The 50,282-nt window shown below is 63.9% G+C and carries 48 protein-coding genes and 1 pseudogene (1 of these 49 only partly in view); 26 read left to right on the top strand and 23 right to left on the bottom strand.

The annotated features are described in order from the left end of the window. Positions 1 to 449: 449 nt before the first annotated feature. Both parS and B5X69_RS21985 read left to right on the top strand, forming a co-directional pair. Positions 450 to 1,382, top strand: a complete 933-nt coding sequence (parS, locus tag B5X69_RS13270) for a type II RES/Xre toxin-antitoxin system antitoxin (protein ID WP_139375788.1) — start codon at positions 450 to 452, stop codon at positions 1,380 to 1,382. Positions 1,383 to 1,587: 205 nt separating this feature from the next. Next, a pseudogene (locus B5X69_RS21985) lies at positions 1,588 to 1,926 on the top strand (IS110 family transposase); the annotation flags it as partial. 191 nt (positions 1,927 to 2,117) lie between these two features. Here the strand turns inward: B5X69_RS21985 and B5X69_RS21520 are convergent. The 6 genes from B5X69_RS21520 to B5X69_RS21515 form a co-directional block, all read right to left on the bottom strand. Further along, complete coding sequence (locus tag B5X69_RS21520; protein ID WP_176141599.1) at positions 2,118 to 2,396, bottom strand: hypothetical protein; 279 nt, start codon at positions 2,394 to 2,396, stop codon at positions 2,118 to 2,120. Between the two features lie 148 nt (positions 2,397 to 2,544). After that, entirely contained in the window at positions 2,545 to 2,787 is a 243-nt protein-coding gene (locus B5X69_RS13260) for a hypothetical protein (RefSeq protein ID WP_079639185.1), read from the bottom strand. Next, the gene (locus B5X69_RS21000; RefSeq protein WP_139375787.1) at positions 2,784 to 2,966 is read right to left on the bottom strand and encodes a hypothetical protein; all 183 of its coding nucleotides are present in this window, start codon (positions 2,964 to 2,966) and stop codon (positions 2,784 to 2,786) included. Before B5X69_RS21000 ends, B5X69_RS13260 begins: the two co-directional genes overlap by 4 nt. A 214-nt stretch (positions 2,967 to 3,180) precedes the next feature. Beyond that, entirely contained in the window at positions 3,181 to 3,999 is an 819-nt protein-coding gene (locus B5X69_RS13255) for an MFS transporter (RefSeq protein ID WP_079639184.1), read from the bottom strand. A gap of 10 nt (positions 4,000 to 4,009) precedes the next feature. Further along, complete coding sequence (locus tag B5X69_RS13250) at positions 4,010 to 4,696, bottom strand: MFS transporter (protein WP_079639183.1); 687 nt, start codon at positions 4,694 to 4,696, stop codon at positions 4,010 to 4,012. 116 nt (positions 4,697 to 4,812) lie between these two features. After that, positions 4,813 to 4,989 (bottom strand): hypothetical protein, encoded by a 177-nt coding sequence (locus B5X69_RS21515; protein WP_176141598.1) that lies wholly within the window; start codon positions 4,987 to 4,989, stop codon positions 4,813 to 4,815. A gap of 419 nt (positions 4,990 to 5,408) precedes the next feature. Between B5X69_RS21515 and B5X69_RS13240 the strand changes: the two genes are divergently transcribed. The 4 genes from B5X69_RS13240 (at position 5,409) to B5X69_RS13225 (ending at position 9,015) form a co-directional block, all read left to right on the top strand. Further along, positions 5,409 to 6,071, top strand: coding sequence for an SRPBCC family protein (locus B5X69_RS13240; protein WP_079639181.1), 663 nt, complete (start codon positions 5,409 to 5,411; stop codon positions 6,069 to 6,071). 10 nt (positions 6,072 to 6,081) lie between these two features. Continuing rightward, on the top strand, positions 6,082 to 7,299 hold the full coding sequence (locus B5X69_RS13235) for a zinc-dependent alcohol dehydrogenase (RefSeq protein ID WP_079639180.1): 1,218 nt from the start codon (positions 6,082 to 6,084) through the stop codon (positions 7,297 to 7,299). An 80-nt stretch (positions 7,300 to 7,379) separates the two neighbouring features. Then, on the top strand, positions 7,380 to 8,141 hold the full coding sequence (locus B5X69_RS13230) for a histidine phosphatase family protein (RefSeq protein ID WP_079639179.1): 762 nt from the start codon (positions 7,380 to 7,382) through the stop codon (positions 8,139 to 8,141). Then, complete coding sequence (locus tag B5X69_RS13225) at positions 8,134 to 9,015, top strand: NAD(P)H-hydrate dehydratase (protein ID WP_245798733.1); 882 nt, start codon at positions 8,134 to 8,136, stop codon at positions 9,013 to 9,015. Before B5X69_RS13230 ends, B5X69_RS13225 begins: the two co-directional genes overlap by 8 nt. On the opposite strand, the gene B5X69_RS13220 is transcribed toward B5X69_RS13225, so the two are convergent. Beyond that, positions 8,999 to 10,873, bottom strand: coding sequence for a bifunctional helix-turn-helix transcriptional regulator/alpha/beta hydrolase (locus B5X69_RS13220; RefSeq protein WP_079639177.1), 1,875 nt, complete (start codon positions 10,871 to 10,873; stop codon positions 8,999 to 9,001). The genes B5X69_RS13225 and B5X69_RS13220 overlap by 17 nt on opposite strands. Positions 10,874 to 11,086: 213 nt before the next feature. Between B5X69_RS13220 and B5X69_RS13215 the strand changes: the two genes are divergently transcribed. Beyond that, positions 11,087 to 16,780, top strand: coding sequence for an autotransporter domain-containing protein (locus B5X69_RS13215; protein WP_139375786.1), 5,694 nt, complete (start codon positions 11,087 to 11,089; stop codon positions 16,778 to 16,780). 109 nt (positions 16,781 to 16,889) lie between these two features. Here the strand turns inward: B5X69_RS13215 and B5X69_RS13210 are convergent, their stop codons facing one another. The 8 genes from B5X69_RS13210 to ectA all read right to left on the bottom strand — a co-directional run bounded on the left by B5X69_RS13210 (position 16,890) and on the right by ectA (position 25,438). Next, positions 16,890 to 18,116 (bottom strand): mechanosensitive ion channel family protein, encoded by a 1,227-nt coding sequence (locus B5X69_RS13210; protein WP_079639194.1) that lies wholly within the window; start codon positions 18,114 to 18,116, stop codon positions 16,890 to 16,892. Positions 18,117 to 18,185: 69 nt separating this feature from the next. Then, positions 18,186 to 19,535: an MFS transporter gene (locus B5X69_RS13205; protein WP_079639175.1), complete on the bottom strand. Its 1,350-nt coding sequence runs from the start codon at positions 19,533 to 19,535 to the stop codon at positions 18,186 to 18,188. A gap of 4 nt (positions 19,536 to 19,539) precedes the next feature. Beyond that, positions 19,540 to 20,775: an MFS transporter gene (locus tag B5X69_RS13200; protein WP_079639174.1), complete on the bottom strand. Its 1,236-nt coding sequence runs from the start codon at positions 20,773 to 20,775 to the stop codon at positions 19,540 to 19,542. Between the two features lie 20 nt (positions 20,776 to 20,795). Next, a complete protein-coding gene (locus B5X69_RS13195) occupies positions 20,796 to 22,235 on the bottom strand; it encodes an aspartate kinase (protein ID WP_079639173.1) in 1,440 nt (479 codons plus the stop codon). Continuing rightward, entirely contained in the window at positions 22,232 to 23,152 is a 921-nt protein-coding gene (thpD, locus tag B5X69_RS13190; protein ID WP_079639172.1) for an ectoine hydroxylase, read from the bottom strand. Before thpD ends, B5X69_RS13195 begins: the two co-directional genes overlap by 4 nt. A gap of 56 nt (positions 23,153 to 23,208) precedes the next feature. After that, positions 23,209 to 23,610: an ectoine synthase gene (locus tag B5X69_RS13185; protein WP_079639171.1), complete on the bottom strand. Its 402-nt coding sequence runs from the start codon at positions 23,608 to 23,610 to the stop codon at positions 23,209 to 23,211. Positions 23,611 to 23,626: 16 nt separating this feature from the next. Further along, complete coding sequence (gene ectB / locus B5X69_RS13180) at positions 23,627 to 24,931, bottom strand: diaminobutyrate--2-oxoglutarate transaminase (protein WP_079639170.1); 1,305 nt, start codon at positions 24,929 to 24,931, stop codon at positions 23,627 to 23,629. Positions 24,932 to 24,934: 3 nt separating this feature from the next. Further along, positions 24,935 to 25,438: a diaminobutyrate acetyltransferase gene (ectA, locus tag B5X69_RS13175; RefSeq protein ID WP_079639193.1), complete on the bottom strand. Its 504-nt coding sequence runs from the start codon at positions 25,436 to 25,438 to the stop codon at positions 24,935 to 24,937. A gap of 267 nt (positions 25,439 to 25,705) precedes the next feature. On the opposite strand from ectA, the gene B5X69_RS13170 reads away from it, so the two are divergent. The 4 genes from B5X69_RS13170 (at position 25,706) to B5X69_RS13155 (ending at position 28,640) form a co-directional block, all read left to right on the top strand. Beyond that, positions 25,706 to 26,185 (top strand): MarR family winged helix-turn-helix transcriptional regulator, encoded by a 480-nt coding sequence (locus B5X69_RS13170; protein WP_079639192.1) that lies wholly within the window; start codon positions 25,706 to 25,708, stop codon positions 26,183 to 26,185. A gap of 568 nt (positions 26,186 to 26,753) precedes the next feature. Further along, entirely contained in the window at positions 26,754 to 27,056 is a 303-nt protein-coding gene (locus tag B5X69_RS13165) for a hypothetical protein (protein ID WP_079639169.1), read from the top strand. Positions 27,057 to 27,213: 157 nt separating this feature from the next. After that, a complete protein-coding gene (locus B5X69_RS22265; RefSeq protein WP_281250935.1) occupies positions 27,214 to 27,345 on the top strand; it encodes a hypothetical protein in 132 nt (43 codons plus the stop codon). Positions 27,346 to 28,121: 776 nt separating this feature from the next. Continuing rightward, positions 28,122 to 28,640 (top strand): GNAT family N-acetyltransferase, encoded by a 519-nt coding sequence (locus tag B5X69_RS13155; RefSeq protein WP_079639167.1) that lies wholly within the window; start codon positions 28,122 to 28,124, stop codon positions 28,638 to 28,640. A 4-nt stretch (positions 28,641 to 28,644) separates the two neighbouring features. Here the strand turns inward: B5X69_RS13155 and B5X69_RS13150 are convergent, their stop codons facing one another. From B5X69_RS13150 to B5X69_RS13135, 4 genes are all read right to left on the bottom strand, one after another. Beyond that, positions 28,645 to 29,394 carry an alpha/beta fold hydrolase gene (locus B5X69_RS13150; protein WP_079639166.1) on the bottom strand — a complete coding sequence of 250 codons (750 nt, stop codon included), beginning with the start codon at positions 29,392 to 29,394 and terminating at the stop codon, positions 28,645 to 28,647. A 111-nt stretch (positions 29,395 to 29,505) separates the two neighbouring features. After that, on the bottom strand, positions 29,506 to 30,687 hold the full coding sequence (locus B5X69_RS13145) for a PQQ-dependent sugar dehydrogenase (protein ID WP_079639165.1): 1,182 nt from the start codon (positions 30,685 to 30,687) through the stop codon (positions 29,506 to 29,508). Between the two features lie 161 nt (positions 30,688 to 30,848). Further along, a complete protein-coding gene (locus B5X69_RS13140) occupies positions 30,849 to 31,490 on the bottom strand; it encodes a sigma-70 family RNA polymerase sigma factor (RefSeq protein ID WP_079639164.1) in 642 nt (213 codons plus the stop codon). Further along, the gene (locus B5X69_RS13135) at positions 31,487 to 31,714 is read right to left on the bottom strand and encodes a NepR family anti-sigma factor (protein WP_139375785.1); all 228 of its coding nucleotides are present in this window, start codon (positions 31,712 to 31,714) and stop codon (positions 31,487 to 31,489) included. The genes B5X69_RS13140 and B5X69_RS13135 overlap by 4 nt, the downstream gene beginning before the upstream one ends. 253 nt (positions 31,715 to 31,967) lie before the next feature. Here B5X69_RS13135 and B5X69_RS13130 point away from each other — a divergent pair, with 253 nt between their 5' ends. Then, positions 31,968 to 32,585, top strand: a complete 618-nt coding sequence (locus B5X69_RS13130; protein ID WP_425441514.1) for a sigma-70 family RNA polymerase sigma factor — start codon at positions 31,968 to 31,970, stop codon at positions 32,583 to 32,585. Between the two features lie 12 nt (positions 32,586 to 32,597). Here the strand turns inward: B5X69_RS13130 and B5X69_RS13125 are convergent, their stop codons facing one another. Next, entirely contained in the window at positions 32,598 to 33,239 is a 642-nt protein-coding gene (locus tag B5X69_RS13125; RefSeq protein ID WP_139375784.1) for a TetR/AcrR family transcriptional regulator, read from the bottom strand. Positions 33,240 to 33,331: 92 nt separating this feature from the next. On the opposite strand from B5X69_RS13125, the gene B5X69_RS13120 reads away from it, so the two are divergent. After that, positions 33,332 to 33,817 (top strand): DinB family protein, encoded by a 486-nt coding sequence (locus tag B5X69_RS13120; protein ID WP_079639161.1) that lies wholly within the window; start codon positions 33,332 to 33,334, stop codon positions 33,815 to 33,817. Between the two features lie 9 nt (positions 33,818 to 33,826). Here the strand turns inward: B5X69_RS13120 and B5X69_RS13115 are convergent, their stop codons facing one another. Then, positions 33,827 to 34,618: a response regulator gene (locus B5X69_RS13115; protein WP_079639160.1), complete on the bottom strand. Its 792-nt coding sequence runs from the start codon at positions 34,616 to 34,618 to the stop codon at positions 33,827 to 33,829. Between the two features lie 205 nt (positions 34,619 to 34,823). On the opposite strand from B5X69_RS13115, the gene B5X69_RS13110 reads away from it, so the two are divergent. From B5X69_RS13110 to fghA, 13 genes are all read left to right on the top strand, one after another. Continuing rightward, entirely contained in the window at positions 34,824 to 36,362 is a 1,539-nt protein-coding gene (locus B5X69_RS13110; RefSeq protein WP_079639159.1) for a GAF domain-containing protein, read from the top strand. Between the two features lie 56 nt (positions 36,363 to 36,418). After that, positions 36,419 to 37,669, top strand: a complete 1,251-nt coding sequence (locus tag B5X69_RS13105) for a putative DNA modification/repair radical SAM protein (protein WP_079639158.1) — start codon at positions 36,419 to 36,421, stop codon at positions 37,667 to 37,669. Continuing rightward, a complete protein-coding gene (locus B5X69_RS13100) occupies positions 37,666 to 39,090 on the top strand; it encodes a UdgX family uracil-DNA binding protein (protein ID WP_079639157.1) in 1,425 nt (474 codons plus the stop codon). The genes B5X69_RS13105 and B5X69_RS13100 overlap by 4 nt, the downstream gene beginning before the upstream one ends. Continuing rightward, entirely contained in the window at positions 39,090 to 40,103 is a 1,014-nt protein-coding gene (locus B5X69_RS13095) for a ligase-associated DNA damage response exonuclease (protein ID WP_079639156.1), read from the top strand. Before B5X69_RS13100 ends, B5X69_RS13095 begins: the two co-directional genes overlap by 1 nt. Then, positions 40,100 to 41,683 (top strand): cisplatin damage response ATP-dependent DNA ligase, encoded by a 1,584-nt coding sequence (locus B5X69_RS13090; RefSeq protein ID WP_079639155.1) that lies wholly within the window; start codon positions 40,100 to 40,102, stop codon positions 41,681 to 41,683. Before B5X69_RS13095 ends, B5X69_RS13090 begins: the two co-directional genes overlap by 4 nt. A gap of 101 nt (positions 41,684 to 41,784) precedes the next feature. After that, entirely contained in the window at positions 41,785 to 42,402 is a 618-nt protein-coding gene (locus B5X69_RS13085; RefSeq protein WP_079639154.1) for a superoxide dismutase, read from the top strand. 236 nt (positions 42,403 to 42,638) lie between these two features. Beyond that, positions 42,639 to 44,018 carry an L-serine ammonia-lyase gene (locus B5X69_RS13080; protein ID WP_079639153.1) on the top strand — a complete coding sequence of 460 codons (1,380 nt, stop codon included), beginning with the start codon at positions 42,639 to 42,641 and terminating at the stop codon, positions 44,016 to 44,018. Between the two features lie 25 nt (positions 44,019 to 44,043). Further along, positions 44,044 to 45,156, top strand: a complete 1,113-nt coding sequence (locus B5X69_RS13075) for an S-(hydroxymethyl)glutathione dehydrogenase/class III alcohol dehydrogenase (protein WP_079639152.1) — start codon at positions 44,044 to 44,046, stop codon at positions 45,154 to 45,156. Between the two features lie 12 nt (positions 45,157 to 45,168). After that, positions 45,169 to 45,555, top strand: coding sequence for a VOC family protein (locus B5X69_RS13070; protein WP_079639151.1), 387 nt, complete (start codon positions 45,169 to 45,171; stop codon positions 45,553 to 45,555). A 1-nt stretch (position 45,556) separates the two neighbouring features. After that, on the top strand, positions 45,557 to 46,429 hold the full coding sequence (gene purU, locus B5X69_RS13065) for a formyltetrahydrofolate deformylase (protein WP_079639150.1): 873 nt from the start codon (positions 45,557 to 45,559) through the stop codon (positions 46,427 to 46,429). A gap of 122 nt (positions 46,430 to 46,551) precedes the next feature. Beyond that, the gene (locus B5X69_RS13060; RefSeq protein ID WP_079639149.1) at positions 46,552 to 46,932 is read left to right on the top strand and encodes a VOC family protein; all 381 of its coding nucleotides are present in this window, start codon (positions 46,552 to 46,554) and stop codon (positions 46,930 to 46,932) included. Between the two features lie 26 nt (positions 46,933 to 46,958). Beyond that, positions 46,959 to 47,441: a prolyl-tRNA synthetase associated domain-containing protein gene (locus tag B5X69_RS13055; RefSeq protein ID WP_342745794.1), complete on the top strand. Its 483-nt coding sequence runs from the start codon at positions 46,959 to 46,961 to the stop codon at positions 47,439 to 47,441. Further along, positions 47,438 to 48,286 (top strand): S-formylglutathione hydrolase, encoded by an 849-nt coding sequence (gene fghA / locus B5X69_RS13050; RefSeq protein WP_079639147.1) that lies wholly within the window; start codon positions 47,438 to 47,440, stop codon positions 48,284 to 48,286. The genes B5X69_RS13055 and fghA overlap by 4 nt, the downstream gene beginning before the upstream one ends. Before the next feature lie 25 nt (positions 48,287 to 48,311). On the opposite strand, the gene B5X69_RS13045 is transcribed toward fghA, so the two are convergent. Together B5X69_RS13045 and B5X69_RS13040 are read right to left on the bottom strand one after the other, a co-directional pair. Continuing rightward, complete coding sequence (locus B5X69_RS13045) at positions 48,312 to 49,298, bottom strand: quinone oxidoreductase family protein (RefSeq protein WP_079639146.1); 987 nt, start codon at positions 49,296 to 49,298, stop codon at positions 48,312 to 48,314. A gap of 97 nt (positions 49,299 to 49,395) precedes the next feature. Then, positions 49,396 to 50,282 carry the final stretch of a DEAD/DEAH box helicase gene (locus B5X69_RS13040; RefSeq protein ID WP_079639145.1) on the bottom strand. Its footprint extends 889 nt past the window's final position, so 887 of the gene's 1,776 nt are visible here — the last part of the coding sequence; the start codon falls outside the window, past its right edge — the gene reads right to left on this strand; the stop codon is at positions 49,396 to 49,398.

Below are 50,282 nucleotides of genomic sequence, written 5' to 3'. Positions count from 1 at the left end.
CTGCTCCCCGTCACTGCAACGTCGCGCCAACCTACGCAAATCCGTCGCAGAATAGTCCCCTCGAACGCCAATCGCTCCCGCCATCACGTGCCTCCAACTGTTCGCGATGGTGAATCAGAAAATCAGCCGCTTGGGAATCCACTCCGTGAGTCAGCCTCAACGGGATTTGGTATTATCCGGTCGCAGGAGACCGTCTTGCCGCAAAGGTCTGCTCTGTGTGAATTCACGCCTGAAAGCTGTCAGACCGCGATCCGCCAGGTAATGCAGAGAGCTTGCGGATAGAAGGCCGCATTTGGCGGCTTGCCGATCACCCGCCGCTAACCTTTATCTACAATGTGCCGATAATGGATCGGCATATTGTGAGGTGTGAGATGATGGCGGTTGCACGAATTCAGGAGTTGCTTGGCGGCGAGGCGGTGACGTGACCGCTGCACAACGAACGAGATATCGTGCGCCTGGTACGTCGTGGCGTACCAACCCAGGCGGTCGAGCATTTTTTGAAGGCAGCCGGGCTTCCGTTCAATCTGCTTGACCCCAAGGTCATCAGCCTTCGCACCTTCAAGCGGCGCAAGCAGACTGCGCAGCCACTGGCACAGGATGAGTCCGATCGACTGCTGCGCGTGGTCGGCATCGTTGCCGCGGCCGAGGAAATGTTCGGTAATTCCGACAAGGCGCAGCTATGGCTGAACCGCAAGAACCGCGCTCTCGATGACGAGACGCCTTTCGCGATGGCCGACACTGACCGCGGCGCGCGTGCGGTTGAAGCCCTGTTGGGACGGATCGAGCGCGCCGCATTGTCGCTGTTGGTGAACCAGGGTTCGGCCGCGCTGACGCTCCGCCGGATCGCCGCCGAATCGGGCATGAATGTGGGCAACCTCAACTATTATTTCCGCTCGAAGGAGGAGTTGATCCGCGAATTGCTAAACGCGGTGATCTCGAGCTATGAGGAGTCGTTCGACGAGATCATCCACGAGCCCGGCGCCAGCGCGGAGGCGCGGCTCGAGAATCTGGTGATGCTGATCCTCGAAGACATCACGACCAAGAAGACGACACGCTTCTTCCCGGAATTATGGGCGATGGCGAACCACGATCCCTTCGTCCACGACCGGATGAACGAACTCTACGAGCGCGCCCGCGTTTCGCTCAACGAGCTGATCGCCGAGATAAACCCCGCCCTGCCCGACGATGAGCGCGAGATATTGGCGCTGTTCATTTCGGGATCGATGGAAGGGCTTACGATGTTCGCGGGCTTCGAAAAGCCGTGGAATGCGCAAATGCCGATGCTTGAGATAATAGCGCGTCGCTCGTTCGTTCATCTCGCCCGGACATTGCGGCCAGGCGAAATCAAGCAGAATCTTGCTCCCGCGGCGTCGGGAGCCTGAACAATATTGCGCAGGATGGCCGATGCACGAATATGACGTACTCGCGCGAGTGCCGGCCATTGGCCAGAAGCACGAGATTGCTGGAAGGTTGGTTGCCCTCCGATAGGATGAAGTAGGGGCTCACGATGGTTGACCGGGCCCCGCATCAAAGGAGGACAACCGCGGCGCAGTATATAGGACCCGACCTTCTTCAAAAGGCACTTCGATATCGGTTCATAAGGATGGCAAGCGCGTCTTGCGCGGCAGCTGTGCATCCGGCCCAAAGCTGCTCGCAGAAGTGATCTGCAACGCGCACCGAACGCCGAGCGCGTGGTATTCGAGACCCGACCCCTTGTCGGTTTGATTTTACCATGCGCTCAAGGGGGGAGGGGCCGCCAGCGATCTGCATTGATGCGCGGCATGACAAAGCCGCTCTCGATATGGCCGCAACCAAGACGGATGCGAACGACGCTGGCGGCGCGGCGCACCTGGGCGAGGTTGGTTCTATCGAGTGGTTCGCGTCAAAGGTTTCGACAGCATGTTGATTCCCACATTGATCAGCGCGGGCTTTTCAAGATGCGGGGAATAGGCTTGACCCTTCGGAGGATAGGCGCCCAACGAGAGCGATTGCGCGATACCGCTGGGATGGAGACTGGCAGGCGTGGAGCCCATCGTGCCGAAGAGCGCCGCCCGTCTCGAATTGGCGCGCCACATCGCTGCACTCGACCCAAGCGACGCGTTCATGACGCAGTCTGCTCAGCGAGCGCTGATGCCGTTCTTGCTCCAGGCGGACGGGCGCATGGGATCGCGCCGCGACGCTGACGGAGCGCGCGCATTCTCCGCGCTGGGGCCGCGGATCGTGTGCAATTGGGTGAGGCACGCGGCAACGTCACTCAAGAACTCAGCCTCGGAAAATGCGCCCGCGCGGCGACACGCGTCGATCTTGCGTCCGATGATGCTCGGCCCGCCATCCCCATATCGAGATTCGATGGCGAGCGCCTGGCCCCAAAGGTCACGGTCGGCCCTCATGCCCATGGCTTGCGACTCCATTATATTTGCCCAAGTCTAACATGGTGCGGGTCACGGACCAACAGGCTCCGGTCGGTGAAGCGGAAAACGCCGCGGACAAGATTCTTGAATCCTAACTCGGGTTATAATCAGGCGTGAGGATGCGACCGCGTCGTTACCGCGGCTGCCCCTCCCGCTTGCGCCCGGCGCGTGTATCATCTTCTTCGCCGACGCGCGTTCCGCTCTCAGGGTTATAATCTGCCGGAATGCTCCCGCCGCTTTCGGGATCGCGTGCAGGTTCGCGATCGAGCGTATCGCTCGGTCGCCTCGCGGCCCCCTCGGGCTGGTTCTCCGTTGAGATGTTCGGATTTGTGCTCTTTTCGGTCGGCACGTGACCGGTCTTGCGAAATCTTGTCATTTCTTGCCCCCTTCCGGCGAAGCTGGCCGGCTGTGCGCCGCTCGATCCTTCGCGGTCGGCCGCGCGTCGTTGACCGATACCCTATCGGCAACATGGCTGACCGGTGGCTTTTCTCTAGGGCGGATTTGTTCGCCAGGGCCGCTTTGCGTGCCGTCGTCGCGGCTATCAGGCCTGTTCATTGTCCATCTCCTTGCATGACGTTCAAGAGACGCATCCCGGGGCAACGAAGTTGCGCCGGTCGCCATGACAGAAGCTCGAATCCTCTCGCAGGACCCGTACGCGCCGGATTGTCTGCGCCGGCGGCTTCTTTGTGTCGCATCGGCGAGGTCCCGGCCCGACGCCATGTCTCAGGACCGCTCAGCGCAGGAGGGCGGAAACATTGGGATGGGTCAATCAGTTCGGCGCGTCCGCGCTGCTTCGCGCAGCCTGCAGCCGACTGTAGCGGCGCCGCACACGCAGTTCGCGCACCAGGCTTGAAGGAACAGCGGTGAGCGCCTTGAGGCCGGTGACGGTCGAGAAATTGTGAATCGTCCCGCGCGTTTCGCGAAGCATGTGACGCACGATCTCTTCGCGCCCGACCTCACCTTCCTCGCGCACGAAACCGAGGCGGTGCAGCGCGTAGAGGCCGAAAAGGGCCGACAGTAAGAAGTAAAAGTCCCAATTGCTTAGCGCGAGCGAAAGATAGGTATAGACGCCTTCGGGGTTGGTCCAGCGCCCGACCAGTTCAAGCTCGCGCGCCGCGAAAAAGTCGGCGACCATGCCGCCCAGGATCGGAGCCGATCCTGCTGCCAGCGCTGTCACCACCGCACTCGCGGCCAGATAGGAGGCTGCTTCGCCCCGCGGTGACAGCTTGAGCGCGATATTCGCGGTCGCGAGAGTCACGCCGGCGACCGCAGCGCCCATCAAGAGGTGGAGGCCGGCAAGCCATGCCAGCCGTAACCGCTCGTCGGCAATTTGCGAGCCACCGATCATCGCAGCGATGCACATAATATAGAGCGGCGCCGCGACGAGCAGGACCGACTTGTTGGCAAAGCGATCGGCAGCAGCGCCCCAGTTGCGAAGGGTGATGGCGTTCGCAACCTGGCTCGCGATCGACAGCGACATGACTACCGTCATGTCGTAGCCGAGCTGGCGCACGAGATAGACGGTGAAGGAGGGCGTCGCGAAGTTGATGGCGAATTGCCATGTCCCGAGAAAAAGGATGAGCTGCATGAAATTGCCATCACCTAGCAGCCGCGATGAGTTCCTCGGCAAGCCCCCGCCCGGCGCTTGCGATATCGGGCATGCGCGGTTCGGGCATGCGCGCGACGATCCACGCGCTGAAAAGGCCCGCGGCGCAGCCCAGCACGTAAAGCCCGGCAAAGGCAAAGTCGCGCATGGCGCTTCGTTCGGGCGTCCACTCGAGGGCAACGGCAGCGCCCAGTCCGGCAAGGAGCGTAGTCAGCGTTGCGTAAATGGTGCGCCGGGCGAATATCCGCCCGATGCGGTCCTCAGGCGCCAGATCCCGCATCCAGCTGTTCCACGCGCAGCCACCGATGGCGCCGAAGAAACACAGAATGAGCGTCGCGGCGACAAGGACCGGAAGCGCGAGGGCTCCTGCGAATGGAGCAAATGCCATCACCGCGAGCATCGACCGGCCAGCAACGCTCGAGAGAACCGCAATGCGCTTTCGCTGCCGGATACGCTCCACAAGCGCGATGGCTGGCACTTGCGCGAGCTGGGCGAGGAACGGCAGGGCGGCGAGAAGTCCGATTGTTGCGTTATTTGCACCCAGATGGAGCGCGAAGGCCGTCAAGACGACCCCGGTTGTGAGTGCAGCCGTGGCGTTCGAGAAAAGCGCTTCGATAATAAGGCGGCGAAGACCGGTTTCGAGCTCATCATCGCCGATAGCGGATTGCGGCTCGAGCATCGAACCTGCTCCTGCGGCGCCCTTGCGAGTCACGATGGGCCACCGCGCCGGCGCCGGGAAAACCCCTCAGGATGCATTATCTGGCGGCGCAGATAGCGGAACACTTCCCCCGCCCGCTACTCTACGCCTGCTTCGCGCGCCTTTGCCGCGGCATGTTCTTCGGCGCGTCGCTGCCGGGTGGCTTCTTCCGTCAGCTGCTTTTGGGCGCGCGAGCGCCGATTGTTCGCGATGGCCCAAAGCAGCCCGAGACCAAGGAGGATCGGTCCAAGCACGGCCATGATCATCCATTCCATCATCATATCCTTTCAACGCAGGGACAAAGACTCCCTGGGAAGCGAGCCTTTTCGGCTCTCCTTCAAGCGCAGCGGCGGGCCCACTGGTTCCAATTGCCCCTCGAAGATGGCTGCGCAGCCAACGGTCGCAGGCCAAGATCAAACTCGCGGCAAGCTTTGCGAAAACCCGTCGCAAACGCCTGATCTTAAAGCAGATCAAGAATTGGCAGAAATGGCGGGGCGTATGCGCTCATGGTGGGAACAATCGCAGTCGGCTTCTCGTTGGCGTGGCGAAAGCCGGGTCAGCGTCAATAGGGCACAGATTTGGATTATTGTCCCGCCGCCCAAGGATGGGCTGGCGTGCGTGCCGCGGGGCGCCCCGGCACGCCGCGCGGGTCCTTCTCTCGCCGGGTGGGCAAAAGAAGCGAGGAGATAAGTCGATGCCAGGCGAACAGCGCGGCGACAAGCGGCCGCTTTACACGGCCGTAGCGGGGCTTGGCCTTGCTGCGGCGGGCATTGGATTTGCAGCTTTGCAGCGCAGCAAGCGCAAGAAGAGGGCAGCTTCCATTTCCGACGCGCCCCATTGGACACTGGAAAAGCAAGGCTCGCGCGCGCTGTTCGGAAAATCGCTTCTGATCAACCGGCCGAAAGAGGCGCTCTTCGCCGCGTGGACTGTCGAGCGCTTCCCTGAGTTCATGGAGAATGTCGTGACGGTTGAGCCGCTCGGCGAGGGCGTATCGCGCTGGACGGTAAAGGCGCCCGCGGGGCGGAAGGTGACGCTCGTCAACCGCATCACCCGCGTCATAGCCGGCGAGGCGATCAGCTGGCAGAGTGAACCCGAAAGCGATATCGCAAACAGCGGCGAGGTACGCTTCGACGATGCCCCTGGCGGCCGGGGGACCTACGTCCATCTCATCCTCGCCTATGAGCCCCCGGGGCGCGCACTGGGACGACTGGGCGCCAAATTGGTCCAGCGCGAGCCCGAAGTGCAGGCGCGGCGCGATCTTCATCGCTTCAAGCAGCTGATGGAAACCGGCGAGGTGACCACCAACGCCGGCCCATCGGCACGCGCCTCCGAACATCCCGCAAAGTCCCATATCTGAGGAGCTCATCATGCGAGCCGTCACCTGGCAGGGTCGCCACAAGGTCAGCGTCGAAACCGTTCCCGATCCCGAGATCGTCAACCCGCGCGATGCAATTCTGCGCGTCACCTCGACCGCCATCTGCGGCTCGGATCTTCATCTTTACGACCGATATATCCCCGGAATGCGCGCCGGCGATGTCCTCGGGCATGAATTCATGGGCGAAGTCGTCGACACGGGCGCTGCATCGACCCTTGAAATAGGCCAGCGTGTCGTAGTCCCCTTTACGATCAGCTGCGGGCAATGCTTCTTTTGCGAACGCCAGCTCTATAGCGCATGCGACAATGCCAATCCTTCCGAAACGCGGGATGCCTCGGACGTGATGATGGGGCACGCGATGGGCGCAGCCTTTGGCTACGCGCATCTCACCGGCGGTTATGCAGGCGGCCAGGCGGAATATGTACGCATTCCCTATTCGGACGTGGGGCCCGTCGTTATTCCCGAGGATCTCGCCGACGATGATGTCCTCTTCCTCTCCGACATTCTTCCCACCGGCTGGCAGGCAGCCCTGAACGCCGACATCGAGCCCGGCGACACTGTCGCGATCTGGGGCTGCGGCCCCGTCGGCCTCTTCACCATCCAGTCGGCGCTGCTTCTCGGCGCGGCGAGGGTGATTGCGATAGACCATTTCCCGACGCGTCTTGCGCTCGCGCGCAAATATGGAGCCGAGGTGCTCGACTATCGCGAGGTCGACGTTCGCGAGGCGCTCGACGAGATGACGGGGGGCATCGGGCCTGATGCCTGCATTGATTGCGTCGGCATGGAAAGCCACGGCTTCACGCTCGACAATGTCGTCGATCAGGTGAAAGCGAAATTCTACCTTGCGACCGAACGCCCTCATGCGCTGCGCCAGGCGATCCTTGCCTGCCGCAAGGGCGGCCGCCTGTCGATCCCCGGCGTCTATGGCGGGTTCGCTGACAAGTTTCCGCTCGGCCAGCTGATGGAGAAGGGGCTGACGGTGAAAAGCGGGCAGACGCATGTCCAGCGCTACACCGGTGAGCTCTTGCGCATGATCCGCGAGGGCAAGTTCGATACGGTCTCGCTGATTTCGCACCACGCATCGCTCGAGGATGCCGCCGACATGTACCGGCGCTGGCACGATGAGCAAAATCTCTACACCAAGATCGTGCTGAAGCCCGGCATGGCTCGCGGAACCGTCCGGGCCGTGCAGCAGATGGAGCAGGTCTGAGCGCGCCAGCTTTCGATGCCGATGGCGCCGCAACCGCTTCGGCCTCGCCGCGTTGGAATTGTCATGAAAGAGAATTTCCGGTGACGCCGCGCTGGCCTTCGACGCTTTGGGTTGTGCGCCACGGGCAAAGCGCGGGCAATGTGGCGCGCGATGCCGCGCACGCGTCGGGCGCCGAGCGCATCAAGCTCGACCACCGCGATGTCGATGTGCCGCTCTCCGCCCTGGGGAGAGAGCAGGCGCGCGCGCTCGGTGAATGGTTCGCAGCCGGCGAGGCCGGCGCGCGGCCCGAGGTCATGCTTGCCTCACCCTATGTCCGGGCGGTCCAGACTGCCGAGATATTTCGCGCGGCGGGCGGCTGCGAGGCGCAAGAAAAAATCTGCATCGACGAGCGACTGCGCGAAAAGGAGTTCGGCATCCTCGATGGTCTCACCAGCCTTGGAATTGCAGCAGCGCACCCCGAGCAGGCTGGATTTCGCAGCCTCCTTGGGAAATTCTATCACCGCCCCCCCGGAGGCGAGAGCTGGTGCGACGTTATCTTGCGGCTTCGTTCGCTCCTCGACACTGTCTCGCTCCATTATGGGGGACGCCGCGTGATGATCGTCGCGCACCAGGTGGTGGTGCTTTGCCTGCGCACAATCATCGAAAATCTGTCGGAGGCGGAAATTCTCGCGATCGACAGCGAGGGGGATGTCGCCAATTGCGCGATAACCGAATATCGTCTCGACCCCGATGCGGGCCGTGACGGCGCCCTTGTGCTTGCGCGCTATAATGTGACGGCTCCCATCAAGCGCAAAGTGCCGGTAACCCGCGAGCCCGATGCGATGGTTGCCGCGCGTGGCTGATACGGTCGCGCTCGATTCGGGGTGGCTGAAAGCAAACCCGCTTCCCGATCATCGCGGCAATATCGACAAGAACGGCCGCGGGCGCATGCTTCTGATCGGCGGCTGCCGCCGGGTGCCCGGAGGAACGCTCCTGACCGCCGAGGCGGCGTTTCGGGCCGGCGCGGGCAAAGTCACCATCGCGACCATCGCGTCGGCCGCGATTCCGGCGGGTATCGCGGCTCCCGCCTGCGCGATCCTCGCGCTTCCCGAGACCGAGAGCGGGGAGATTGCGCCCGAGAGCGCCGATCTGCTGGTGGACGAGATCGGCCATTTCGACGCCATCGTTATCGGTCCAGCAATGGGCGACGAGGAGACCGCTCGCGCGCTCTTGGGGGCGCTTTTGCCGAGGCTCCCCAAGCAGCTCCTTCTGCTGCTCGACGCTGCCGCGCTGCGTGTCGCTGCCGATCATTCCGCTGCGATCGCCGCGCGCGGCGACCAGATTGTGCTCACACCGCACGAAGGCGAGCTTGCGGCTCTGCTGCGTGCCGAGAAGGAGGAAGTATCGCGTAATCCGCTCGCCGCTCTTGCCCGGGCCCAAGACCGTTTTGGCGCAGCGGTCATGGTCAAGGGTGCCACAAGCTATTTGATGGCGGACGATATCTGCCTTTCCTATGCCGGAGGCGGATCGGGCCTTGCTGTCAGCGGTTCGGGCGATGTGTTGGCAGGCCTGATAGGCGGTCTCGGCGCCCAGGGATTGTCTCCGCTTCAAGCGTCCGCCTGGGGCATATGGCTCCATGGCGAGGCGGGACGACGCCTTGGGGAAACGATGGGGCCGATCGGCTATCTCGCCAGCGAACTCGCATCTTTCATACCCTCGCTCATGCGGGGCGTTTGACCGCGCCGGCCATGGCGTCAAGGCGGTCCGATATCAGTTCAGGGGCAGCGTAGGCCATGAGGCGCCCGTGGTTTTCAAGAACCTCGAAGGCGGCGGCGGGGATGCGTTCGCGCCAATAGGCGAGCGCGGTACCGGGTTCGGACAAGGTGTCATGTGCGCCCAGCAGCACCGACCATCCGCGGCCGTCGATCGCGTAATGGCCGCCGATCCCCTGGGCCAGAGCGGCTTGCTCGCGTACATATCCCGCCAGGCGGCCGGTGGTGAACATGCGAATCGCGCGGTAATAATCGTCGACGATATGTTCGTCCGCGACCAGCGCCTCGTCGGGCGGACTTCCGCGCATGGATTTGCGGAGCGCTTTGGCAAGGAAGCTTCGCGTCATTGCCCGGGTAATGAGCCGGGCGGCGGGCAAGATGAGATCGGGCCGCTGATAATAGGCTTCCTTGAACGAACCGAGCACGCCCCAGCGACGTTTGTCGCGCGTCGCGGGGGGATCGGGATTGACGAGGACGACAGCGCCGCAGCGGTCGGGGTAGAGACCGGCGAAGGCAGCGACAACCTGCGCGCCGCCACGCGCCACAATGGCTACGCGATCGATCCGGAGCTGGTCGAGTACGATCCGCATGTCGTGCGCAGCGGGCTCGAACGGATCCGACGGGTCGCTCTCGGCGCATCCTCGCTCCATGTCGGTCAATCCAAAGCCTGGCCGGTCGATGGCCAGGACCCGGTATCCGCGCCGCATGAGTTCGGCGACCAGCCGTCGGGGCGGGTGGCGGGTCGTCATGCTGCTGTGCACGATGACCACGGGGCGACCGCCAGCAGGACCGTAATCGGAGATGGCGATCCGGCCGCCGCCCGGGCGATCGATAAAGCGCAGCGGCTCGGCCGCGCCGCTCATCCAGCCAACCCGGTCGTGGCTCGCATCAGCCAGCGCCTGCATGGCCGTGACGGCGCTCAAGGAGCGGGCGAGGGCCGGGGCGCCCGAGACGCCGAAGGTTTGGAAGACGATATCGGCCTGCTTCTTGACCGTGGCCTCCGAGAGGCCGAGCGATTGCGCCGTCTCCCCCCGCGTCAGGCCTTGCGCGAGCAGCATAGCGATCTGTGCCTGGCGCGGCTTGAGGCCCCAGCGGTCGGTGAGCAATTCAACGGCTTCTTCGCGGTTGGGAAAGATACCAAGCGACAGCAACGACAGGCGATGCAGCAGTCCCGGCATTCGTGCGACGCCGACTTTCGCAAGCGCAGACGACATTGCCTCGCGCGCGGTCGCATAGCTCAGCTTGGCGGCCGCGGCGCCGGAGCGGATGCTGCCCGATCGGAGCGTTGCCTCGACCACGCGGGCTTCAAGGCCGGTCATCCCGAAGGCGGCGCAGGCGCGCCGCAGTGGTTTTTGGGGCACGGCCGAGGTGGTGACGACGAGCACGCGCCGTCGGAGCGCCTCGGCCAGACGCCCCTTCACTTCATCTGGAAGATCCCAGTTTAAAGCTTCGCGCGCCGGGACATAGGCCAAAAGAGGATGCGCGCCTTGTTCGTCCGGTTGCGCAAGCTGCATCGTTCGCCCGTGCAGCGTCGCTTCCGCCATATCCCAGTCGATAAGATCATGAGCATCGGCAGGCGAGGTGTCGGAGACATAGGCGAACTGCCGTTCTGCCGGATCGACGACGAGAAGGGCGAGCGCATCGATATTCACAACCGAACGGGCACGATATCCGTGAGCAGCGTCGAGTGCGTGAAAATGTTCCTCTACCGCATCGGGGTTCCGGCGCACCTGATCGAGCAGCATTTCCGGGACCGCCAGCCATTGCTCTGCATAGTCCACCGGCTGTCCCGCCGCGACTTCGTCCGAATCGATTATCCCCATCGCACAATATGATAGCGGCACACGCCCGGCCGGTCACCACCCTCATACCCTACAAATGGGGATAGGCCGCGGTCAGCTCCAATGCTTTTCCTCGCCCCAAGGGGCAATGAGCGCTCGTTCCGGAAAATTCGGCCGTCGTGCCGGTGCCGGGCGCGGCGCTGACGGCGCTTTCGCCATTGCTCGTGGGCGTTACGTAAAAAAGGGGATGAGATTGTGAAGAGGCGGACTTTGAATCGTGCGGCGCTGTGTGCAACGACCGCGCTGGTTACGGCGGGCGTCGTGCTGGCGGCTCCCGCGGGCGCAGCGGAACTGGGCCGCTTCGTCCCCGCCGGCGGGCCGGCTTCGGTCGACAATCCGGCGGATGAAACAATCGAAGGCGATCGCATCGGCGTTTATTCGCGAGCCAGCCAAACCACCATCACCAATGCGGGCACGATCCGGGGCAACGGCAGCGCCGATGGGCTCGATGTGTTGCCCGAGGGCGGCATCACGCTCGACGCAGGACCCGCCACCATCACCAACAGCGGCACGATCACGGGTGCGGGGCACGGAATTTCGACCGCCTATTTCTATGATTCGCAGACACAAATTCTCGAGGGGCGCGCGGTTGGGGTCGCCGTGGCGAACAGCGGCACGATTGCGGGCGAGAGCAATGACGGCGTTCGCCTGATCGGCGGCGGTAGCGTGACCAACAGCGGGACCATCATGGGCGCCGGACGCGCCGACGCCGACGGCGTGTCGGTCTATGCTTATGACGACCAGAATCTCTCGGACGTCACCGCGATCGGGACGATCACCAACGCGCAAGGGGGCACGATCAGCGGCGTGCGCTATGGCGCAATCCTGTTCGACGGCGGCCTCGTCGACAATGAAGGGGTGCTGACCGGCGGCGCCGGCGGTCTCTGGGTGCAAGGCAACGACCCAGCTGGCAACAAGACGGCATCGGTGACCAATGCGGGCACCATTTCTGGGGGAAGCGGCCTGACTTTTGCCAATGTGCTTGCCTCGTCGGAACTTGTGAATAGCGGGACCATCACCGGCAATGCGGCTCATGGGGTCGCAAATGGCTCGTTCGGCCGCGCATCGATCACCAACGAAGCGGGCGCGACGATCGTCGGGGCGACTAGCGGCGTCTATGACGATGAAGGCGGGATCGATCTCGTTAACGCGGGCACGATCCGGGGCGAAGGCGCCTATGACGGTTTCGATGCGCCCCCCGACGCCGGGGTCACGATCCTCGGCGCGCCCTCGACGATCGTCAACAGCGGCCTCATCTCGGGCGCCGGCGCGGGCGTGACGACCGCTTATTACTTCAACCCTGCAACCGGCCTCGTTGAAGGACGAGCAGCGGGCACGACGGTTGACAACAGCGGGACCATCGCGGGCGAAAGCAACGACGGCGTTCGCCTGATCGGCGGCGGCAGCGTGACCAACAGCGGCACGATCTCCGGTACGGGCCGCGCTGACGCCGACGGCATTTCGATGTATGCCTATGACGATCAGGCGGCTGAAGATTACAGCGCGCTCGTCACCAACGCGGCGGATGGCACGATCGAAGGCGATCGCTTCGGCATCATATTGTCGGGGGGCGGCGACGTCGACAATGCCGGCGCCATCACCGGCGTTGCCGGCGGCGTCTATGTCCAGGGCACTGCGCTCAACAGCGGCGACCGCAGCGGCGCGACCGCCGCCCTCGTCAATTCGGGCAGCATTCGCGGCACGGGTGATCTCGGCGGCACCGATGGCGACGGCTATGGGGTCGGCTTCGGCAGCGACATGTCGAGTGCGACCCTCGATAACAGCGGGTCGATCAGCAGCGACTTTGGCGCCGGCGTGGCGCACGGATCGCGCGCCGTGGTGACGGTAACGAACGCCGCGGCGGGCACGATTACCGGTGCGACATCGGGCATCTATTCGAATGGGACCGGAACGCTCGATGTCATCAATGCCGGTACGATCCGGGGCGAAGGCGCCTACGACGGGTTTGATGCCCCGCCCGACGCGGGCATTACCATCGGCACGGCGTCGTCGAGCGTGACCAACAGCGGCACCATCTCGGGCGGCGGCGCCGGGATCACGACCGCCTATGTGTTCGACGCGGAGATTGGCGCATTGGTCGGCCAAGCGGTCGGCACCGCCGTCGACAACAGCGGGACGATCAGCGGCGAGAGCAATGACGGCGTTCGCCTGATCGGCGGCGGCACCGTGACGAACAGCGGGGCCATCAGCGGCACCGGGCGTGCCGACGCGGACGGCATCTCCATGTACGCCTTTGAAGGCCAGGCGAGCGAAGCGTACAGTGCGCTCGTCACCAACGAGGCGGGAGGCACGATCGAGGGGGATCGCTTCGGCATCATATTGTCGGGCGGCGGCGACGTCGACAATGCGGGAAGCATCGCGGGCGGCGACGGCGGCATCTTCATCCAGGGCACGGCGCTCGACAGCGGCGAGCGCAGTGGGCTGACCGCGAACATCGTCAATTCCGGCAGCATCACGGGCGGCCGCGATGACGGGATCAACGGCTACGGGGTCGGCTTCGGCAGCGACCTTGCAAGCGCGACGCTCGACAACAGCGGCACGATCAGCAGCGCCGCGAGCGCGGGCGTGTTCCACGGGACGCTCGGGGATGTGACAATCACGAACGCCGCGGGCGGCTCGATCGAGGGCGGCACCCATGGCGTCTTTGCGAGCGGCGAGGGAAGCCTCGCGCTGTCCAACGCCGGCACGATCCGCGGCAACGGCACCTACGAGGGCAGCGAGGCACCGGCCGATGCCGGCGTCATGATCCAGTCGGCGGGCGGGGCGGTTGAAAATAGCGGCACCATTTCGGGCGCTGGCTACGGCATCGTGACCCAGCTCTACTTTAACGACGAAACGGGCCAGATCGAAGCGCGCGCAACCGGCACTGAAATCGCCAACAGCGGAATCATCCGCGGCGACACCAACGACGGCATCCGCCTGTTCGGGGGTGGCTCGATCGTCAACAGCGGGATCATCGAAGGCGTCGCGGGTGCCCTCACCGACGGCGTGACGATCCAGGCATTCGCCGGCCAGGATACCAGCGGCCAATCGATGCTCGGCAGCGTCGTCAACGAGGCCGGCGGGACGATCGCCGGCGCGCGCTACGGCGTGCTGGCGGTCAGCGGTGCCTCGGTCACCAACGCCGGAACAATCTCGGGCAGCGAGACCGGCGTCGTCATCGGCCGCCAGAACAGCAGCGGCAAGGCGGGCGAACTGGTCAACACGGGCACGATCAGCGGCGGCGTGCTGATCGACGTCGACAGCGCGACGGCGAGCAACAGCGGTACAATCCTCAGCGAGACCGGCGTCGCTTTCACATCGCTCGGTGCGATAACGCTGACCAACAGCGGCACGATCAGCGGCGCGAACGGCGTTGCCGTTCAACTGAGTGCCTTCGACGATGCCGTCACGCTTCAAAGCGGCAGCGCGATCAGCGGCGCGATCGATGCAGGCGCAGGTGCGGACAGCCTCACGCTCGATGGCGATATTCTCGAGCTCACCGAGGCGCAGCAACTCGGCGCCGCGACGGGCTTTGAAACGCTCGAGGTTGCGGCAGGCTATTGGACGACCGCGGGCGTGGTCGGCGAATTCGACCAGGTCACGATCGCCGAGGCTGCCGCGCTCCAGGTCAACGAGGCCGATCTCGGTGAGGGCGAAGGGCTGTCCTCCCCGATCCTGACTTCGGCGGTGACGACCAACGGCCGGCTCGTGCTCAACTTCAGCGAGAATGACGTGGTGTCACAGCTCGACGAGCTGTCGATCACCGGCACGGGCACGATCGAACTGATCGGCGAGGCGGTCTTCACCGTCGACACCGACACGGTCGCTCACACGGGCGGCACGCTGATTTCCAACGGCGGCCTCGTGCTCACCGGGAGTCTCCTCGGTGACGTGACCACGTCGGGGGACGGCAGCTTCCAGCTCGGCGCGGGCGGAACCGAAGGCCAGTTCGCGGGCGATATCGTCAACGACGGGCGTTTCATTTTCAACCGCTCGGACGATTATGATTTCCTCGGCGCCTTTTCGGGCAGCGGTGTCCTCGACAAGATGGGAGCCGGCGTCCTGACCTTCAGCGGCGACTATAATTTCGATGGCATCACCAACATCCTCGCGGGCTCGGTTCGCATCGGGGGCCTGATCGATCCTGAAACGGTCTTCGATCTCGGCGGGGGTACGCTCGACATCTCGGGGAACGATCAGACGATCGGCGGCCTGTCGGGCGGAGAGGGCGCAACGGTTCAGATGGGCGAGAATGATCTCACCGTCGACCAGGACGAGGATAGCGCCTTTGCCGGGACGATCTCGGGCACCGGCGGCTTCACCAAGGAGGGCGCCGGCAACCTCAACCTCACCGGCAACAGCGACTATACGGGCCCGACCTCGATCAACGGGGGTACTCTCTCGGTCAACGGCTCGATTGCTTCGTCGCCGGTGACAGTCGGCGACGGCGGCACGCTCGGCGGCAATGGCATCGTCGGTTCGACCAGCGTTGCGGGCGGGGGCACCATTGCGCCCGGCAATTCGATCGGTCGCCTGACTGTCGCGGGCGACCTGGCTTTCGCCCCCGGGTCGGTCTTCGAAGTCGAGGTCAACGCCGCGGGCGAGGCGGACCGGGTCGACGCGACGGGCGCGGTCACCATCGCGAGCACGGCGAGCGTGTCGGTGCTGGCAGAGGATGGCAACTATAATCCGCGAACCGATTACATCATCCTGACGGGCGCGGATGGCATCACCGGAACCTTCGGGTCGGTGACGAGCGACCTCGCCTTCCTTGATCCGCTGCTGCGCTATGGTCAGGGCGTCGTGACGCTCTCGCTCTATCGCAATGATATCGACTTTGCCGATGTCGCGGTCGGGGCCAACCAGGCGGGGGTCGCGGCCGCAATCCAGGCGCGCGGAATCGACGATCCGCTATTCGAGACGCTGCTGGTCCAGAATGCGTCAGGCGCTCAAGCCGCCTATGGCGAGCTGTCGGGCGAGATTCTCGCGAACACCCTGAGCGGTCTTACCGATGACAGCCGCCACCTGCGCAGCGCGCTGCTCGGCATGGAAGCGCCACAGGAAGGCGGCGCCTTCATTTGGGGCTCGGCGTTCGGTGGCTGGGGCGACTTCGACGCGCAGGCCGGCGGCCGCGGCGTCAAGACCGACCATAAGGGGCTCGTTGCAGGCTTCGGCTACGGGGGCAACGGATTTGCCGCCGCGCTCTCGGCCGGGATCGGCAATTCGGACTTCCGCGCCGACGGGCGGAATGACCGGGCCAAGGCCGACAGCAAATATCTGGCAGCGCACCTCGCTTATGGAACGGGAGAGGGCTTGCGCGGTGCTTTCGGCCTTGCCTATGGCTGGCACGACGTCGACACGACGCGCTCGGTGGTCTTTGCGCCGCTTGCACAGTCGCTGAAGTCGGCGCGCGACGCGAACACCCTCCAGATCTTCGGCGAGGCGGGCTATGACTTCGCCATGGGCAAGGCGGCGTTGACGCCCTTTGCCCGGCTTGCCCATGTTCGCACCAAGAGCGATGCCTTCGCCGAAGCCGGCGGCAACGCGGCGCTCGCGATCGCGGGAGCCAAGCAGGAAACCACTTTCCTCAGCCTTGGTGCGCGCGCCCGCTTCAATATCGGACAGCCAGGTTTCCAGCCCTATGTTTCGGCTGCCTGGAATCGCGCCTCGGGTGACCGTGGAGCGCCGGTGGGGGCGGCGTTTGCGAGCGGTGGCGGCTCGCCCTTCGTGCTGACCGGCACGCTGATCCCGAAGAACTCGGCCGAGATCGAAGCAGGCTTCGATTACACGAGCGGCCCCTTCCGGATCGGCGCCGCCTACAGCGGCACGCTGGCGTCGGACCGCCGCACGCACGGGGCGCGTGTGACCGCGAGCTTTGCCTTCTGACCTGACCAGTCGGAGGAGGCCCGCGTTCGAAGGCCGGAGCGAACTTCCCGTCGCTCCGGCCTTTTCCCTTTGGCCAGGAACAAGGCCGCCAATAAAAGAGGTCGCCGGGTCAGCCCGCTAGCCGCTGCAGGTCTATGCCGCTCGGCTCCTGAAAGACGCGAAGGTGAAACTCCGGCAGGATCGCGAGGAGATGGTCGAAAATGTCGGCCTGAATATCCTCATAATCGACCCACGCTGTCGTCGCGGTAAAGCAGTATATCTCAAGCGGCAGACCTTGCGGCGTCGGCGCAAGCTGGCGCGCGATCAGCGTCATGTCCTTGGCGATGCGGGCGTCGGCACGCAGATAGTTGAGGACATAGGCCCGAAAGAGGCCGATGTTCGTGAGCCGGCGCGCATTGACCGGCTCGCGGCCCGCCTCGCCAAGGCGCGTATTCCACTCACCGAGCTCATTGCGTTTGCGGTCAAGATGCTCGCGAATGAGAGCGATCCGGCCCAGCTCGCGGCGTTCGTCGCCGGACAGAAAGCGAATGCAGCTTTGATCGAGAAACACCGCGCGCTTGATCCGGCGACCGCCTGATTCCGACATGCCGCGCCAGTTCCGGAAGCTTTCGGCGATCAGGCGGTGGGTTGGAATAGTCGTGATGGTCTTGTCCCAGTTCTGCACCTTGACGGTGTGCAGCGCGATGTCGATGACGTCGCCGTCAGCCCCCATCTGGGGCATTTCGATCCAGTCGCCGACACGCAGCATGTCGTTCGAAGTCAGCTGAACCGAGGCGACAAGCGAAAGAATCGTGTCCTTGAACACAAGCATCAGCACCGCTGCCATTGCGCCAAGGCCCGACAAAAGCAGCAAGGGCGACTCGTCCATCAACGCTGCGATGATCAAGATCGCCGCGCCCGCATAAAGCAGGATCTGCAGAACCTGGATATAGCCCTTGATCGGCCGGCTCGCCGCATCCGGACGACGCTCATAGATGCGATTTGCGAAGCGAAGGGTCTCGCTTATCGCCATCGCGACAAAGAGAATGATCGAAGCCGAAACGACATTGCTGACGAGCGTCGTCACCGCGGCAGGCAGGTGCGGCACGGCGCCGATCCCCGACGCGACGATCAGCGCCGGAACGATATTGGCAAGGCGCGCTGCAATCGGCGCCGGCGTGGGGCCGTCATGGGGCAGCAGGCGAAGGGCAAACCGAAGGAGCCCGTGCTTGACCGCGAAATTGGCGAGCCACGCGATGCCGGCGAGAAGCAACGCGGCGGCGAGGGTCTCCGCCCACGGCGGCAGACCGACAAGAAGGGGAATGTTGCGGAAGGCGGAAAGGCTTTCGTTCGTCATTTGCTGCATGGTGTCAAACCCGCGCGTGCGGGCCTCTTCTCCAATTGTCGGCATCAGGGGTGATCTCGCTCAGCGAGCGGATCTCGGGGCAAAGGGGTCTTCGCGTAGCGACTTCCCGGCGGTCTCGGGCATATAGTGCAGCGCGACGAGGCCGATAAGGCAGGCGATCATCATATAATAGGCCGGCATGAGCTGGTCGCCGGTCCAGTTGATCATCGCGCTGCCAATGGCCGGCGCGGTCCCGCCGAAAATCGACGTCGAGACATTATAGGCAATTGCAAAGCCGGCAAAGCGTACCGGAGTCGGGAACAGCGCCGGGAAATTTGCCGAGATGGTCGCAAGTTGCGGCACGTAGAGAAGGCCCAGCAAGACGAAAGCAACGATAGCGCCCGCGAGCCCCGTGCCCATTAGCATGTAGAGGGGCACGACCCCTGCCAGGAGTCCGAGCAGCGAAATGCGCCACATGGGGCGCCGTCCGATACGATCGGAAAGCGCGCCGGCAACAGGCAGGAAGCACATCATGAAGACCATGCCGATAATGGGCACAATCAGCGCCTGGTCGGCTGACAAGCCGATACGGCGCTGCAGATAGGTCGGCATATAGCTGAGCAGCGTATAGTTGACGACATTGAGCGCGACGACCAGCCCGCCGACAACGAGGAGAGGACGCCAATGATCGCGGATCAGTGCGCCGATGCCGGGCGAACGCTGCGCCTCGGCGACGACGCATTCTTCGAGGAAGATCGGCGTGTCGTCCATGCGCGAGCGCAAATAGGTGCCGATGAGCCCCATCGGCGCGGCGATCAGAAAGGGAATTCGCCAGCCCCACTCGTGCATCGCCGTCTCGCCAAGGGTCAGCGAAAAGAGCAGCATGAGCGCCGCGCCCAGCGAAAAGCCGGCGAGCGTCCCGACTTCGAGGAAGCTTCCAAAGAAGCCGCGGCGCTCATCGGGCGCATATTCGGCCATGAAGGTTGCCGCACCGCCATATTCGCCGCCCGTGGAAAATCCCTGCACCATGCGCAGCAGGATCAGCAAGGTCGGCGCCCAGAAGCCGATACGGTCATAGGAGGGGATCAAGCCGACCCCGAAAGTCGCGCCCGCCATCAGCAATATGGTCAGCGCGAGCACCGACTTGCGGCCGATGCGATCGCCGAGCGGTCCCCAGAAGAGGCCGCCCAGGGGCCGGACCAGAAAGGATATGGCAAAGGTCGCGAGTGCGAAGAGCACCGCTTCGTCGGTGTCGCCTGGAAAGAGCGCGGCCGAGATATAGGTCACCCCATAGGCGTAGATGCCGTAGTCGAACCATTCGGTCGCGTTGCCCAGCGCCGATGCCGTTATCGCGCGTCGCAGTGTCGAAGGATCGGGCGCAGCTACGCAGGCCGGTGCGGTATCGGAAGGCAAGGCCGTTTGCGTGGTCATGTCGTCACCTGTTGGTATCGTGGGGGGGTGCTGCCGGATCGAGGAGCGCCGCGGTTGGCGTGGTGCGCGGCAGGATCTGGAAGTCCTGCTGCGCCTCGCCCGGTACCGCCTCGCTCGCCACGAGGCGCCAGAGGCCAAAGCCGAGCAGGACGCCCGCTGCGAGAGCGATGAAGATGAAAAGGCCGCCCGCGCCCGCGCCTGTCATGACCGCCGCGGCGCCGACCGGGCCGAGCGCTGCACCAACAGAATAGATAAGGACGAGCTGCGCGCTCGCCGTTACCCGCTCGGAGGGAGCCAGTCGATCATTGGCGTGCGCCACGCTGAGCGGATAAAGTGCGAAGCTGAGCCCGCCGAAGGCAAATCCTAGCGCAAGCAGCAACGCGCCATCTGGCTCCAAGGCGAGCGCAATGCTGACGACGAGGGTCAGGGCGAAGCCGCCGATGATAACCTGCCTGCGGTCATAGCGATCGGACAGGCGCCCCAATGGCCATTGCAGCGCAACCCCGCCAAGGATCACCGTTGTCATGAAGGTAGCGGTGTCGCTGAGGCTGAGACCGATCCGGCGCGCGTAGATGGCGGCGAGACCGTAGAAGGCGCCGAGCAGCAGCCCGGTGATGCCGGCACCGGCGACGCCGAGCGGTGAGGCTTCAAACAGACGCTTTAGCGGCAGGGAGGCCGCATCCTCGAGCGGCGGCGCGGCGGCCCGCGTCAGGCAGACCGGGATGATCGCGAGCGAAATCAGGATCGAGGCAAGCTCGAAGGGTATCTGCGGCGCGCTCGTTCCCGAGCGCAAGATGAGCTGGCCGAGCGCCTGCCCCGAATAGAGCGCGACCATGTACCAGGCGAGAATTGTCCCGCGTGCCGCAGCGTCAGCGCGTTCGTTGAGCCAGCTTTCGACGCAGATGAAAACGCCGGCGACGCACATACCGTCGACCAGGCGCAGCGCGGCCCACAGCGCGGGATGCTGAAACAGGGCATAAGTGAGCGTGCTCGCCGACAGCAGCGCCACGAAGGCGGCAAAGGCCCGGATATGACCGACGCTGCGAACCACCTTGCCCGCTCGCAGGGCGCCAGCGACGAGTCCGGCAAAATAGGATGCAGCGACGAGGCCGATGACCATGGTGCCGCTTCCTCCTCGTTCGAGCCGCAGACCAATCAACGTCGAGAGAAAGCCGGCACCAGCCATCATCACGAAAATCGCGGCGAGGAGGCTGCGCACAGGCAATATGACTGCAATCATCGGCCGCGCCCGGCACCGCCTCATGCGGCGCGCCGGCCCTCCGCGCTCGAACCCTGATCCTCGACGAGGGCCTCGTGCAGCACGCGCACTGCTGCTTCGAAATCGCGGCATTCAAGAATGAACTGGACGTCGACGTTGCGGATCTGATGCTGGAGTGCGATGATGCCGATCCCCGCCCTTTCGAGCGCGCTGAGTGCATCGGGGACGAGCCCGCGGCGCGATATGTCGCTGCCGATCGCCGCGACCATCGCCACAGGCTGCGCCGAGATGGAGGCCTCGGGATAGTCTTTCTGCAGGTCGGCGATCACGCCCTTCAGCGCCTCGGCGCTTGCCGACAGATAATGGGTGATCGTGTTCGCATTCGACGATTTGCTGACGATCCATATGCGGTGCCGCGTCAGGGCGTCGAGGATCGCGGCATCATAGCCTTTCACCCCGACCATATCCTGCTCAAAAAAGGTCAGCGCCTGCATCTGGCGGATACCTGTGACGATTTCGACCCTTGGTACGTCGGAGACATAGTCGCCGGTTACCAATGTGCCTCCATCGTCACGGTCGAAGCTGTTGCGGACACGCAGCGGAATCCCGCTCTGTCTCAGTCCGCGTCCGGCGCCGGGGTGGATCGCCTCCATGCCGAGGTTCGCAAGCTGGTCGGCGACATCATAGTTGGTGCGGCCGATCTTGCACGCCTTCTCCTCCCCCACCAGCTTGGGGTCGGCGCTCGACAGATGGAACTCCTTGTGGATGATCGCCTCGCGCGCGCCGGTGACAACCGCGAGGCGCGAGAAGGTCATTTCGGTATAGCCGCGCGCATAGCGACGAACCATTCCGCCCTCGCATCCCGCATAGCCGGTGACGATCGGCATCGTTGTTGCAAGGTCGATCGAAGCGAAGGCGTCCTTGAGCCGTTCATCAAGGCTTCCAAGATGGTCCTGGTCCCACAATGTCAGATCGACGAAGCACGCGTTCACGTCCCGGTCGCGTAGCAGCATCGCGGTGCTGTGCCCGCTATGGGCCTCGCCAATCCCGGCGAGTAGCTCGCGGACCGTCATCAGCTGTTCCTTGACGCAAAAGCGGCCGTGGGCGCGCAGTCGCGCCAGATCCTCGAGGCAGGCCGTAACCGCGTCGATGCGCTGGTCCACGAAAGCATCGGCCTCGGCCCGGCTTTCGGGCCGCGCGAACATCGCCGCGTTACGCGCGTGCATTACGCTGCGGACATTCTCCATCGCCCCGCGCCAGCCCCCGGCATCTTCGTCGGCGACAAAGCGGCCGTATACGCCCGGCGCGCCGCTCTTCTTGTTCTCGAGCAACAGGTCTGTCATCCCCGCATAGGCCGAGACGACGAAGATGCGGTTATAAAGGTCGGCGCCCGATCGGCCGCCGATCAACACATTGTCGAACAATGTCGCCGTCGCGGCCATCGAGGTGCCGCCTATCTTCTCGACGCTGTGCCCCTTCATGCCGCCACAGCCTCGACGAGCGAGCCTCTTTCGATCGTCAACGGCCGGGGATCGCTGCGATGCGCAAGGAACCATGGGCGCGGCTTGTCCACCCCGAAGGGCGGCCCCAGCCGGTTGCTGAGGGCGTTATAGACGAGGAAGGCGTTGGCACGGGGAAAGGGGGTGATATTGCCATTCGATCCGTGCATCAGATTGCAGTCGAAGATAATCACCGTTCCCGGCTTGCCGGTCGGCGCCACGATGCCGTGCTTGTGCGCGAGCTCGGCAAGGCTTTCCTCGTCGGGCACGCCATATTCCTGGCGCTTGAGCGAGCTGAGATAATGATTGTCCGGGGTTTCGCCGACGCAGCTTAGAAACGTGCGGTGCGATCCGGGTATCAGCATCAGCGGTCCGTTGTGCGGGGTATTGTCCGCGAGCAATACCGACATCGACAGCGCGCGCATCCGCGGCATGCCGTCCTCGACATGCCAGGTCTCGAAATCGCTGTGCCAGTAGAATTCCTTGCCCGTGAAGCCGGGCTTATAGTTGAGGCGCGACTGGTGGATATAGATGTCGTCGCCGAGCAGGAAGCGCGCGACATCGGCAAGCCGCGCGTCGGCGGCGAGGCGGGCCATCACGGGGCTCTGCGCGTGGATCTCGAAGATCGAGCGGATTTCCTTGCCTTGCGGCTCGGTTACGATCGTGTCGCTGTCGAGCGCGTCCGGATTCGCGAGCAACGCGCCTGCAGCCTTTTGCAGGAAAGCCACCTCTTCGGCCGAGAAAATATCCTCAAGGACGATATAGCCATCGCGGTCGAACTGCGCGGCCTGCGCCGCGCTGAGCGGCGCGTCATCGGTCCATTCGCTATGAAGAACGGGGTCCTGCCGCGGCCGCATTTCGGCCTCCGCAGCGCGGCGTGAGGGGTAGAGGTCTTGCATCGGACGTCTCCCTTTTCATTTTCTGGTGATTCTGGTGATTCTGGTGATTCTGGTGATCAGTCAGCGGGAACAAGGTCAGCGTCAGCCGGATAGGCGCCGTCTTCGTCATGCACCTCCTTGCCAGTCACGGGCGGGTTGAAGGCGCAGGCGGTCAAGATATCCGTCTCGGGCCGCACGATGTGCCGGTCGTGGTCGTTGAGCGCATATAGGACGCCGGGCTCGAGCCGGTGGATTTCGCCGGTGGCCAGATCTTCGATCGTGCCGCTGCCTTTGAGAATGAAAACGGCCTCGAGATGGTTCTGATAGTGCATCTTGAGTTCGCTGCCGGCGAACATGGTAGTGATGTGGAAGGAAAAGCCCATTCCATCGTCCTTGAGCAGCATGCGGGCGCTCGCCCAGCCGTCGGAGCGGACGTTGCGGTCAGACTTGCGAATGTCATTGAGGTTGCGGACGATCATGTGATTTTCTCCTGCTTCATTCGGCGGCGACAGCGTAATTATTTTCCGCCGCCTCGCGGATCTTGGTTTCGAGGATGTCGAGGCCGATGCCGAGAACGGCATCGTCAATGACAAGCGGCGCGAGCACCTTGATAACCTCGTCATGCGCACCGCTGGTCTCGATGATGAGGCCCGCGTCGAAGCAGGCGGCTGTAACAGTCGCGGCAAGCTCGCCCGAGCCGAGGTTGATCCCGCGCATCATACCGCGGCCGCGCGCCTCGAAACCATGTTCGGCAGCGATACGAAGAAGCCGCGATTCGAGCAGCTGGCTACGCCGCTCAATGTCGCGATGAAATTCCTCCGTGCTCCAGAAATGGCGTAGCGCCGCGGTCGCGGTCACGAAGGCGTGGTTGTTCCCGCGAAACGTCCCGTTGTGCTCGCCTGGCGACCATTGGTCGAGTTCAGGGCGCAGCAAGGTCAGCGCAAAGGGCAGTCCCATGCCCGACAGCGACTTGGCGAGCGTCACGATGTCGGGGATGAAGCCCATCGCCTCGAAGCTGAAAAAGCCGCCTGTGCGGCCGCAGCCAGCCTGGATGTCATCGACGATAAGCAGCGCGCCGTGGGATTTCGCGATATCGGCAATCCGGCGGAGCCATTCGGGCGAAGCGGCATTGAGACCGCCTTCGCCTTGCACCGTCTCGACAAGGATGGCAGCGGGCGCGTCGAGCCCGCTCGACGGATCGGCAAGTCGTTGTTCCAGAAGGTCGGCGGTGTCGACGTCAGGGCCATAATAGCCGTCATAAGGCTCGTGCGCGACGTGGCTGAGCGGCACGCCCGCGCCCCCGCGCTTGGCCGCGTTGCCGGTGCAGGCGAGCGCGCCGAGCGTCATACCGTGGAAACCGTTGGTGAAGGCAATCACCAACTCGCGGCCCGTAATCTTGCGCGCGAGCTTGATCGCGGCCTCGACCGCATTGGTGCCCGTGGGTCCGGTGAACATCGCCCGGTAATCGAGCCCGCGCGGCGTCAGAATCAGATCTTCGAAAGCCGTGAGAAAGCCTTGCTTGGCGCCGGTGTGAAGGTCGAGCCCGTGCGCGATTCCGTCCGCGGAAATATAGTCGAGCAAGGCCTGCTTCAAAATCGGATGATTGTGCCCATAGTTGAGCGTTGAGCAGCCCGACAGAAAGTCGAGATACCGGCCGCCCTGATCGTCATGCATCCAGACGCCTTCGGCGCGGCCGAACTGGCGCGGCATCGAGCGGGCATAGCTTCTGACTGCGGATTCGCGGCGATCATAGATGGCCGTGTCCGGAACTGTGCCGGACGGTTCAGGTGACATGGTCATGGTTCAACCCCGTTTTTCGTGAATAGTCTGGCGATCGATGGGCCCGATGCGGGCCAGAAACTCGGTGGCGTGGGCCCCGGCGAAATGTGTTTCGCGCTCGAAAAACGCCTTCCGCTCAAGGGGGGCTCGCCAATCTCTGGCAAGCCCGCGAAACAGACGCCATGACGCCTCATTGTCATCGGTTATCGTGGTGATCAGATGAGTCGTATCCCGCTGCTCCGGCCTTGCAAGCAGGGCGGAGATCATGCGGCGGGCAATCTGCTTTCCGCGCCCCTCTGCCGAGACGGCGACCTGCCAGACAAAAAAAGCGTCAGGATCCGAAGGGGGGCGATAGCCTGAGACCCAGCCGACGATGCGGCCCGCCTTTTCAGCGACAATGCAATTGCCGGCGAAATGCGCGCATTGCAGAAGGTTGCAATAGCGGCTGTTGCGATCAAGCGGCGGGCAGGCCGCGATCAACGCAGTTATGGCTGGTCCGTCCGCGGCTTGCGGCTTGCGTAGCTGGATTTCATCCGCAGCGGGTGGTGGTTCATCCCGATCTTTCCCTGGAGGCAATGACTCTGCGTCTTTTTGCCGAACAAATATCTTTCATCTCCTGAAATGATTTTCTGGTGACCCAAAGATAGGTGGATCATGATTCGAAGGAAAATATAGGGATTTCATTGCTGATCTCAACCCGGGGCGGGAAATTAATCTTTCAAGAAGTGAAATAGAATGGCGCGCCCTTGATCCTTAAGCGCTTTGCGGGGGCGGGCTGGGGCGCTACAAATGCGCATGGATTCGGAGATAGCGAGCGCGACATTGAAGGCCCTGCGGCGCGTCCTGCGCGCGGCTGAAGGCGGCACGCGGCGCCTTGCCTCGGCGACGGGGCTCACGCCTTCGCAATTGCTGGTTCTGCGCGAGATTGATGGTGGGGAAGAGGTCACCCCCGGTGCGGTCGCGCAGCGCCTGCAATTCAGCCACGCGACAATTACCGCAATTGTGGACCGGCTTGTAGCCTTGCGCCTTGTGACGCGCGCGCGCAGCGATCGGGACAAGCGGCGCATGCTCCTCGAGGCGACGCCCGAGGGCCGGCGCCGCCTCGCGGAGGCCCCCGATATGTTGCAGGAAATATTCAGCGCCCGCTTTTCGGCGCTTCCCGCGTGGGAGCAAGCGATGGTCCTCGCTGGCACAGAGCGGCTGGCGGACATATTGGGCGCAGCCGACATGGACGCAGCGCCCTTGATCGATGCGGGCCCAATTGATCGAGCCTGAATTCGAGTTTCTGCGCCAGCGAGCAGGCGCTCCACCCCATGTTTGGGCGAGGGCCGCGGCCGGGACCTGCAGCGAGTTCATCTCATGGGGGCGCTTTCCTATTTTGGAAAAGCTCGGCGCCGCTTCCGGCGCGGGTAGAAAAACAGAATTTCTAAGAAAACATCTATTTTGATTTTTCTAGATTTATAGTCTGGATATCTCGATGCTCTCTAATGAGAAGTAACTAAAATTCGACTTTATCAAGAAATTTTTGAATATTTTTCTCGTTAAAATTAAACTTCCCTGTCACTCGTTGCCCAAAGCTAGCGGGCCGCTTGAATATTTCTGCAGAACCCTTATCTACAGGGCCGTCATGAGTGTCAGATCTCCTTTCTGGACCAGCGGACGCATGCTGATTGGCGTCTAGCCGGACGCGGGCCCGCCAGGCTGCGTCCGGTGCATGGCATCTCGTGATGGGTCGCCGGCAGGATCTCCGCGCCCCTTTCTCCTGATGCGAGGCAAATTTTCCCACCCGGACGGGCGCTTCTCCGTCCGGTCCTCTTTGCTGGACAATGGAGCTATGAAAACAATGGCGACCCGAACCCGCCCCCCTATCCCCGGCGCGTGCCGGAAGACGCAGGAAGCCGAGCGCCTGCTTGCCCGCTATCCGCAGCTCGACGCATTCGAACTCGCACGGCTTGTCGCGATTTTCCCCGACCTGCCGTTGATCGACAAGGCCGTGATGACGGCTGACGAGGCGCTGTCGGACAAGCTTGCGGCATTCTACCGCGACCACGGCGACAGGCTCAGCGTATCGAGCGGACTTCTGTCGCTCTTGCTTGTTCTTCCCGTCGCTGCAGCTGGGGCGGCGCTCTGGTGGCTGATCGGCTGATCGCTGGGCGGTTGACCCCTTGCTTTCCTGTGCACCTATCACCCTGAAAGAAACTGCTATGTCTATTCATTTTGCTTCCTTCAAGCGCGACGGCGCCCTGGAGGACAGTCCAGTCGCCCCATTGCCTTCCCAAAGCCCGAGGCGTGGCCCGGCCGCGATGCCCCGACTGGGAATTTTCGACGAGGATCGTATCGCAAGGACTGGCGAAGATATCTCACTGCTTCTGCTGCTCATTCCGGTCGCCCTGCTCGCCCTCGTTTCTTTCGGAGCCATGCTGACCCCGCTCTGATTCCTGGTCGCTGCTCGCCAAAGGGACCGCGCTCCGCCTGCCTCCGAGGTCTCGCGGGTCGGGGCGCCGATGACCGTCGGTGACGGCGGATTTGAGTGAGAACATGCCCCGCCGTGCGCACGCGCGGCGGGCCATTGTCTTCAAACCTTTCGTCGGAATCGGCGAGCGAGTGCGGGATTGGGCGCGCTAACAGCGCGGAAAAAGCCGCTTTTGGAGGACCGTACATCGGCCGCGCCGAAAATCTGGTGGCGGGGTATCCTTTCGGAGCACGCGCGCTGCGTCGTGCCGGCACGTCAGAGGGAATGAAGACCGTGCCTTGCCCGCCAAGGCCAATATGCCATTTCCCTCCTTTTAATCAAGTCTTGAAAAAGGAAAAATCTTTCATCACAACTGGACTTTATGTTCTTCGGCCCTGTGAAACAGTAATGCGGTTTGTTATGATTTTCGGGTTATTTTTTCTCGCGGCGTTTTGAGGAAGGAAAGGGAGAGGATTGAGCTCGCGCAGCGACAGCGCGCGACTTGCTCCTCACCGTCCTTCAGCCAGAAATTGTCCTGCCTCCCGGTTTTGGTCGGCGTTGATCGCCACCGTGAAAGCTGTTAGAGCCGCTGCGATGACCAACGACCGATCCCTTCGTTTCAAGGCGTATTGGCGCTCCTTTACCTAGGAGCGGCATGGCATCATCCTGTGACCATCGCCGCCGTGTTCGGACAGGCGATTGGTCAGCATCAAGCGATCCTCCTCCATCACGGCGCGCGTTTTGAGAAGAAGACGCGACATGACCGATACCTTGCTTGCCCTGTCGACCGAGCGCTGCCGCATCGCGCCGCTTATCGCCGATGATGCCCGCGCACTTGCAGCGATCATCGATGAGACGGTGACATCGCAGATCGATTTCCTGTGCGAACCCTTCACCGAAAGCGATGCGCGCGCGCTGATCGCGGGGTCGGGCGGCGGCGATGTCTTTCACGCCGTCCGCAGCGTCGATGGGGCCGCGCTCGACGGCGTGATCGGCGTCCATCGCCGCGCCGGAGGCCACTATGAAATCGGATATTGGTTCGCGGCGCGCTCGCGCGGACGCGGCCTTGCGACCGAAGCGGTGCGCGCAGTGATCGACGCGCTCGCGGCGTCGCGGCCCGGTTGCTCGATCGTGGCCGAATGCCGCCCCGACAATGCGCGCTCGCGCGCGCTGCTGCGCCGCGTTGGCTTCGTGTCGACGGGCCTCGGGGGGCGGCGGCGGGGGCGGATGCTGCTTGCGTGGCGCGCCGCGCCGCTCGACCGAATCGACGTATGCTGAGCGGTCAGGCGCGTGCGCTGGCTTCTTCGGTGAGGGCGCTGACAATCGCCGCCACCGAGGCGGGGGCAAAAGCGAAGCCCATATGGCTGCAGCCCACTTCCACCTGCCGGTCGCTTTCGCTCGGCAGACCGCGCGCGCTCGCCGGCGCGACGACGCCGTCGCGCGCCGACCATAGGGCGAAGGTCGGCATGGCGGGGCGCGCTGCGGGGTGGAAGTCAACGGGCGGACGCTCGACAGGATGCCCCGCAACAGCATGATAGAGGCGCCATGCGCGGTTGGCGCGGCGGCTCCCCGAAAAGGGCGATCCGAGCGTCACGACGCGCGCAACCTTGCCCGGATGATGTTTGGCATATTCGCGCGCGTAAATGCCGCCCAGGCTCCAGCCGACGAGCGCGGGCGCGCGCCCTGTCCGGGCGATGATCCAATCGACGCGGCCGTCGATGCGTTCGATGAGGTCGGCCGTCGCGCCGCGGTTGAAACCAAGGCCCCAGGCGTAGCAGCGAAACCCCGCACGGCGAAGGTCGGCGCGCAGCGTCCTGGTGGCCCAGTCGCCCGACAGAAAGCCGGGCAGCACCATCACGGGTGGATGAGGGCTATCGGGATTGGGGATATGGCCAAGGCGCCAGACCCGGCCGCAGAGCGCGCGCAGCAGCCCGCCAGCTTCGCCCCAGAGAAGGGCGAGGGGCGGGAGGGCGTCGGCGCCTGGCAGAGAGCCGGTTTTTCGGGAGCCGAGAGAGAGGAAGGCGCGGGTCATCGGCAATCCGTTCGTATTTCCCGCAGACGCGGGCGATTTTCCATCCTTGCCCGATACCAAGGTGGGGAAAGCGAGTGCCCTGATCAAGCCCCCTGAACGAAGGCGCAAGGGCTAGCTCTTGGGAATAAGCTTGAGCAGCTTTCCGTCCTTTCCGTCGGTCAGCAGCCAAACCGATCCATCTTCATTTACCTCGACCTCGCGGATGCGGGTGCCGAAGTCCCAGCGGTCGGATTTATGGAGCTTGTCGCCATCGATGGCCATGCGGATCAGTCCCTCCCCTGAGAGCGCCCCCATCAGGAGGCTGTTCTTCCAACCCGGATAGAGGTCGCCTCCGTACCAGGCGAGCCCGCCTGGCGAGATCGAGGGATTCCACCAGAGTTTCGGAGCGCTGAACTCGGGGCGGGTCGGATGATCGGGGATGTCCCGGCCGTCATAATGGTCCCCGTTCGATACGATCGGATAGCCGTAATTGGCGCCGCGCTCGACCAGATTGACCTCGTCGCCGCCCTTCGGGCCCATTTCCTGCTGCCAAAGCCGTCCCGCTCCGTCGAAGGCGATGCCGAGGAGATTGCGGTGACCGAGCGACCAGATTTGCGCCGTTACGCCGCCGCCCCCCTTCGCGGCGTCGGCGAAGGGATTGTCGGCGGGCGTGCTGCCGTCGGGCTGAAGCCGCACAATCTTGCCGAGATTCTTGTCCATATCCTGGGCGGGGTCGAATTTTTGCCGCTCTCCCGACGTAATGAAGAGATATTGGCCATCGGGCGAAAAGGCGAGGCGATGCGAAAAATGGCCGCGGCCAGGAACCTTTGGATCCTGCCTCCAGATGATTTCGAGCCCTTCGATCCGCGGCTTATCCCCATCTACCAGCTTTGCCTTGCCGACGACGGCGCCAAAGCTGCCGCGCGCACCCGCCTCCACCCAGCTTAGATAAATTGTGCCGCTTTCGGCGAAATCGGGGCTCAGGATGACGTCGCCGAAGCCGCCCTGGCCGCCATAGGCGACCTGCGGCACACCCGCGACGTCACGCGCTGCGCCGCCTGCTTGCCAGAGTTTGAGCTTGCCTGCCCGCTCGGTCACAAGCGCGCGCGTCCCGCCGGGAAGGAAAGTCATGGCCCAGGGTTCTGCAAAGCGCGCAACCTCCTGCACCGTGAACGGCGCGCCCGCGAGCGGCGCCGCGGGCTGAGCGCCCGATGTGTCGAGCGACGTATCGGAGGCGGCACTGGACTGGCTGCCGCCCGAACAGGCCGCGATCACGAAGGCGGCCGAAAAGGCGAGGGGTCTGAATCTCTTCATGGGAAGGCTCGCTAGGCTATTGAAGGAGGCAATTTTGCCGCGGGTGCGGCACGATGTCGAGCCTTGCCGACCCTCGCCGCGCCGGCTCGCTGAAGGTGACGGGCGAGACGTCACGCGAGTTTCATCCGGGTCGCGTCGGCGTGCTCGAGGGCGGGTCGCTTTCAGCGCCGCGCGTCGCGGCGCGCCGCGATCGCCTCGACGCTGTCCATGATGGCGTCGATGGCCTCGCTGGCAGGCGGCGATTCGGCGCGCTTTTGCGAAAACTGGCCGCGTGCCATAATCTCTTCGAGCGCAGCGCGCGCGCGCGAAACACGGCTTTTCATCGTGCCGAGCGCGCAGCCGCAGATCGCGGCCGCTTCCTCGTACGACATACCGCCTGCGCCAACGAGGATCAGCGCCTCGCGCTGGTCCTGCGGCAACTCCATCAGTCCCCGCTGGAGGTCTGCCATTTCCCCTGAATCTTCCTGCGCTGCGGGGGTGGACAGGGTGCGTTCGACGGTGCTTTCATCATATTCGCCGCGAAACTTGTTACGGCGCATTTGCGACAAAAAGGTGTTGCGCAGGATGACGAAGGTCCACGCCTTTATCGACGTTCCGCGTTCGAAGCGATCGCGCGACGCCCACGCCTTGACCATGGTGTCCTGTGTCAAATCGTCGGCGAGATCGGGATTGCCGGACAGGCTTCGCCCATAGGCGCGAAGATGCGGAATCACGTCGGCAAGTAGCGCCTTGAACTCGGTGTCCGACAGCGGGCTGTCATCGGGCGCGTCTTGGGAATGCTGCACAGCATTTCGACGGGTCATTCGGGACGTTTCTGGTCGAGCCGGGACAAAAGATCGAGCATGCGGTCGGGCAGCTCCTCCGCGACAATCGTTCCGTAAATCATGCGCAGTTTTGCGCTGACCGGCTCGGGCGATTGCCGTCCGGTCAGCACCCGATGCCATTCGTCACCGCCCGTGCCGGGGAAGGGACTGCGCGGCCAGCGCGAACCATCTGCCATCGCCGGCGGAGCGCCGTGGCCGTTCATCCTCTTTTCGCCGTGGGTTGCCATGAGCGAGCAACGACAGAAGCGCCCTTGGAGTTCCCCCAGCCCCCGAATTTTCGTGGCAAAGCGTTGCAGCGAAGCCACAGTTGGCTGCCCGCGCGCCACGGCAGCGCAGAGGTCACGCTGCTGGACAAAGTCATTGTTGGGCTTTGCAACGCCTGCAGCACCGGCTAAGCCATCCCCAGATGACAAGTTTCTTTACAGCGCCGCGGATGCATCCTGCAGGATGCCGGCCATGACGAGCGACGCCCCCTCCCAACCCCTGGACGACGCCAGCTTCAAGCGCGAACTTGCTGCGATGCTGCCGCATCTGCGCGCTTTCGGTCGCAGCCTGACGGGCAACGCCGATCTCGCTGACGATCTGGTGCAGGAGACGATGCTGAAGGCGTGGAAGGCGCGCGCGCAATATATTCCGGGGCCGGCAAGCATGAAAAGCTGGGCCTTCGTGATTTTGCGCAACTGCTTTTTGTCGCAGATGCGGCGCAAGAAGTTCACAGCGGAATATGATGAACTCGCGGCCGAGAAAATGTTGGTCGCACCCGACGATCAGGACGACAGCCTGCATCTTGCCGACGTCCAGCGGGCACTGCTCATGCTGCCGGTCGACCAGCGCGAGGCGCTGGTCTTGATCGGCGCGGGGGGCCTCAGCTACGAAGAGGGTGCTGCAATCTGTGGCTGCGCGATCGGCACCATGAAGAGCCGCGTTTCACGCGCGCGCGCCGCGCTCCAGGACATATTGGAAGGCGGCGAGATGCCGCTGCGGAGCGAGGATGAACTGCCCGCGAGCGATGCTTTCGCCGCCATCATGGACAAGGTGGACGATCTGACGGCGAATGGCCCGGCGGGGGAATAGCGCCCCTGGTCGTTACGATCCGCCGCGAACGCCAAGATAGGCTGCAATCATTCGGGATGTCTCAGCGACGAGACGTTGCCGCGCCTCTCCCGAGAGGATCTTAGGGCGGTGGATCACCGCGCTATGCGTGAGGGCCTCGATCGAGGTGACGCAGATAAAGGCGGCAAGATCCAGGTCGGTCACGACCAGCGCGTCGCGGTGATCCTCAAGATAGGCACGGAATAGGTTCAGAGCCTCGCGGTGGAAAAGCTCAACTCCCTCGAGCTCGCCTGTGCGCGGCGTCTGTTCGGCCAGAACGCGATGCAACGCAGGATGGACCCTGTGCGCCTCGATCGCGGCGGCGACCAGGCAGTCGATACCAACTCCGATCGGTTCGCGTTCGGCCTCTGCCATAGCTTGGCGAACGACCTGCATCAGATCGTGGTTATGGCGTTCGATGACCGCGGCCACGAGGGCCTCCTTGCCGGGGAAATATTGATAAAGCGAGCCGATACTCACGCCGGCTTCCTCGGCGATACGATTCGTGCTCGCTCGGTCAAAGCCCTCGCGCACCAGAATGCGAGCGGTCGCCTCGACGAGCGCCGCCACCGTCGCGCGCGAGCGGGCCTGAGCAGCCTTCTTTCGTGCGCGCGTCGAGCGCTTCTGACCCAGCATGTGCGTGCCTTTGCCGATGCGAGTAGTTATTGTGAGCAATTACTCATATTCTGGCAATCCCAAATAGGCCGCGAGGGAATGAGGAGCGTCAGATGGTCAACTTGCCTTTTATGCAGCTCGTCGATGTCAAACGCTGGGCGGACAGGGAATTGCTTGAGGCAATCGAGCAGAGCCGTGATGCCCTCAGCGAGCAGGACATGGATATTCTTCATCGTCTTCTCGACCATATCCACGCGGTTGACCGCATCTTTCAGCACCATCTCGAAGGCAAGGCGCATACATATCGTGCTCCGCAAACCGAAACGCTCCCGGGCTTGTGCGCATTGAAGAGCTCGATCAGCGAGGGGGATGACTGGTATGCGGCCTATGTCGAGGCGCTACCCTTCGAGGCCTTCGACGAAGCGGTCGATTTTACCTTCACCAGCGGCAGGCCAGCGCGGATGAGCCGCGGGCAGATCATTCTGCATGTGTGCCTTCACGGAACCTATCACCGCGGCAACGCCGGCGCGCTCCTACAGCTCCGGGGCCTTAGTCCGGGGCGCGACAGCGTCGCAGACTATTTGCAGGCAGCCGCCTGATGGTGCGTCTCAGGCCGCCAGTTCGGGGGTGAAGAGCAGGCTCTGGCTAATGGCGGCACGGACCGTATTTTCGCGGAAGGGCTTGGAAATAAGGAAGGTGGGCTCGACGCGATTGCCGCTGAGCAGTCGTTCGGGAAAAGCGGTAATGAAGATCGCGGGCACGGGTGCGCGCGCCAATATGTCCTGCACAGCGTCGATCCCCGAGGATCCGTCGGCGAGCTGCACGTCGGCGAGAATGAGGCCGGCATCGGTGTCCTCGAACGCCGCGACCGCGTCGTCGTGCGTTGTCGCGATCCCCGCCACCTCATGTCCAAGGTCGCGGACGATCTGCTCGAGCTCCATCGCGATCAGCGGCTCATCCTCGATGATGAGCACCGAGGTCCTGCTCTCGCGATCGAGGTCGTCGACCGCCTCGGTCAGCAGGGCTTCGACGGTTTCCGTATCAGTGCCAGTGATCATGGCCGCTTCTTCGGTCGAGAACCCCTCGAGCGCAGTCAGCAGCAAAATCTGGCGGGCAAGTGGCGTGATACGGGCGAGGCGCCGGTTGGCGGCGCGGATGAGCGGGTCTTCGTCATCCGAGCCTTCGCCATCGGACAGGAACACCGTTTCCCAGATGCGGTGAAATGCCCGGTAAAGAGCCGTGCGCGCGTCGGGGATGGGTTCGAATTCTTCAGGCGCAGCAACAATCACCTCCAGCAGCGTATGGACGAAATTGTCGCCGTGCTGCTGGCTGCCCGTCAGCGCGCGCGCATAGCGGCGCAGAACCGGCAGGTGACCGCGAATTTCCTCTCCCAGTGTCATGTAAGGCCTCCCTTTGGTCCAATCGATACGCCGTCGAGCCCTGGGGAGTTCCGTCGACGTTCAAAAAAGCGCGCCCTGGCCCTGCAACTTGTGGCCGGCGGATGCGTAGACACTCCCGGGACGTTGATGCGGTCCACCGGGGAGGGTCGGCCGGCCGCTGATCAATCCTTAACAGGACGACGATGCTTTTGTAGGGACCGATTTCATGGCACAGCGGCCCCCGGAACAGAGCGGCGCCAAGGCGCCCGCAGGAGGCGAGGGGCATCCATTGGCGAAAGGTCGGGATGAGGGGACTTCACGGGATGAACGCTGGCGGCTGCAGACGCTTCGCGAATATCGCATCATGGGAAGCAGCTCCGAGGTGGCTTTTGACCGAGTGACGAAGCTGGTCGCCGACCTGTTCGACGCGCCGATCGCTCTCGTTTCCTTTGTTGACGATCGCCTGCAATGGTTCAAATCGGCGCAAGGGCTCGACCTCACCGAACTGCCGCGCGACGTCGGCTTTTGTCACCATGTCATAAAGGGCGGCGCGCCGCTCCTTGTCGCTGACACGTCGCAAGACCCGCGTTTTCGAGACAATCCGCTCGTTACGGGCGAGGCCGCAATCCGCTTCTATGCCGGGGTACCGCTGAGCGCCCACAATGGCGCGGTGCTCGGCGCGCTCAGCGTCATGGACCGCAAGGCCCGGGGGCCGCTTGACCCGCGCGAGGTCGAGCGGCTTGAGGATTTCGCAGCCATTATCATGGCGGAGGCGGAATTGCGTCGCACGGCGGTCGAGCGCGATGAGGCGCGCCACATCCTTGAACGCGCGCTCGATTATTCGAGCATCGCGATCTGGCAGCTCCATGTGAACGACGGCGCGGTGCGCTGGCGCGGCGCGGTTGGCGAATTATGGGGCGCTGATTATGAAATCGCTCTTGCATCGCTCGACGGCGTCTTGAAACGCGTCCACCCCGACGACCGATCGCTGGTTCGCACGGCCCTCGACGAGGCCATCGGCAATGGCACCCCCTATGCCAGCGAATTTCGCGTCGTTCACCCCGAGCGCGGTGTGCGCTGGCTCGCGGGCCGCGCCGATTGGGACGTGCGGCGCGACGAGGCCATCCTGACGGGCATCAACGTCGACATCACCGAACAGAAGAGCCGGCAGGAGAATGCCAATCTTCTGATGCGCGAGCTCCATCACAGGATGCGAAATCTTTTTGCCACTGTTGGCGCGATCATCTCGCTGACCCGGCATTCGGCGCGTGACGTCGATGACTATGTCGAGCGGATCAGCAGCCGGCTCGATGCGCTCAACCGAGCGCAGAATGTTCTGCTCGGCGCCAATTTCATGACCGGGTCGATGCATGCCTTGATGCGCGAAGTCGAGGCGGCTTTCCCCGGGGTGCGCTGGTCGGGCCCGGACCTGCTGCTTCCCGAAAATTCGCTGGTCGCGATGGCGCTCCTCCTCAATGAACTTGCGACAAATGCGGCCAAGCATGGCGCGCTGTCGGCCGAAGGCGGCCGGGTTGAGGTGCGCTGGGCCAATGACTCGGTCGAAGGGGATGATCGGCAATTCCGGATGACGTGGAAAGAGAGTGGCGCTCCTGCGGAGGTTTCCGCGCCTGACCGCACGGGCTTTGGCACGCTACTCATCGAACGCAGCGTTCGAAACAATCTGAGCGGAACGATCGAGCGGCGGTGGGACCCCGCCGGGCTGATTGTCGACATCGCGCTGCCGGCGCGCTGGCGCGAAGCATAGCCGACTTAACCCAGAACTATTTGTTCCCTATACGTTCCCATGCTAGGCATGGGCGCATGTCCGCAAAGCCGATTCTCGAAAAGCTGGCCATATTGGCCGATGCCGCAAAATATGACGCCTCGTGCGCCTCGTCGGGGACGGTGAAACGCGACTCGACCGGAACAAGGGGCATCGGGTCAACCGAAGGCATGGGGATTTGCCATAGCTACGCACCCGACGGGCGGTGTATCTCGCTGCTCAAGATACTGCTCACCAACTTTTGCGTTTACGACTGCCGCTTTTGCATCAATCGCGCGTCAAGCAACGTCGAGCGCGCGCGCTTCAGCCCTGCAGAAGTGGTTCGCCTGACGCTCGATTTTTACAAGCGCAACTATATCGAGGGGCTCTTCCTTTCGTCGGGCATTATTCGTTCGGAAGATTATACGATGGAGCAGCTCGTCGAGGTGGCACGCCTGCTGCGCGAAGAGCATCGCTTTCAGGGCTATATTCATCTCAAGACGATCGCGGGGGCCGATCCGGGACTGGTGGCGCTGGCGGGGATTTATGCCGACCGCCTCTCGACCAACGTCGAACTCCCCACCGAAGCCGGGTTGACGAGCTTTGCGCCGGAAAAGAGGCCCGAGACGATCCGCAAGACAATGGCGTCGGTGCGCGTCGGCGAATCCGGGGCGATCGAGGCGGCAAAAGGCCGGCTCATCGGCAAGGCAAGGCCCCCGCGCTTTGCCCCGGCGGGACAATCGACCCAGATGATCGTCGGCGCCGATGCCGCACGCGATGATGACATTCTCAAGACCGCGACCAATCTCTATTCAGCATATCAGCTCCGCCGCGTCTATTATTCGGCGTACAGTCCGATCCCCGACGCAAGCAGCGACCTGCCACCGCTGCGCCCGCCGCTGATGCGCGAGCACCGTCTGTATCAGGCCGACTGGCTGCTGCGTTTCTACGGGTTCGAGCGGACCGAGATCCTGGAGGGCGCCAAGGACGGTATGCTCGACCTTGCGATCGACCCCAAGCTCGCCTGGGCGCTCCAGCGGCGCGAGATATTTCCCGTCGACATCAACCGCGCGCCGCGCGAGCTCTTGCTGCGCGTGCCGGGACTTGGAACACGCGCTGTCGATCGCATTGTCGCGGCCCGGCGGCTGGGGCGGCTCCGGCTGGGCGACCTCGCCCGATTTACCGCATCGGTGAAGAAGCTGCTTCCCTTCATCGTCACTCCCGACTGGCGGCCGGGTTCGCTGACCGACAGCGCCGAACTTCGCGCGCGCTTTGCGCCGCCGGCTGAACAATTGGCACTCGCGCTATGAAAGATGTGCAGCTTGAAAAACCGGGAGACTTTGACGCGTGGCGAAGTGCGGCGCGCCGCTTGCTTGCGGGCGGGGTCGCGCCCGAGGAGGTGGGCTGGCGCGTCGGCTCCGCGGGTGCATCGCTGTTCGGCGAGGGGAGCCTTCCCCGGTCGGGAGCGCCCGTGAACCTGCCGCGCGAGCTGATCGAGGTGGCCGAGCGGGTAATCTGCCACAGGGATGCCGATGTGCCTGCGCGCCTCTACCGGATCATCTGGCGCGCAGCGCACGACAAGCAGTTACTCGCGCGGGGGGCCGACCCCGATATCGATTGGCTGCGCAAGGCCGACAAGGCGATCCGCCGCGATGTCCACAAGATGCATGCCTTCGTGCGCTTCCGCCGCCTCGGCGAGGAGGCGGGGCGTGAGTGTTTCGTGGCATGGTTCGAGCCATCGCACAGGATCATCCCCTTGGCCGCTCCCTTTTTCCAGCGGCGCTTTTTTGGGATGGACTGGGCGATCGTGACGCCCGATGCTCGTGCGATCTGGCGGAATGAGACACTGACCTATGGTCCCGGCGGGAGCAGGGATGAAGTGCCCGACACCGACGTCGTCGAGGAACAATGGCGCACCTATTATGGCGCAATTTTCAATCCGGCGCGGGTGAAGATCAACGCGATGCGCGCCGAAATGCCCAAGAAATACTGGCGTAATCTGCCCGAGGCCGAGGATATAGCGGCCCTCGTTGCGGGTGCCGAGGCGCGGGCGGAACGCATGCGCGAAGCGGCCGTTTCATTGGCGAACCCCTTGACCGAGAAATGGCGGAAGCCTGTGCCCGAGGATGATGCCCCCGATGATGTAACGACGCTTGAGGCGCTCGCGCGCGCCGTTGACAGATGCAAGCGCTGCCCGCTTCATTGCAGCGCGACGCAGGGGGTTGCGGGCGAGGGCCCCAAAAGGGCGCGGATCATGCTTGTCGGCGAACAGCCGGGCGACCAGGAGGATCTGCAGGGTCGCCCCTTCGTGGGCCCAGCAGGACAATTGCTGGATGGAGCGCTCGCCGAAGCGGGGCTCGACCGGCGGCAGCTATATTTGACCAACGCGGTGAAGCATTTCAAATTCACACCCCGCGGCAAAAGGCGGTTGCACGAGAACCCCAGCGCGGGCGAGATCGACGCGTGCCGATGGTGGCTCGACAAGGAGCGCGCGCTGGTCAAGCCGGACCTGATCATAACCTTGGGCGCTAGCGCGCTGCGCGGCGTGACAGGCAAATCGCTAAGCATCAAGTCGATGCGCGGCACGGTACACCCACTCGAGAGCGGAGGTCAGCTGATCGCGACGATCCACCCCTCCTTCTTGCTGCGCATGCCCGACAAGCTACGCGCCGCTTCCGAGCGCGAGGCCTTTGTCGCCGACCTTGCCTGCGCACGGGACCTTGCGGCCTGATGGCCAAGGCCAAGACATGGCTCGAACCGCATCCCCACGGGCTTTACGTGCGTCCGGCCGACCTTTGGATCGATCCTGCGCGCCCCGTGGAGCGAGCCGCGGTGACGCATGGTCATGCCGACCACGCACGTAGCGGTCATCATGCGGTGTTCGCAACGCCCGAGACGCTTGCGATCATGGCGCTGCGTTACGGCGTCGATATCGCAGCACACCATAATCACGCCGTAGCCTACGGCGAGGGGTTCGAGCGCGGCGGAGTGCGGTTCAGTTTTCATCCGGCGGGGCATGTCCTTGGCAGCGCGCAAATCCTGATGGAATATCAGGGCGAGCGGATCGTCGTCACCGGTGACTACAAGCGCCGCGCGGACCCCACTTGTGCACCCTTTGAAACCGTTGCCTGCGATATTTTTATAACAGAGGCGACTTTTGGCCTTCCTGTGTTCCGCCACCCGCCGACCGAAGGCGAAATCGCCAAGCTGCTCGCCGCGGTGCGCGCCGAGCCCCACCGCTGTGTGCTTGTTGGTGCCTATGCGCTCGGCAAGGCGCAGCGGGTGATCGCCGAGCTGCGTGCTGCGGGGTGGCATGCGCCCATCTTCATTCACGGTGCGCTTGAACGCATGTGCGCTCTTTATTCCGATCATGGCGTTCCTCTGGGTGAACTGCGGCTTGTCAGCGAAAGCGCCAAGGATGCGATGGCGGGCCAGATTATTCTTGCGCCGCCCTCGGCGCTGAACGACCGTTGGTCACGGCGGCTCCCTGACCCGGTCACCGCCATGGCCTCGGGCTGGATGCGTGTACGCCAGCGCGCACGGCAGCGGATGGTCGAATTGCCGCTCGTCATTTCCGACCATGCCGACTGGGACGAACTCACCGCCACGATCGCCGAGGTGGACCCGCAGGAAAGCTGGATTACCCACGGCAGCGAGGAAGGTTTGCTGCGCTGGTGCGAGCTCACCCAGCGCAAGGCCCGGGCGCTCCACTTGATCGGCCGTGATCTGGAGGAAGAGGCGTGAAGCGCTTCGCGGCTCTCATCGATCGGCTTGTCTACACGCGCTCGCGCAACAGCAAACTGGCGCTGATCGTCGACTATCTTCGGCATACACCCGATCCCGATCGCGGCTGGGCGCTCGCGGCATTGACTGGCGCGCTGGATTTTCCCGCGGTCAAGGCGGGAACGGTGCGCGCCCTGCTCGGCGCCCGGGTCGACGAGGAATTGTTCCGCCTGTCGCGACATTTCGTTGGCGATACCGCTGAGACGGCGGCGCTGCTTTGGCCCGATGCGCCGCTCGGGAAAGAGGCTGAGGAACTGTCCGTCGCGCAGGCCGTCGATGCGTTGTCGAGCGCGACACGAGGTGACGCCCCGGCCATTCTCGCCTCGCTGCTCGACCGTCTTGACGGCGACGGCCGCTATGCCCTTCTCAAGCTTGCGCTCGGCGGCATGCGTGTCGGCGTCTCGGCGCGCCTTGCGAAACAGGCCTTTGCACAGGCTTTCGATGTCTCCATCGACGATGTCGAGGAACTGTGGCACGCGATCCCGCCTCCCTATGCGCCGCTCTTTGCCTGGGGCGAGGGCAAGGCGCCGCGCCCGGATCTTACCGATGTCGCCTTCTTCCGCCCCTTCATGCTCGCCCATCCGCTCGAGGGCGAGAGCATCGACCTTTCCGATTTTGCGGCCGAATGGAAATGGGACGGGATCCGCGTCCAGCTCGTCCACGGCGGCGGCGAGACACGAATTTACAGCCGTGGCGGCGAGGAGATCGGCGCGGCTTTTCCCGAACTGCTTGCTGTTTTCGACCAGGACGCGGTGATCGACGGCGAATTGCTGGTCCGCGGCGAGGCGCAGGGCGGGGCCGAGGGCGGCGCGGCAAGCTTCAACGCGCTCCAGCAGCGGCTCGGGCGCAAGACAGTGGCAAGAAAGATGCTCGCCGACTTTCCGGCCTTCGTGCGCGTCTATGACCTGCTTGCCGTCGACGGATCCGACCTGCGCGCCCTGCCGTGGCACGAGCGGCGGCGCCAGCTAGAGGGCTTCGTCCCGCGCCTTGCGGCGAGCCATTTCGACCTGTCGCCCGTGATCGCGGCGGCGCATTTCGACGAACTTGCGACCTTGCGCGCTGGCGCGCGCGACGCCGCGATCGAGGGGGTGATGCTCAAGCGCCGCGACGCGCCCTATGTCGCGGGTCGCCGCGCCGGGCTCTGGTACAAATGGAAGCGCGACCCGCTCGTTGCCGATTGCGTCATGATGTATGCGCAGCGCGGCAACGGTCGCCGCGCAAGCTTCTATTCGGATTATACCTTTGGCTGCTGGACTGACGCTGGCGAATTGTTGCCGGTGGGCAAGGCCTATTCGGGCTTCACCGACGATGAGCTCAAATGGCTCGACAAATTCGTCCGCGATCACACGATTGGCCGCTTCGGCCCGGTGCGCGAGGTCGAAAAGACGCTGGTACTCGAAGTTGCGTTCGATTCGATTCACGCCTCGAAGCGGCACAAGTCGGGCCTCGCCATGCGCTTTCCGCGCATTTCGCGCATCCGCCGCGACAAGCCAGCCGAAGAGGCCGATCGTATTGCGACATTGCGTGCAATGGCGACGTGATTCTTGAAGGCGGGGAAAGAAAAATTGCCTGCCCAGGGGCTTGCAACCGCCGGAGGAAGGGTCGAATTAGAGGCCATCTGCAAAAGAAAACGGAGACTGTCATGACGATCGCTTTCCCGCCGCTGCCCTACGCCCAGGACGCGCTGGCGCCCCATATTTCGGCCGACACGCTCGCGACGCACCATGGCAAGCATCACAAAACCTATGTCGACAAGGTCAATGCCGCGATCGAGGGCACCGAACTTGCGGACAAGAGCCTTGAGGAAATCATTCATCACGCCGAAGGGTCGGGCAACAAGGGGCTCTTCAACAACAGCGCTCAATCCTGGAACCACGCTTTCTATTGGAATAGCCTGTCGCCCGCGCGGACCGCACCCTCGGGTGACCTCGCCGCTGCGATCGACCGCGACTTCGGTTCGCTTGATGAACTGAAGAAGAAGCTGAAGGACACCGCGATCAACCATTTCGCATCGGGCTGGGCGTGGCTCGTCTCGCGCGACGGCGCGCTGTCGGTCACCGACACCCATGACGCGGGCACCGAGCTGACCGCGGGTATCACTCCGCTGCTCGTCATCGACGTGTGGGAACATGCCTATTATATCGACCGCAAGAATGTCCGCCCCGATTATGTGAATGCTGTGGTCGACGAGCTTCTGAACTGGGATTTCGCGGCCGAGAATCTCGCCCGCGGCGGCAGCTGGACCTATCCGGCCGCCTGATCCGGAAAAAGCTCCCCCGCATTAGGGGAGGCAGCGAGACGGGCGACCTTGTCGCGCGTTCGCGAGGAAGGGGTGCGGTCGGGGGCTTTGGGCCACGCCGCACCCTCACCCCTTCAGCGCCGTTCGGCTGCTATGCATGAAGGCTTGTCTGATCCTTTGCCGGCGCGGCCGACGCGGCGCCCGGGTTCCTCGCGCGTGTCTATCTTGCTGATGGCGCTTCGCCTATAGGCGCTCCTATGACGATCAGCCTCTTTGACCTCTTCAAGATCGGTGTCGGTCCCTCAAGCTCGCACACCGTGGGGCCGATGGTGGCGGCGCGCCGCTTTGCCATCTGGCTTGAGGAACAAGACTTGCTGGCGAGCACCGCGCATGTCGAGGCCGACCTTTATGGCTCGCTCGCGCTGACGGGAAAGGGGCACGCAGCCGATACCGCTCTGGTCGCGGGGCTCGCGGGCGAAATCCCTGCCTCGACAAGCCTCGCTGCGATCGAGGCGCATTGGGCCCGCGCGGCGGGGGAAGGCGCTCTTGACCTGCTGGGTCGCCACCCCGTCCGCTTCGAGCCAGCGCGCGACCTCCATTTTCAGATGAAGCAGCGCCAGCCCTTCCACAGCAACGCGCTCAGCTTCACCGCGCGCGACGGCGAAAGCGAGATTCTGGTAAGGCGCATGTATTTCTCGGTCGGGGGCGGCTTCGTCGTCGACGAGGATGAAGCAGGCCGAAACAGCCGCGGCGGCGAAAATGAGGTCGAACAACCCTTCGCTTTCACCTCGGGGGCTGATCTCATCGAAATGGGTGCGGCATCAGGCAAGAGCTTTGCCGAGATGATGCGCGCGAACGAACTCGTCTTGCGAAGCCATGAAGAGGTTGACGCCGGGCTCGACAGCATCGCTGCGGCGATGGACGCCTCGATCGATGCAGGGTGCTCGAGCACCGGCACGCTGCCGGGCGGCCTAAAGGTCAAGCGACGCGCGCCGCAGATTGCCGCAGATATTCGCGAACGGCAGGAGGCGAACCTCTCTGATCCGATGGCAATGATGGACTGGATTAACCTGTGGGCGATGGCGGTGAATGAGGAGAATGCCGCGGGCGGCCGCGTCGTCACTGCACCGACGAACGGTGCGGCCGGGATCATCCCCGCGGTGATCCGTTATTATCGCCGCAGTTATCGCGGCGACGCTGCGGGTGTGCGTACCTTCCTCCTCACCGCCGGTGCAATTGGCGCTCTTTACAAGCGAAACGCGAGCATCTCGGGCGCCGAGGTGGGCTGTCAGGGCGAAGTCGGGGTCGCCTGCTCGATGGCGGCGGCGGGGCTGACCGCAGCTTTGGGCGGCACCAATGCGCAGGTCGAGAATGCGGCTGAAATCGGTATGGAGCACAACCTTGGTCTCACCTGCGATCCGATTGGCGGCCTCGTCCAGATCCCTTGCATCGAACGCAACGCAATGGGCGCAATCAAGGCGATCGATGCGAGCCGCATCGCAATGATCGGCGACGGCACCCACGTCGTCAGCCTCGACACGGTGATCGCGACGATGCTGCAAACCGGCCGCGACATGCGCGACAAATATAAGGAAACGTCAAAGGGGGGGCTTGCGGTCAGCGTTGTGGAGTGCTGATAGCCAGCAAAAAGGAGACCGGCTGATGAAGACCCGCGCTGCTGTTGCGTTCGAAGCGAAAAAGCCCCTTGAAATCGTTGAGCTTGACCTTGAAGGTCCGAAGGCGGGCGAGGTGCTGGTCGAGATCATGGCGACGGGCATCTGCCATACCGACGCCTATACGCTGGACGGCTTCGACAGCGAGGGCATTTTCCCGAGCATATTGGGGCACGAGGGGGCCGGGATCGTGCGCGAGGTCGGCGCGGGCGTGACCAGCGTGAAGCCGGGCGACCATGTGATCCCGCTCTACACCCCCGAGTGCCGCCAGTGCAAAAGCTGCCTTTCGGGCAAGACTAACCTTTGCACCGCGATCCGCGCCACGCAGGGCAAGGGGCTGATGCCCGACGGAACCTCGCGCTTCAGCTATAAGGGGCAGACCCTCTATCATTATATGGGCTGCTCGACCTTCTCCAACTTTACCGTGCTCCCCGAAATCGCGGTGGCGAAGATCCGCGAGGACGCGCCATTTCAGACGAGCTGCTACATCGGCTGCGGCGTCACCACCGGCGTCGGCGCGGTCGTCAACACGGCGAAGGTGCAGGCGGGCGAGAATGTCGTGGTCTTCGGACTCGGCGGCATCGGCCTCAACGTGATCCAGGGCGCCAAGATGGTCGGCGCAAACAAGATCATCGGCATCGACATCAACGCAAGCCGCGAGGAATGGGGCCGCAAGTTCGGCATGACCCACTTTGTCAATTCGAAGGGACTGTCGCGTGACGAGACGGTCGCCAAGATTCTCGAGATCACCGACGGCGGCGCCGATTATAGCTTCGATGCGACAGGCAATACCGAGGTGATGCGCACTGCGCTCGAATGCTGTCATCGCGGCTGGGGCGAGAGCATCATCATCGGTGTAGCCGAGGCGGGCAAGGAAATCAGCACCCGTCCGTTCCAGCTCGTGACCGGCCGGGTGTGGAAGGGCACCGCCTTCGGCGGCGCCAAGGGGCGCACAGACGTTCCGAAGATTGTCGACTGGTACATGAACGGCAAAATCGCGATCGACCCGATGATTACCCACGTCCTGACGCTCGAGGAGATCAACAAGGGCTTCGATCTGATGCACGCGGGGACAAGCATCCGCAGCGTCGTCGTCTACTAAAGGACCAAGGTCATGTTCAGCCATGTGACGCTGGGGTCGAACGACATCGCCGCGAGCAAGGCCTTCTACGACGCAGCGCTTGGAACGCTCGGCGTGCCCGAAGGGAAGATCGATGAGCGTGGACGCCTGATATACACACATGACGGTGGGCGCCTGCTCATCACGAAGCCGGTCAATGGCGAGGCCGCAGCGTGCGGCAACGGGCATACACTCGGGCTGCTCGCCGCGTCACCCGACATGGTGGAAGCGTGGCACGCTGCGGGACTGGCGAACGGCGGAACGACCGCCGAAGATCCGCCAGGCATTCGTCACGCAACCGAGGGCCGTGTGCTCTACCTTGCTTATTTGCGCGACCCGGCGGGCAACAAGCTTTGCGCCTTCCACAAGATGTCTGGCTGATATGAGCGAAGACGCTGCCGCGCGCTACATCCTGACGCTGGCGTGCGAGGACAAGATCGGAATCGTCGCCGCAGTGACAGGGCTGCTCGCCGAGCGCGACGGCTTCATTCTCGATAGCCAGCAATATGCCGATCTCGATTCGGGGCGCTTTTTCATGCGCGTCGAGTTCCGCGGCGCCGGACCGCGCTTTCCGCAAGGACTGGCGGCGGTGCAAGCGGCGTTTGCGCCGATCATCGCACGCTTTGAAATGGATGCGCGGATTATCGACCGCGCGGCGAAACCGCGCTTCGTCATCGCGGTGTCGCAGGGCAGCCATTGTCTCAACGACCTGCTGCACCGCTGGTCGACCGGCAATCTCGCGATTGACATTGTCGGCGTCGTGTCGAACCATGAGACGCTGCGCCGCCTCACCGAGTGGCACGGCGTTCCCTTTCACCATTTGCCGGTGAGCGACGCCAACCGCGCCGAACAGGAGGCCGCGATGCTGCGCGTCATGGCCGAGGGCGAGGCGGAATATCTGGTGCTCGCACGCTATATGCAGGTCCTCTCGAGCGATCTGTCGGATCGTCTCGCGGGGCGCTGCATCAATATTCACCACAGCTTCCTTCCCGGATTCAAGGGCGCCAAACCCTATCACCGCGCGCACGAACGCGGGGTGAAGCTGATCGGCGCTACCGCCCATTTCGTCACCGGCGATCTCGACGAGGGGCCGATCATCGAGCAGGCGGTCGAACGCGTCGACCATCGCCAGTCGGCCGACGACCTCATTCGTACCGGCCGCGATATCGAAGCGCAGGTGCTGGCACGCGCGGTGCGCTGGGTCGCTGAGCAGCGGGTGCTGATCGACGGACGCAAGACTATCGTCTTCCGCTAGCCGCGGCCTGGCGCCAGGGGGATTCTTCAATTTCGGTGAACGCCAGGCGCAAAGGCGGCTGGTCCTGGCCGGCGGGGCAGGGTAGGTGGCTAATCGCAACCAAAGCAGGAGGAGCGGACACCATGTACAGCCATAATATGGTCGGATCGAACGATCTCGACGCGTCGAAAAAATTCTACGACGCAACCTTTCAGGCCATCGGCGGCAAGCCCGGCATCATCGACGACAAGGGCCGCATTATCTACATCCACAACGGCGGACTGTTTCTGGTGACCGCGCCAATCGATGGCCAGCCAGCGACCGCGGGCAACGGTTGCACCATCGGTTTTGCGATGGCGAATCCCGAACAGGCCGATGCCTGGCACCGCGCGGGGGTCGAGGCAGGCGGTACCGCGATCGAAGACCCGCCGGGGGTGCGTGAGGGCAGCGGCATGAAGATGTATCTCGCCTATCTTCGCGATCCCTCGGGCAACAAGCTCTGCGCGCTCCACCGAATGGGCTGAGGACCATGCGCGGCGAAGCAGGCCTGATGGCGGATCTCGATACGCTTGCCATTCCCTTCGCCGCGCATGAGCATGTCGCCGTGTTCACGGTCGCCGAAAGCGAGGCGGTGAATGCTGCGATTCCGGGAGCTCACACCAAGAATCTGTTTCTGAAGGACGCGGGCGGCGCCTTCTGGCTTGTCACTGTAGCTGCCGAGGCGCGCGTCGATCTGAAAGCGCTTCCCGCCGCGATCGGCTGCAAGCGCGTGAGCTTCGCCAAGGCCGAGGACATGCAGCGCCTGCTCGGGATCACACCGGGCTCGGTGACCCCGCTCGCTGCGATCAACGCTCCGCCGGGCAGCATCAGGGTGGTGCTCGACGCAGGCGTTGCGGCCCGGGACCGCGTCAATGTTCACCCGCTGCGCAACACCGGAACATTGGGACTGTCGGGAGGGGCGATACTGGACCTGCTGCGTCATTGGGGCCATGATCCCCTGATCGCTCCCATCCCGACGCAGGATCCTTCATGACACTCGAAATCCTTTCCACCAACCGCAGCCACGGCGGCACGCAGGGCGTCTACCGGCACCGAAGCGATACGACGGGCACTGCCATGACCTTCGCGATGTTTGTCCCCGACCATGAAGCGGGAGCAAAGCTTCCCGTCCTCTGGTATCTCTCGGGCCTCACCTGCACCCATGCCAATGTAATGGAAAAGGGCGAGTATCGCGCCGCCTGCGCCGAACATGGCGTGATCTTCGTCGCGCCCGATACCAGCCCGCGCGGCGAAGGAGTCCCCGACGATCCTGATGGCGCGTGGGACTTCGGCCTCGGCGCCGGCTTCTACGTCGATGCGACCGAAGAGCCGTGGGCGCGGCATTACCGGATGCGCTCCTACGTCGAGGATGAGCTGCCCTCGCTGATATTGCGCGAATGTCCCGCCGCGGATCTCGCGCGGCAGGGAATTACAGGCCATTCGATGGGCGGACATGGCGCGCTGACTGTCGCGCTGCGCACGCCAGACCGTTTCCGTTCGGTCTCCGCCTTTGCGCCGATCGCCGCGCCGACGCAGTGCCCGTGGGGCGAAAAGGCGCTGTCAGCCTATCTCGGCGCGGATCGCGAGGCATGGAGCGCTTATGATGCCTGCGCGCTGATCGACGCGGGCGCGCGGCTCCCCGACCTGCTCGTCGATCAGGGTGAGGCCGATATTTTTCTTGGTGAACAGCTGAAGACCGAACTGCTGGCCGAGGCATGCGGGCGAGCGGGCCAGAAAGCGACCATCCGCATGCAGCCGGGCTATGATCACAGCTATTTTTTCATCTCGACCTTCATGGCCGAGCATATCGCCTGGCATGCCGAACGGTTGAAGGACTAGCGCCCGCTTTGCCGGCGAAAGGGGACTAGCCGATCTCCGGAAGCAGGAGCGTCGAGCCCGTCGTGTGCCCCGCTTCGAGATCAGCATGGGCCCGCGCCGCATTCTCAAGGCCATAGCGCTGCCCGATGGTCACCTTGATCTTGCCATCGTCGATCATCTCGAACACGCGCGCCGCGCCCGCGGCGCGCTCGCCGGGGTCGAGATAATAATCGAAGAGTGTCGGACGGGTGACGAACTGCGACCCGTGCCGCGCAAGGATGCCAAGATCGACCCCCCGCACGGGCCCGCCTGCATTGCCGTAGCTGACGATCAGGCCGCGCCGCGCGGTGGCTTTCAGCGAGACATCCCACGTCGCCATGCCGATGCCATCGAAGGCCACCGGAACGCCCTGCCCGTCGGTGATCTCGCGGACATGTGCTGCGACATCCTCGTCCTTGTAGCGGATGACATGATCGGCGCCTGCCTCGCGCGCTGCCTGCTCCTTGTCCTCGGTGCTGACCGTGCCGATCACGGTCGCGCCGATAGCCTTGAGCCACTGGACAAGAATGAGACCCACCCCGCCCGCCGCGGCGTGAACGAGCACGGGCCAGCCCGCCTCGACCCGCGCGCAGCGCTCGACAAGCGCCTCCACGGTGCAGGCTTTGAGTAGCGACGCTGCAGCGGTCTCCTCGTCGATGCTCGCCGGCAGCTTGAAGAGCGACGCGGCAGGAACAATCCGCGCGCTGGCATAGGCGCCGCGCTTCGGTCCGAAGGTTGCGACGCGATCGCCCGGCCGGAGGGCGTGAACGCCTTCACCGACCGCGACCACCTCGCCCGCCGCCTCAAGGCCGAGCCCGCCTGGCAGGTCAATGGGATAGGTGCCGTCGCGGTGATAGACGTCGATATAATTGAGCCCGATCGCGCTTTGCCGCACCAACGCCTGCCCAGGTCCTGGCGCGCCCAACGCCACCTTGCGCCACTTGATGACCTCGGGTCCGCCCTGCGCCTCGATAAAGGCCTCAATCGCCTGCATTCCATCCTCTCCTGCTCTCGCACCGATTTTGGGGCGAAGCGAGGAGCGGCGCAAGGGGCGTGCAACGCGCGCCCTCCTGTTTCGAGGAGGGGCGGGGTCAGCGCGGGGCGCGTCCCTTGCCCTTTCCAAAGGGCTTTGCCTTGAACCCTCCGGGCTTGCCGCCGCCCGCTAAGGGCTTGCCGCCCTTGCGCGGCGCCTTGTCGCGGCGCGGGGGGTAGGCAGCACCGCCGGGTGCCGGCGTGATCGCAACGCCGCTCTCGTCCTCGCCATCGGCATTGGCGCTGCGCTCGACGGCCTCGGCGAAACGGTCCGCGATCGCGAGCGGAATGTTGAACAGGGTTTCGCTGGGGCCAATGCGGATCGCGCCGATTTCATGCTTCGTCACATGGCCCCGGCGGCAAAGCAGCGGCAGAATCCAGCGCGGATCGGCATTCTGTCGCCGCCCGATGTTGAGTCGGAACCAGACGCTGTCGTCGAACCCTTCGCGGCGGGGTGAGCGCTCGCCGCGAGGGGGATGATCGCCCCCCTGCTCGAAGCCCTCGCGACGCTCGCGGCGCGGCGGCGGGCCGTTGTCGATGAGATCCTCGGGCGGCGGCATGGTCGCGCGGTGCGCGCGGACGAGCGAGGCGGCAATATCCTCGGGCGAACGTTCGGCGAGCAGCCGCTGCGCGAGTTCAAGATCATCGGGCTCATGCTCGACCGGTGCGAGCAGCTTTTCGATGAGTCGCTCCTGGTCCTTTTGGCGAACGTCGGCCGCGCTCGGCGCATTCCCCCACTCGGCCTCGATACGCGTACCGCGCAGCATGGCGTCGACGCGGCGACGGCGCGGATAGGGGACAATCAGCACCGCGGTGCCTTTCTTGCCCGCGCGCCCGGTGCGCCCCGAGCGGTGCTGGAGCGTTTCGGCATCGCGTGGGATTTCGACGTGAATGACGAGGCTGAGACTCGGCAAGTCGATTCCGCGCGCAGCGACGTCGGTCGCGA

This window comes from Sphingopyxis flava (assembly GCF_900168005.1).
In the GTDB taxonomy this organism is placed as follows: Bacteria; Pseudomonadota; Alphaproteobacteria; order Sphingomonadales; family Sphingomonadaceae; genus Sphingopyxis; species Sphingopyxis flava.
The sequence above is the reverse complement of the archived record's forward strand: the minus strand, read 5'-3'. Positions and strand labels throughout refer to the sequence as shown.

Coding starts and splice junctions, on each gene's coding strand:
- B5X69_RS21520 (WP_176141599.1), bottom strand. CDS start 2,396: ATGGGCATGAGGGCCGACCGTGACCTTTGGGGCCAGGCGCTCGCCATC.
- B5X69_RS13260 (WP_079639185.1), bottom strand. CDS start 2,787: ATGACAAGATTTCGCAAGACCGGTCACGTGCCGACCGAAAAGAGCACA.
- B5X69_RS21000 (WP_139375787.1), bottom strand. CDS start 2,966: ATGAACAGGCCTGATAGCCGCGACGACGGCACGCAAAGCGGCCCTGGC.
- B5X69_RS13255 (WP_079639184.1), bottom strand. CDS start 3,999: ATGCAGCTCATCCTTTTTCTCGGGACATGGCAATTCGCCATCAACTTC.
- B5X69_RS13250 (WP_079639183.1), bottom strand. CDS start 4,696: ATGCTCGAGCCGCAATCCGCTATCGGCGATGATGAGCTCGAAACCGGT.
- B5X69_RS21515 (WP_176141598.1), bottom strand. CDS start 4,989: ATGGAATGGATGATCATGGCCGTGCTTGGACCGATCCTCCTTGGTCTC.
- B5X69_RS13240 (WP_079639181.1), top strand. CDS start 5,409: ATGCCAGGCGAACAGCGCGGCGACAAGCGGCCGCTTTACACGGCCGTA.
- B5X69_RS13235 (WP_079639180.1), top strand. CDS start 6,082: ATGCGAGCCGTCACCTGGCAGGGTCGCCACAAGGTCAGCGTCGAAACC.
- B5X69_RS13220 (WP_079639177.1), bottom strand. CDS start 10,873: ATGGGGATAATCGATTCGGACGAAGTCGCGGCGGGACAGCCGGTGGAC.
- B5X69_RS13210 (WP_079639194.1), bottom strand. CDS start 18,116: ATGACGAACGAAAGCCTTTCCGCCTTCCGCAACATTCCCCTTCTTGTC.
- B5X69_RS13205 (WP_079639175.1), bottom strand. CDS start 19,535: ATGACCACGCAAACGGCCTTGCCTTCCGATACCGCACCGGCCTGCGTA.
- B5X69_RS13200 (WP_079639174.1), bottom strand. CDS start 20,775: ATGATTGCAGTCATATTGCCTGTGCGCAGCCTCCTCGCCGCGATTTTC.
- B5X69_RS13195 (WP_079639173.1), bottom strand. CDS start 22,235: ATGAAGGGGCACAGCGTCGAGAAGATAGGCGGCACCTCGATGGCCGCG.
- thpD (WP_079639172.1), bottom strand. CDS start 23,152: ATGCAAGACCTCTACCCCTCACGCCGCGCTGCGGAGGCCGAAATGCGG.
- B5X69_RS13185 (WP_079639171.1), bottom strand. CDS start 23,610: ATGATCGTCCGCAACCTCAATGACATTCGCAAGTCTGACCGCAACGTC.
- ectB (WP_079639170.1), bottom strand. CDS start 24,931: ATGACCATGTCACCTGAACCGTCCGGCACAGTTCCGGACACGGCCATC.
- B5X69_RS13170 (WP_079639192.1), top strand. CDS start 25,706: ATGGATTCGGAGATAGCGAGCGCGACATTGAAGGCCCTGCGGCGCGTC.
- B5X69_RS13165 (WP_079639169.1), top strand. CDS start 26,754: ATGGCGACCCGAACCCGCCCCCCTATCCCCGGCGCGTGCCGGAAGACG.
- B5X69_RS22265 (WP_281250935.1), top strand. CDS start 27,214: ATGCCCCGACTGGGAATTTTCGACGAGGATCGTATCGCAAGGACTGGC.
- B5X69_RS13155 (WP_079639167.1), top strand. CDS start 28,122: ATGACCGATACCTTGCTTGCCCTGTCGACCGAGCGCTGCCGCATCGCG.
- B5X69_RS13150 (WP_079639166.1), bottom strand. CDS start 29,394: ATGACCCGCGCCTTCCTCTCTCTCGGCTCCCGAAAAACCGGCTCTCTG.
- B5X69_RS13145 (WP_079639165.1), bottom strand. CDS start 30,687: ATGAAGAGATTCAGACCCCTCGCCTTTTCGGCCGCCTTCGTGATCGCG.
- B5X69_RS13140 (WP_079639164.1), bottom strand. CDS start 31,490: ATGACCCGTCGAAATGCTGTGCAGCATTCCCAAGACGCGCCCGATGAC.
- B5X69_RS13135 (WP_139375785.1), bottom strand. CDS start 31,714: ATGAACGGCCACGGCGCTCCGCCGGCGATGGCAGATGGTTCGCGCTGG.
- B5X69_RS13130 (WP_425441514.1), top strand. CDS start 31,968: ATGACGAGCGACGCCCCCTCCCAACCCCTGGACGACGCCAGCTTCAAG.
- B5X69_RS13125 (WP_139375784.1), bottom strand. CDS start 33,239: ATGCTGGGTCAGAAGCGCTCGACGCGCGCACGAAAGAAGGCTGCTCAG.
- B5X69_RS13120 (WP_079639161.1), top strand. CDS start 33,332: ATGGTCAACTTGCCTTTTATGCAGCTCGTCGATGTCAAACGCTGGGCG.
- B5X69_RS13115 (WP_079639160.1), bottom strand. CDS start 34,618: ATGACACTGGGAGAGGAAATTCGCGGTCACCTGCCGGTTCTGCGCCGC.
- B5X69_RS13110 (WP_079639159.1), top strand. CDS start 34,824: ATGGCACAGCGGCCCCCGGAACAGAGCGGCGCCAAGGCGCCCGCAGGA.
- B5X69_RS13105 (WP_079639158.1), top strand. CDS start 36,419: ATGTCCGCAAAGCCGATTCTCGAAAAGCTGGCCATATTGGCCGATGCC.
- B5X69_RS13100 (WP_079639157.1), top strand. CDS start 37,666: ATGAAAGATGTGCAGCTTGAAAAACCGGGAGACTTTGACGCGTGGCGA.
- B5X69_RS13095 (WP_079639156.1), top strand. CDS start 39,090: ATGGCCAAGGCCAAGACATGGCTCGAACCGCATCCCCACGGGCTTTAC.
- B5X69_RS13085 (WP_079639154.1), top strand. CDS start 41,785: ATGACGATCGCTTTCCCGCCGCTGCCCTACGCCCAGGACGCGCTGGCG.
- B5X69_RS13080 (WP_079639153.1), top strand. CDS start 42,639: ATGACGATCAGCCTCTTTGACCTCTTCAAGATCGGTGTCGGTCCCTCA.
- B5X69_RS13075 (WP_079639152.1), top strand. CDS start 44,044: ATGAAGACCCGCGCTGCTGTTGCGTTCGAAGCGAAAAAGCCCCTTGAA.
- B5X69_RS13070 (WP_079639151.1), top strand. CDS start 45,169: ATGTTCAGCCATGTGACGCTGGGGTCGAACGACATCGCCGCGAGCAAG.
- purU (WP_079639150.1), top strand. CDS start 45,557: ATGAGCGAAGACGCTGCCGCGCGCTACATCCTGACGCTGGCGTGCGAG.
- B5X69_RS13060 (WP_079639149.1), top strand. CDS start 46,552: ATGTACAGCCATAATATGGTCGGATCGAACGATCTCGACGCGTCGAAA.
- B5X69_RS13055 (WP_342745794.1), top strand. CDS start 46,959: ATGGCGGATCTCGATACGCTTGCCATTCCCTTCGCCGCGCATGAGCAT.
- fghA (WP_079639147.1), top strand. CDS start 47,438: ATGACACTCGAAATCCTTTCCACCAACCGCAGCCACGGCGGCACGCAG.
- B5X69_RS13045 (WP_079639146.1), bottom strand. CDS start 49,298: ATGCAGGCGATTGAGGCCTTTATCGAGGCGCAGGGCGGACCCGAGGTC.